Genomic DNA, 55,420 nt, shown 5'->3' with positions numbered 1-55,420 from the left:
GGCCGCGACCGAGAGCACCGCGAGCACCATGTGGATGTTCACGAGCACGATCGGGAGCCCGGTGCGGGCCTGCCACAGTCCCACGACGATCTGCGCGACCTCCACCGCGAGCAGGAGTCCGACCCACAGCCGCAGCCGCAACCGGCTCGGGGTCTGCCCGGCGCCGAGGAAGAGGATCACCGTCGCCGCCACCAGCGCGTACGCCGGCCAGGCGTGCACGTGCTGCATGAACTCGGGGTTCAGGCCGTTGCGGGCCGCCCCGCCATCGCCCGCGTGCGGGCCCGAGCCGGTCACGAGGATGCCGACGACCACCGTGACCAGCACGAGCGCGCTCGTGAGGTGGGTCAGCCCGGCGTACCACGTGGGCACGGCGCGGACGTGGGGGCCGGGGCTCCGGTACACGCGGGCGACGAACACGGCGGAGAGGGCGACCAGCACCACCGAGGCGAAGTAGTGGAGGCCCACGACGTAGGGGTTGAGGTTCGTGAGTACCGTGATGCCGCCGATGATCGCCTGCAGCGGCACGTACAGCCCGATGATCAGCGCGAGCCAGAACAGGTCGCGCCGGGTGCGCCGCATCCGGAACACCAGGACGAACGTCACGATCGCCACGGCCACGAGCACGAAGGTCAGCAGGCGGTTGCCGAACTCGATGGCACCGTGGATCCCCATCGCCTCGGTGGGGATCAGGGATTCCGCAGTGCACCGCGGCCACGTCGGGCAGCCGAGGCCGGAGCCCGTGAGGCGCACGAGTCCGCCCGTGGCGACGATGCCGACCTGCACGATCAGGGTCGCCCACGCCGCGGCGATGACGCGGCGGTCCACCGTTGCCGGGAGCCGCTCCCGCAGTCTCCGCGTGTCTCGGGTGCGGATCGGCGCGGGGGTCTGCACGGACATGGGGGTCGCCTCCTGGACGGTTCTCCCGGCCGCGGCCGACGAGTCGGCGGCGGCCCCGGGGAAGGGCCGGAACCTGTAGAATCAAGGGGTTCGGGATGCGACGCTTGCGCATTTCGCACCACTGACAGTCTAGGCGCGTGATTCGCGCCACTGAGCGGGCCCACCAGCGGCGTCCCCCCTCCGGAACTCCACGGAGGACGTGGAATGCCGGAGCGGATGAAACCGTTGCGGCTCGAGAGGAGAGTGACCGACATGACTGATGTCTTGATCGACCGACCCGAACTCGAGAGCCTCGGGGTCTACGAATTCGGATGGCACGACGCCGACGCTGCGGGCGCCAGCGCGAGACGCGGTCTCAGTGAGGCCGTCGTACGCGACATCTCGGCGCTCAAGGCCGAGCCGGAGTGGATGCTGAAGACCCGTCTCAAGGGCCTGCAACTGTTCGAGCGCAAGCCGATGCCGACGTGGGGCGCCGACCTCAGCGGCATCGACTTCGAGAACATCAAGTACTTCGTGCGCTCCACCGAGAAGCAGGCGCAGACCTGGGAAGACCTCCCCGAGGACATTCGCAACACGTACGAGCGCCTCGGCATCCCCGAGGCCGAGCGTCAGCGACTCGTCTCCGGCGTGGCCGCCCAGTACGAGTCCGAGGTCGTCTACCACCAGATCAACGAGCAGCTCGAGGCCCAGGGCGTCATCTTCATGGACACCGACACGGCCCTGCGCGAGCACCCCGAGTTCTTCGAGGAGTACTTCGGATCGGTCATCCCCGCCGGCGACAACAAGTTCGCGGCGTTGAACACGTCGGTGTGGTCGGGCGGCTCGTTCGTCTACGTTCCCCCGGGCGTGCACGTCGAGATCCCGCTGCAGGCGTACTTCCGCATCAACACCGAGAACATGGGTCAGTTCGAGCGGACGCTGATCATCGCCGACGAGGGCTCGTACGTGCATTACATCGAGGGCTGCACCGCCCCGATCTACAAGAGCGACTCGCTGCACTCGGCCGTGGTCGAGATCATCGTGAAGAAGAACGCCCGCGTTCGGTACACGACGATCCAGAACTGGTCGAACAACGTCTACAACCTCGTCACCAAGCGCGCGGTCGCCCACGAGGGCGCGACCATGGAGTGGGTCGACGGCAACATCGGCTCCAAGGTCACGATGAAGTACCCGTCGATCTTCCTCGTCGGCGAGCATGCCAAGGGCGAGACCCTGTCGGTGGCTTTCGCGGGCCCCGGTCAGCACCAGGACGCCGGCGCGAAGATGGTCCACATGGCGCCGTACACGCAGTCCTCGATCGTCTCGAAGTCGATCGCGCGCGGCGGCGGGCGGGCCGGCTATCGCGGCGAGGTCCGCGTGGACGCCAATGCCCACCACTCCGCCAACACGGTGCGCTGCGACGCGCTGCTGGTGGATTCGATCTCCCGCAGCGACACCTATCCGGCCATCGACATCCGCGTGGATGACGTCCAGCTCGGGCACGAGGCCACGGTCTCCAAGGTCAGCGAAGAGCAGCTCTTCTACCTGCAGTCCCGCGGCATGCCCGAGGACGAAGCCATGGCGATGATCGTGCGCGGGTTCATCGAGCCGATCGCGCGTGAACTGCCCATGGAATACGCCCTCGAATTGAACAAGCTCATCGAGATGGGCATGGAAGGATCCGTCGGCTAAATGACGACCACCACCACCCCCCTGCCGGGAAGCCGAGCGCACACCGACGGAGGATGGGGCCGGGCGGACGCGCCCTCCGCGCCCATTCAGACCCGTTCCGAACGGCCCTGGTCCTTCGACCCGGCCGACTTCGGGATGCCCACGGGCCGCGAGGTGAACTGGAAGCACACGCCGATCGAGCGGATGCAGGGCGTCCTCGCCCCCGCCGATGGACCCTCCGCGGTGCGCGTGGCGGCCGGAAATGCCGCCGCGTACCTCCGGGCGGGCACCGACGTGCGCGGTGAGTTCTTCCGCCCCGAAGACCTCCCCGCCGCCATCGCGTGGCAGCGCGCCGCCGAGGGGATCCACATCCGCATCCCCGCGAACGAGGAACTGGCCGAACCGCTCCGCGTCGACCTCGTCGGCGAGCGTGTCGATGGCTTCGGATCCTCTCATGTGGTCGTCGAGGCGCAGCCGAATTCCCGCGCGACGGTCGTGCTGTACCACACGGGGTCTGCCCAGTACGCGCAGAACGTGGAGATCATCGTCCGCGACGGAGCTCAGCTCACCGTGCTGACGGTGCAGCGCTGGAACGACGACGCCGTCCACGCGGCCGCCCACCAGGCGCGCGTCGACCGCGACGCCAAGCTCACCCACGGCGTCGTGACCCTGGGCGGCGGGGTCGTCCGCGTCAATCCGTCGGTCGAACTGGCCGGGTCGGGTGCCGAGGGGCGCCTGTTCGGGCTCTCCTTCGCCGACGCCGGGCAGCACTTCGAATCGCAGGTGTACCTGCACCACAAGGGCGCGCACACCGTCGGCGACGTGCTCTACAAGGGGGCTCTCCAGGGCGTCAGTGCGCGCAGCGTCTGGATCGGCGATGTCCTCATCGGCCGGGATGCGGTGGGCACCGACTCGTACGAGGCCAACCGCAATCTCGTCCTCACCGACGGTGCCAGGGCCGACTCCATCCCGAACCTGGAGATCGAAACCGGAGACATCCTCGGCGCCGGCCACGCGAGTGCGACCGGACGTTTCGACGACGAGCAGCTGTTCTACCTGCAGGCGCGGGGCATCGGCGAGCACGAAGCACGGCGCCTGGTGGTGCTGGGCTTCCTCAGCGAAATCGTCCAGCGCGTCGGCGTCCCCGACCTGGAGGACGAACTCACCGCCGAGATCGAACGCGAGCTGGCCGAAGGAGACGCCCTGTGAGCGCCGCACGCGTGTGCGCCCTCAGCGCTCTGGAAGCGGATACTCCGCTGCGCGTGGAGGTCGACGGCGTTCCCATCGCGGTCGTCCTCGACTCCGACGGCGAGGTGCACGCGATCGGCGACACCTGCACGCACGGCGACGTGTCCCTCGCCGAGGGCTTCGTGGAAGGCGACACGCTGGAGTGCTGGGCGCACGGTTCGTCGTTCTCGCTGCGCACCGGACACCCCCTGAACCTGCCGGCTTTCGAGCCGGTGCCCGTCTACGTCGTCGAGATCGACGGCGATGACGTGCTCATCGACCCCACCCGAACGAAGGAAGTCTGAATGTCTGTCCTCGAAATCCGCGACCTCCACGTGACGGTCGAGACGGATGCAGGCACCACGCCCATCCTCAACGGCGTCACGCTGACGATCGGCACGGGGGAGACCCACGCGATCATGGGCCCCAACGGCTCCGGAAAATCGACGCTCGCCTACACGATCGCCGGGCATCCCAAGTACACCGTCACCTCCGGCACGATCACGCTGGACGGCGAAGACGTGTTGGCCATGACAGTCGACGAGCGCGCCCGCGCCGGCCTCTTCCTCGCGATGCAGTACCCGGTGGAGATCCCCGGAGTGACGGTGACGAACTTCCTCCGCACCGCCAAGACGGCGATCGACGGCGAAGCTCCCAGCATCCGCGCATGGACCAAAGACGTGAAGCACGCCATGACGAACCTGCGCATGGACCCGAAGTTCGCCCAGCGCAACGTCAACGAGGGCTTCTCCGGCGGCGAGAAGAAGCGGCACGAGATCCTGCAGCTGGAGCTCCTCCGGCCGAAGATCGCGGTGCTCGATGAGACCGACTCGGGCCTCGACGTCGACGCGCTGAAGATCGTGTCGGAGGGCGTGAACCGCGCCAAGTCTTCCAGCGACCTCGGGGTGCTGCTCATCACGCACTACACCCGCATCCTCCGCTACATCCGCCCCGACTTCGTGCACGTCATCGTCAGCGGTCGCATCGTGGAGGAGGGCGGCCCGGAGCTCGCCGACCGGCTCGAGGAAGAGGGCTACGACCGCTTCATCACCGAAGCCGGAACGTCGGTCGACGCCTGAGGGCGTCTCGGAGCTTAGGATCGTTACATGACCGCAACACTCGCTCCCGACAAGTACGACGAGGTCACCGAGTCGCTCAAGGACGTCATGGACCCCGAGCTGGGGATCAACGTCGTCGACCTCGGGCTCATCTACGACCTCGCGTGGGACGACGAGAACGACGCGCTTGTCATCCACATGACCCTGACCTCGGCCGGCTGCCCGCTCACGGACGTGCTCGAGGAGCAGACGGCTCAGGCCCTGGATGGCGTCGTCGAGCGCTTCCGCATCAACTGGGTGTGGATGCCGCCGTGGGGTCCCGAGCGGATCACCGATGACGGGCGCGACATGATGCGCGCGCTCGGTTTCGCCATCTGACGACGCCCCCGCGAGAGTGGACCGTTCGCGGGGGGCGGTCTGTCCGCATCCGAGGACTCCGAGCTCCTGTCGTAGGCTCGTCGGGTGAGCGTCACCCCCCTGAAGGCCCTGCCGATCGATCTCCTGCGCGAACGGTCGAGTGCGAAGTGGCGCACCTACCCCGACGACGTCCTGCCCCTCTTCGTCGCCGAGACGGACTACCCGCTCGCCCCCGCCATCACGCGGGTGCTGACTGAAGCCGTGCAGCGCGGTGACACCGGCTACACGCCCCCCGACCCGGGGCTGCGCGTGGCGTACGCGGGGTTCGCTCAGCGCCGGTTCGGCTGGAACCCCGACCCCGCCCGCATGCGGTCGACGTGCGACGTCATGATGGGGCTCGTCGAGGTGCTGCGCGCGGTGATCAGTCCCGGCGACCGGGTCGTGGTCACCCCGCCGGTGTACCCGCCCTTCTACGACGGCGTCCCCGAGGCAGGGGGAGTCGTGGAACGCGTCCCGCTCCACCGGGGCGAGGACGGGTGGCGGCTGGATCTCGCGGGAATCGAGCGAGCACTGGCCGATGGCGCCCGCGTGGTGCTGCTGTGCAACCCCCACAACCCCACCGGGACCGTGCACGGGCGCGGGGATCTGGCGGAGCTCGCGAGCATCGCGGCCCGGCACGGCGCCATCGTCGTCAGCGACGAGATCCACGCGCCGCTGACCCAACCGGGCGTCGTCTTCACGCCGTTCCTGTCGGCGTCCGATGACGCGGCACGCGTCGGCTTCGCGCTCGTCAGCGCGAGCAAGGCCTTCAATCTCGCGGGGCTGAAGTGCGCACTGATGGTGGCCGCGTCCGACGAGCACGCCGGGGTGATCCGCGCGCTCCCTGCCGAGGTGGAGTGGCGCACGGGACACTTCGGCGCCCTGGCATCCGTCGCGGCGTTCGCACCCGAAAGCGACGCCTGGCTGGACGCGCAGCTGGCCGCACTCGATGAGAACCGGCGCCTACTCGCGGACCTGCTCGCCGAGCAGCTGCCCGAGGCGGTCTACCGGGTTCCGGATGCCGGATTCCTCGCATGGATCGACCTGTCGGCGTACGGGTGGGGCGAGAACCCCGCCGTGCACATCCGGCGGGAGGCCCGCGTCGCGCTCCACCACGGTCCGATGTTCGGGAACGAGGGCGCCGGCCGGGTGCGGGTGAATTTCGGCTGCTCGCCGGAGGTCCTCCGCGAGGCCATGGAGCGCATCGGCGCTTTGGCCAGGGCGTGAGCGGGAACACGTCGGCGAGGACGGGGGTCTGGGGAGCTCCATTCGTCTGGGTCACCGCGGGGGCCGTCGCGCTCATCTTCCTCGCGGCCATCCAGTCACTCGCCGTGACCACCGTGATGCCGGTTGTCAGTGCCGACCTCGACGGCGACGCCCTGTACGCCGTTGCCTTCTCCGGCACGTTGGCCACCAGCGTCATCGGGATGGTCGCTGTCGGGGCGTGGTGCGACCGCGGCGGAGTCCTCGCCCCGTTGACCACCGCGGTGGTGCTCTTCGTCGTGGGACTGGTCATCGCCGGGCTCGCCGCGACGATGGAAGTGCTTGTCGTCGGCCGTCTGATCCAGGGGCTGGGCACGGGGGGACAGACCGTGGCACTGTACGTCGTCGTCGCGCGCATGTACCCGCCGATGCTCCACGGACGCGTGTTCGCGGCGTTCTCGGCGGCATGGGTGGTTCCGTCGCTGGTCGGGCCCTTCCTCGCCGGCGCCGTCGCGGAGTTCCTGCACTGGCGGTGGGTCTTCCTCGGCGTCGCGGCGCTCACGGTCGTCGCTTTCGCCATGGTCGTCGCACGGCTGCACGGGCAGCCGCTGGGAACGGACCACCCCGCGACGCAGCGCGTCGGTCCGCGGCTGGCGTGCGCGGCCGCAGTCGCGCTGGGGGCCCTGGCTCTCGGACTCTCGGGTCAGCTCGGCGCACTGTCGTGGGCGGGAGTGATCGGGTCCGTCGTCGTCATCGGCCTGGCGGTGCGTCCTCTCCTCCCCGCCCGGACGCTGCTTCTGGGGCGGGGGCTCCCCAGCGTCGTGCTGATGCGCGGGCTGATCGCCGGAGCGCTCTTCGGCGCCGAGGTCTACATCCCGTACCTGCTGATCGACGAGTACGGGTTCTCGCCCACGTGGGCAGGGCTGGCTCTCACCGCGGCCGCGCTGTCGTGGGCCACCGCGGCGGAGATCCAGGGGCGGATCGGAGATCGCCTCGGGAACACGCGCATCGCCGTGATCGGTACGGCCATGCTCACCACCGCGACCGTCACGGCGTTCCTCACGGCGCTCCTTCACGTCCACCCCGCGCTGCTGATCGCGGGGTGGGCGTTCGCCGGCGGCGGGATGGGGCTGATGTATCCCCGCCTGACGGTCTTGACCCTCGCCTACTCCGCGCCGCACGATCAGGGCTTCCACTCCTCGGCGCTGTCGATCTCCGACTCGCTCGGAACGGCCATGACGATCGCCGTGATGGGCCTGGTCTTCACCGCACTGACCGGCACGGGGCTGGGTTTCCCCGCGGTCTTCGCGATCGCGGCCGCCCTGGCGGTGTTCGCGCTCGTGCCGGGGCTTCGTCTGGGTCGCGCGCGCGAGCGGACGTGACGGCGGGCGCCTCTCGCGCTAGACCTTGCGACGGCGGCGTGCTGCCGCGAGGAATGTCCCGCCCCCCGCGATGAGCAGTGCCCCCAGAGGCCAGAGCACGGCGCCACCGGAAGCGTTGCCTCCCGTCGCCGGGAGTGTGCTGATGGACGGATCCGGCGTCAGGGGACCCGACGCGCTCCCGCCGGGAGTCGCGGTGGGCTCAGCGGGCGTGGGGGCTGTGCTGGTCGGAGTCGGAGTCGGAGTGGGAGTGGGCGTGGGCGTGGGCGTGGGCGTCGGGGTTGGGGTTGGCGTCGGCGTTGGCCCCGCTTCGACGCACGACAGAGTGGTCGCGAACGGGAAGTCGTGCACCTCGCGCGGCCCGCGGCCTGCAACGCCGCCGTGAATGAACGACGCAGCGATCACGTTGCCCTCGATATTCTGCGTGACCTGCCAGTTCAGCTGTGCGCGCGGAGCGTAGATCGTGCCGCGCAGACTGTCTCCGCCTGTGACGAGCACGCTCGTCGCGTCGACGAAGTTCCAGAGGGTGTAGGGCGCCGAAGCGCCGCTGAGGCCCGGCATACCCGGAATCTCGCCGTTGAAATCGCCCGTGATGTTGACCAGCAGCGGTGTCGTGCTGCTGGGCGCGGGATCGATGACGAGCTCACCGAGCCCGGCGAACTCCTCTGCGGTGAAAGAGAGCACATTCGTCACTCCGGAGACGAGGGGCGCCCGAACGTTCCCCCCGGCGGGCACCGGGCGCGTGGCCGGCTGCCCGTCGTCTCGCTGGAGCAGTGTCACCGTGGTCGCGCACGTGCCCAGGGTGGCGGAGGTGTCCCGGTACAGCTCGTAGGCGCTTGCGATGTCGAGCACGTCCGAGGGCACAGGCTCGCCCACCGAGGCGGCGGGTTGCGTGACGACGCTTTCGATGCGGGGTGTCGAGTCGTAGGAGGCGCCCGGCTCCACCACACGGAGGGGGGCGGCAGCGCCGTTGCTGTCCGTGTCCAGCGCGAGGTAGGTGGTGGTATCCGCCACCTTCACGTAGCCCCCTTGGAGGATGCGAAGAATCTGGCCGTCCGGATCCCAGGTGATGCCCCCGCCGACGTACAGCGCGATGTGCTGGGCGTCGCCCGGCGCCGTCACGGTCGGTCGGCCGCCGAAGATGTTGTACCCCGAGGAGAACGAGAGATCGCCTCCGGCGGCCACGGTTCCCTCCGCCTCATCGCCGTCGAGTGCGACGTCGTCTTCCACGAAGACCAGGAAGTTGCCGTTCGCCGGCGACCCGTTCACAGGCTGGGTGACCGGGTTGATCGGGCCGATCGGGTCGCCCGGCGCTGCTCCGGCCGGAAGCGATCCGACCACGAGGAGGCAGCCGAGAGCAATGGCGCCGGCCGCGGCGAGGACAGAGGAGGGGGACGTGGCGGGGGGAGCCATAACTCATCGTCGGTCCTCGGTCCACCGGGGACCAGGGACCTTGGTCCCGTCGGTTGCTCGCGGATCTGCTTCGGCGGGGCGAGCGCCCCGCTCTCCGGTCAGCTCTCCGCGCGACCCTCGCGCCAGTAGCCCATGAAGGCCACCGCGCGGCGGTCGACCCCATGCTCTGCGACGAGGTGCCGGCGCAGGGTCTTGATCGCGCCGGCTTCGCCCGCCAGCCACGCGTACAGGGGTGCGCTCTTGAGCGCCGCACCGCCCTTGGCGGTGCGGGGGACCTCCCACAGGATGCCTTCGTCGACGTCGACCTCCTCGACCTCGGCACCGTGGCCGGGAGGGATGAGCTCTGCCGCGGCGGCCACGACAGCGGCTTTGAGGTGCGCGTGCCGGGGGGCCGAGCCACGCGCGGCGACGCGATAGCTGAATCCGGGATGCCGCGGGAGATAGGCGGCGTCCCTCGCATCGGGAACCTCCAGCACGACCACCCCACGGGCCGTCGGCGGCAGGTGCTCCAGGATCACCGAGATCGCGGGCGCCGCCGTCTCGTCCCCGGCCAGGAGGTAGGACCCCGTGGCCGCGGGCGGGACGAAGTCGATGCCGAAGCTCACGCCGGTGTGCGCCGTGGTGGGCGCGAAGATCAGCACCTCATCGCCGATCGTGGCGCGATCGATCCACGCCGAAGCCGGACCGAGGACCTCGTGCGCGACCATGTCGACGTCGACTTCCGAGACGTCGTTGCGCACGGCGCGCGTCGTGTACGTGCGGAACGGCGGTCGGGCTGCCTGCTCGAGCGCCCGCCACCGCGTGTACCAGTCCTCGTCGGTCGGCATGGCGTGGATGCCGGCGACCTCGGTCGGGAACACGATCTTGATCCGCTGATCGAGCCCCGGGTCGCCGTAGTCGGCGAGATCGGGGCCGGCGAAGGTGAAGCGGCGGAAGCTGGGGGTGACGTCGGTGATCGCCTGAACGCGCGCGTGGAAGAAGCGATTGGTGGCGACGGTGCTCACAGTCATGGGATCCGTTTCAGACGGCGGTGGCGTGGTGGCGGCCGCGGGGGAGGACGAGGGGGGTGCCGGAGACGGGGTCGGGAACCACGAGAGACTCCAGGCCGAACACGTCACGGATGAGGTCGCTCGTGATGACCTCGGCCGGTGGGCCGCCGGCGACCACCTCGCCGTCGGACATCGCGAACACGTGGTCCGCGTAGCGGGCCGCCAGGTTGATGTCGTGCAGGACCATCACGGTCGTGGTGCCGCGATCGCGGTTGAGGTCGGTGATGAGGTCGAGGACGTCGATCTGGTGGGCGACATCCAGGAACGTCGTCGGCTCATCCAGCAGGAGGATGTCCGTCTCCTGCGCGAGCGCCATCGCGATCCAGACCCGCTGGCGCTGTCCGCCGGAGAGTTCGTCGACGGCGCGGTCGGCGAGATCGGCGATACCCGTGGCCTCGAGCGACTGCGCGACCACCTCGTAGTCCCGGGTGTTCCACCGCGCGAGGGGTTTCTGATGCGGATGACGCCCCCGCCCGACGAGGTCGGCGACGGCGATCCCTTCGGGGGCGATCGGGCTCTGCGGGAGCAGGCCGAGGGTGCGGGCGACCTCGCGCGACGGGCGGGTGTGCACGGCCTTCCCGTCGAGGACCACGGATCCCTGCCGGGGGCGGAGGAGGCGGGCGAGGGCGCGCAGCAGCGTCGACTTGCCGCAGCCGTTGGCGCCGACGATGGCCGTGATGCGGCCGGGCGGGATGATGAGGTCCAGACCCTCCACGATCACGCGGTCACCGTACGCCAGGGTCACGTCCTCGGCGGCGAGTTGGTGTGACACGGTCACAGGGAGCCTCCCGAGCGGTTGGTCCGGATGAGCAGATAGACGAGGTAGGGGGCCCCGAGGACGCCGGTGATGACACCGACGGGGTAGCGATTGTCGAAGCCGAACTGTCCGATGAGGTCGGCGGCGAGGACGAGGACGACTCCGACCAGTCCGGCCGGAACGATGAGGGATGCTCCGGGGCCGACGATGCGCGCCGCAATGGGCCCCGCCATGAAGGCCACGAACGCGATCGGCCCCGCGGCGGCGGTCGCGAAGGCCAGGAGCGCCACCGCGCCGATCAGCAGGAGTACCCGGGTGCGGTGCACGGAGACGCCGAGCGCGGTGGCGGAGTCATCGCCCAGACGCAGCACCCCCAGGTCGCGGCCGCTGCCGAGGAGCACGGGGACGAGGACGAGGGTGGCGATCATCAGCGGCGCGATCGAGCCCCATGACGCGCCGTTGAGACTGCCGGTGAGCCACTGCATCGCGGTCTGCAGGTCCCACGCGGCCGCCCGTGACAGCACGTACGTCACGACGCTGTCGAGCATCGCGGCCACCCCGATGCCGATGAGGATGAGACGGGTGCCGGCGAAGCCGCCGCGATGGGAGAGGAGGTAGATCGCGGTCGCGGTGACCAGAGCGCCGCCGAGGGCGAAGAAGGACACCGCGGTCTGGTTCAGCGAGAGGAGCACGATCGCCACCACCGCGGCAGCGCTGGCACCGGACGTGATGCCGATGATGTCGGGCGCGGCCAGAGGATTGCGCAGCATCGTCTGGAAGATGACGCCCCCGACGCCGAACGCGAGGCCCGAGAGGATCGCCAGGACCGCCCGGGGGAGGCGGAGCTCGCCGACCGTGAAGGACGCGCCGGGCACCGTCTCGCCGAGGACGACACGCACGACATCCGACAGGTCGTAGAACGTGCGGCCGACCATGAGGCTGACCACGAACAACCCCACGCAGAGGGCGGCGAGCACCACCGTGACGGCGGCGTGCCGTCGCATGCGAGCCCGCCGCCCCGCGAGGACGACCGCGACGCTCACAGTTCCCGCACCTTCTGGCGCCGCACGATCGCGATGAACACCGGTGCGCCGATGAGAGCCGTGATGATGCCCACCTCGATCTCGGAGGGCCGGGCGACGACGCGCCCGACCACGTCGGCGAGGAGGAGGAGACTCGCGCCGGCGAGGGCGCAGTAAGGGAGCAACCAGCGGTGGTCGGTTCCCACGAGCAGGCGGCACAGGTGAGGAATGACAAGCCCCACGAAGGCGATCGGCCCGGCGATCGCCGTCGCGGCGGCGCAGAGGAGAACGGCGCCGGACGAGGCGATCAGACGCGTACGGGCCACGCGCTCACCGAGCCCCGTGGCCATGTCGTCGCCGAGCGCGAGCGAGTTCATCCCCCGGGAAGTGAAGACGCACACGAGGGCGCCGAGCGCGAGGGCGGGCAGGACGACGCCGATCCGGTCCCACGTGGCGCCGCCGATGCCACCGATCTGCCAGAACCGGAACGTCTCGAGGAGGTCGACCCGGGGGAGCAGGATCGCGCTGACGAGAGACATGGATGCGGCGGTGATGGACGCGCCCGCGAGGGCGAGCTTGAGCGGGGTGGCTCCGCCCCGGCCGAGAGAACCCACCGCGTAGACGAAGACGGCCGCGGCCGCGGCTCCCACGGTGGCGAATGCGAGATAGCCGTAGGGATTCGACAGCCCGAAGAAGGCGATTCCGATCACCACGGCCAGGGCCGCACCCCCGGACACCCCGAGGATGCCGGGGTCGGCCAGCGGGTTGCGCGTGACCGCCTGCATCGTCATCCCCGACAGTGCCAGCGCGGCACCGACGAGGATCCCGAGCACTGTCCGCGGAAGACGCGCGACCACGGCGCCCTCGCCGACGCCGGCGGAGGTGCCGGTGAGCCCGCCCCAGATCTCCGCGAGCGACACCGTACGGGTGCCGAACGCGACGGACGCGACCACCAGCAGCAGCAGGGCCACCACGAGGGCGCCGAGCCACAACAGACGTACCGCTGCCGGACGCCGCAGGAGTGCGGTGTCCGGCAGCGACGCCTGCCGCTGGAGGAGGGTCATCGGTCTCAGCCGAGCGGGGCCGAGAGCACGGCGAAGTAGTCCCGCACGCCCCACGGAATCGACAGCGGGGTCGGGTTGGCCGACGCCGCCAGCGGGGTGCTGTCTTCGAGCACCGCGATGCGTCCCTCGGCGATGGCGGGGATCTGCGAGAGGAGGGGGTCGGCCTGCAGCTGGGCGACGAGCTCGCCGTCGGGGTCGCCGTAGGTCACGAAGACGTCGACATCCGCGAAGCGGTCGGCCTCCTCGGCGCTGACGGTCACGTAGAACTCCTCCGTGCCCGCAGACTCCTCCTCGACGATGCTCGGCAGGGGCATTCCGTGGTCGGCCAGGAACCCGGGACGCGTGTCGTGGCTGGTGTAGAAGCCGATCTGGCTCAGATCGGTCGGATCCAGGTACGAGAAGAGGGCTGTGCCCTCAGCCAGCGCGGGGTATTCCTCGAGCGCCGCATCCACCTCCGCCTCGAGGTCGTCGATCAGCGCCTCGCCCTCCTCCGCGAGACCGAGCGCCGTCGAGTTCAGGCGGATCATGTCCTGGTAAGAGGTGCCCCACGCGACCTCGGGGTACGCCACGACCGGAGCGATCTTGGAGAGGGTGTCGTAGTCCTCCTGGGTCAGGCCCGAGTAGGAGGCGAGGATGACGTCCGGCTGCGTGTCATTGACCGCCTCGAAGTCGATGCTGTCCCCGCCGTCGAAGAGCACGGGAGTCTCGGCGTCGAGCTCTTCGAGGCGCTCTTCGACCCAGGGGAGGACGCCATCGTTGTCGTCATCGCCCCACGTGGCCTTCTCCATCCCGACCGGGACCACTCCCAGTGCGAGGGGAACCTCGTGGTTGCCCCACGCCACCGTGGCGACGCGTTCGGGGGCGGATTCGATGACCGTCTCGCCGAAAGCGTGCTCGATCGTCACCGGGAACACGTCGCCGTTGCCGGCGGAATCCCCGGCGTCGGAGGTCTGGCTCGCGGTGGAACAGCCGGTGAGCACGAGGGCGGCTCCGGCCGCGAGGGCGGCGGCAGTGCGGATGCGGGGCACGGGGATCTCCTCGAAGTTAGGTAAGGGTGGCCTTAGTTTATGCACCTCTGCGCGTTCGCCGCGACTCCGATCGCTCGACGACGAGAAATCGGGGACGGTCCGCGCGGCGGATGGCCCCCGGTCCTGGGAAGGCTGGGCGGGCGCGGCGGCTTATACTAGGGGGCTGGCCATCGGCCACCTCGAACCCCCTCCTGCTGATAGATCGGACATCCGCTGTGCTCGCCGTGCACGACCTTCAGATCCGCGTGGGCGCCCGCGTCCTCATGTCGGACGTGTCGTTCCGCGTGTCCGACGGCGACAAGATCGGTCTGGTCGGACGCAACGGCGCCGGCAAGACCACGTTGACGAAGGTGCTGGCAGGCGACCTGCAGCCCAGCGAGGGGCGCGTCGACCGATCCGGCGAACTGGGCTATCTGCCGCAGGACCCGCGGTCGGGCGATCCGGAGATGCTCGCGCGCACCCGCATCCTCGACGCGCGGGGCCTGGGTTCCCTCGCGATCGGGATGCACGAGGCGTCGCTGCAGATGGCCGACGACGACGTCGATGTCGCGGCACGGGCGATGCGGCGGTACGGGAACCTCACCGAGCGCTTCGAGGCCCTGGGGGGCTACGCGGCCGAAGCCGAGGCCGCCTCCATCGCGCACAACCTGTCGCTTCCCGACCGGATCCTCGACCAGCCGCTCAAGACCCTCTCGGGCGGCCAGCGACGCCGCATCGAACTGGCGCGCATCCTGTTCTCGGACGCGCAGACGATGATCCTCGACGAGCCGACCAACCACCTCGACGCCGACAGCGTGATGTGGCTGCGCGAGTTCCTCAAGGGCTACAAGGGCGGGCTGATCGTGATCAGCCACGACGTGGAACTCGTCGGCGAGACGGTCAACCGCGTGTTCTACCTCGACGCGAACCGTCAGGTGATCGACGTCTACAACATGAACTGGAAGAACTACCTGCGTCAGCGGGTGGCGGACGAGGAGCGCCGCAAGAAGGAGCGCACCAACGTCGAGAAGAAGGCGACCGTGCTGCAGCAGCAGGCCGCTCGTTTCGGTGCCAAGGCGTCCAAGGCGGCCGCAGCCCACCAGATGGTCGCGCGCGCCGAGAAGATGCTCGCCGGCCTCGACGACGTCCGCCAGGAGGAACGCGTCGCCAAGCTCCGCTTCCCCAAACCTGCGCCGTGCGGCAAGACTCCGCTGATGGCACGGGGGCTGTCGAAGTCGTACGGGTCGCTGGAGATCTTCACCGACGTGGACCTCGCCATCGACCGCGGGTCCCGCGTGGTCATCCTCGGGCTCAACGGCGCCGGCAAGACGACGCTCCTGCGCATGCTCGCGGGGGTGGACAAGCCCGACACCGGCGTGATCGAGCCGGGGTACGGCTTGAAGATCGGCTACTACGCACAGGAGCACGAGAACCTCGACGTGAACCGGTCGGTGCTGGAGAACATGATGTCGGCAGCGCCGGACATCACCGCGACCGACGCCCGCAAGGTGCTCGGGTCGTTCCTGTTCACCGGCGATGACGTGCTCAAGCCCGCCGGCGTGCTCTCCGGAGGCGAGAAGACGCGGCTGTCGCTGGCCACGCTCGTGGTGTCGTCGGCGAACATGCTGCTCCTGGACGAGCCCACGAACAACCTCGACCCGGCGTCCCGCGAAGAGATCCTCGGTGCCCTGGCGCACTATGAGGGCGCCGTGGTGCTGGTCTCCCACGACGAGGGCGCCGTCGAGGCCCTCAACCCCGAACGCGTGCTCATCCTGCCCGACGGCGTGGAAGACATCTGGGGTCGCGACTACGCCGACCTGATCGCCCTGGCCTGATTCGCCGGCCTCGGCCGATGTGGGTACCGGCGGACGATACCGGAGCGGCTCAGGCGTCCAGCAGCGCGTCCTCGGCCTCGGCGTCGCGGTCGCGGCGGCGAGGACGCCGCGCCTCGGCGTCCTCGCGCGCGTGACGACGCTCGGTCACGAGGATGTAGATGATGAAGCTGAAGCCCATGACGGCGAACAGGATCCATTGCACGGCGTAGGACAGGTGCGGACCGGGATCCTCGGACGGAGAGGCGACCGCCTCGGGAGCCGTCGCCGGCGCGGGATCCTCGGACACGAGCATCCCGTAGGCGCCGGTTTCCAGTGACGGTTGCGCGGTTCGCTCCGCGATGAGCGGGAGGTGGATGGTGGGCACCTGACCCTCGCCGGCGGTGCGGCCCGAGGTGGGCAGCGGCTCGCCGGGCCGGAGCCGCACGATCACGGTCGCATCGCCGGCCGGGGGTGGCGGGACCACGTCGGGATCGGGCTGGTCGGTTCCCGGGGGCACCCAGCCGCGGTTCACCAGGAGCGTGCGCCCGTCGTCGAGGCGGAAGGGAACGAGCACCTCGAAGGCCGCCGTGCCTCCGTGCGGGCGGTTGCGGACGAGTTGCTGCGCGTCCGGGAGGTAGCGCCCGGTGACCTCCACGGGCGTCCACTCGTCCGAGGGGTCGAGTTCTCCGCCGGGGGAGAGCACGGCGTCCAGCGGCACGGGGCTCTGGTCGTAGTTGGCCTCGACGAGGGCGAGCTGGCGGGCTCGTTCCTCGTTGCGGGCGAACTGCCAGTTCGAGAGGAACCCGCAGGCGATCGCGAACACGATGGCGACTGCGACGTAGGCCGTCCACCGCACCGCGGCCGGGGCGTCCCGGCGGCTCACGACGTCACCTCGGCCGTGGAGAGCGGAGCGACCTCGAGCGGGAAGTCGCGCGCGGCCAGGAAGTCGCGGAGGTAGGTCACGTGCGCGTCGCACGCCACCCACTCCTTCCGCCGGTCGGCGGTGTGGATGCGGGGGTTCCGCCACGTGATCCGCCAGGAGGCCGCGTCGCGGCATCCTGCTCGGGAGCAATCCGCCGTCATGGCGTGCGCCGTCCCTGGTCCGGTGCCGTGCTCTCGGAGATGCGGATCACGCTGGGGGCGGGAGCCGGCGGCGCGGAGGCCGCAGCCGGTTCGGTGAGCGCGCGCTCGGGGTGCTCGGCGACCGTGCGGCGCGTGTCCTGGCCGACGTTCGCGATCACCACCGCGATGTAGGGGAGGAAGATCGCCCCGATCGCCAGCACCCAGGTGTACCACCCGTGGGGCGTGATGAGGACCATGCCCAGGATGCACGCGAGCCGGATGCCCATCGTGATCATGTACTTGGCAAACCGCGAGCCGGCGTCGTCGCGGGGAGCGCGGGGCAGCGACGTCGCGGAGAGCGCGCGGGAGGAGGATTTCACGGTCCTCCCAGACTACGCCGGGCACCCGGGACGAAGGCTCAGGAACTGTACGTCGTCGCGGCGCCCAAGATGCCCAGGAGCAGGAGGATCGGAAGGACGACGGCGAAGATGACGAGCAGGATCAGGATTCCGACCCCCACCCATCCGATGATGGTGCCGGCCATCGCCATGCCGTAACCGGCGTCGTTCGAGGTCTTCAGGCGCTTGAGGGAGAGGTGGCCGAGGATGACGGCGGCGATCGACGCGAGCCCGAGGACGATCGTCCAGGAGAAGACGATGCCACCGATCGCGCACACGAGCGATGCGATGGCGAGCGCGTCGGTCTTGCGCTGCGGGTAGGCCGCTCCCGCGTACGGCGACGGCTGCGCATAACCCGCCGGCGGGCCGTACCCCTGCGGCGCCGGGTAGGGAGGCGGGCCGTACCCCTGCGGCGCCGGGTAGCCCTGCGGGGTGGGGTGCGCCGGGAGCGAGGCGTAGCTCTGCGGCGCGGCGGGTGCGGCCCCGGCGGGTGCGGCCCCGGTGGCAGCGGCGTACGGCGGGACGGCGGGAGGCGGAGGCGGAACCGGCGGGATCGCCGCGGTGTCGTCGGGGGAGGGTGAAGTGGGGTCGCTCACGGCGGGCCCCTTTCTGCTCGAATGCTCCCAGAGTCCCAGCGCCGTCGTCGTGGTGTCAAACGCGGCTCCTCCCGCTCGCCTAGGCTGGGGCCGTCTCATCCCCTCGCCTGGAATGGAGCGTGCTCATGGCGACCGATCGCGTCGTGCTCGTCACCGGTGGAAACCGCGGCATCGGCCGTGCGATCGCCGAGCGGTTCGTCGCGGAAGGATACCGCGTGGCCGTCACCGCGCGCTCGGGCGACGGGCCGATGGGCACCCTGACCGTCCGCGCCGACGTCACCGATGCCGCAGCCGTCGACGCGGCCTTCCGGGAGATCGAGGCCACGCTCGGTCCCGTGGAGATCGTCGTCGCCAACGCCGGCATCACGAAGGACACGCTGCTCCTGCGCATGAGCGAAGAGGACTTCGACTCGGTGATCGCGACGAACCTCGGTGGAGCGTTCCGCGTCGTCAAGCGTGCGTCGAAGGGGATGCTGCGTGCCCGGTGGGGCCGCGTCATCCTCATCTCCAGCGTCGTGGGTCTCCTGGGCTCCGCCGGACAGATCAACTACGCCGCCTCCAAGAGCGGGCTCGTCGGCTTCGCGCGCTCGCTGACGCGCGAACTGGGTGGGCGCGGCATCACGGCCAACGTCGTGGCGCCGGGATTCATCGAGACCGACATGACGGCCGAACTGCCCGAAGCCACCCAGGCGGAGTACAAGGGGCGGGTTCCCGTCGGACGTTTCGCGACCACCGACGAGGTCGCCGGCGTCGTGACGTGGCTCGCCTCCGATGACGCCGCCTACATCGCGGGCGCCGTCATCCCGGTCGACGGCGGCCTCGGCATGGGGCACTGACACCCCGCCGAACCCGGGTCGGTCACCGCAGGTCGGTCACCGCAGGGCGGCGGCCAAGAGGCGAGCCAGCTCGGCCGGCTGCGAGAGCTGCGGCCAGTGGCCGGACTGCAGTTCCACGATCTCGAGGTCCTGGAGGGCGGCGAGGTCGGCGGCCCAGCCGGGCGCTGCGGCGATGATCTCTCGGAGGTCGGCCGCGGGCATCGTGCCGGTCAGGATCGTCGCCGGCACCGCATACCGGCGGGTGTCGGTCAGGCGGATCGGGTCGGTCGGCACGCGCGCCGGAACGGACAGGGTCCGGGAGGCGGCCGCCGCTCTCGTCGCCTCGTCCAGGTCGCCCACCTCGGCGTCCTCGAACGTGTCCCACCCGGGGAAGGGGATGACGCCGTCGATGATCGGAAACTCCCAGATGGATCCGCCGTCGGCAGGAGGGAAGGTGTCCACGAACACCACGCGCGCCACGCGGTCGGCCCTCGCGTCCGCGGCGCCCCACACCACGTTGCCACCGCCGGAATGACCGACGAGCGCGATGGGCCCGGAAAGACGGTCGATCTCTGCGACGACCGCCGCCACCCAGTCGGCGATGCCGATCTCGGACGAGCTGTCGGCGGGCTCGCCCATGCCGGGCATGGTCAGCGGGTGAGCGGTATGACCGGCCGCCTCCACCGCGGGGATGACGGTGTCCCAGGTGGAGGCGTCCAGCCAGAGACCGGGTACGAGGATGACGTCCATGACCGCACGCTACGCCGGGCCTCCGACACGATCACGGCAGGAGCGCGATCACCTGCGCGAGGTCGACGGGACCGATGACGAGGTCGGCGCGCTCGCGGACGGCCGGCTTGGCGTTGAAGGCGATGCCGAGCCCGGCGGCGGCGAGCATGAGGAGGTCGTTCGCTCCGTCACCGACGGCGATCGTCCGCTGGAGCGGGACGCCGAGCTCATCGGCCCATTCGCGCAGCGTCGCGGCCTTCCCCGCCCCGTCGATGATCGGGCCGGAGACGCGTCCGGTGAGCACGCCGCCGTCGGCCTCCAGACGGTTCGCGCGCCAGCGATCCACGCCCAGACGCGGCGCGATCTCGTCCAGCACCTCGTGGAAGCCTCCGGAGACCACTCCCACGATGCCGCCGCGGTCGTGCACAGCGGCGACGAGCTCCCGCACGCCGGGCGTCGGCTCGACCCGCGAGATCACCCGAGCGAACGCCGATACCGGCACTGCGCGCAGCTCACAGACGCGCGCACGGAGGCTCTCGGCGAAGTCGACCTCGCCCCGCATCGCCGCCTCCGTGGCCGCAGCCACCTCCGCGCCCCGGCCCGCCTCATCGGCGATGAGCTCGATGACCTCGTTGCGGAGGAGGGTGGAGTCGGCGTCGAGAACGACGAGCAGGCGGGTGGCGTCGGGCACGGCCTCGACCCTAGCGTGCCTCACGGCGTCATCCGGGAGCCGGCGACTGCCCGGCGTCGTAGGCTCGGAAGGTCGCGCGCGCGACGCCCGCTTCGCCACCCGAGGAGAATCCGCCATGGCCGACGTCGAGAGCTTCACCCTGGACCACACCGCCGTGAAGGCGCCCTACGTCCGTCTCATCGGCACGGAGCAGGGCCTGCGCGGCGACGTCATCTCGAACTTCGACGTGCGCTTCGTCCAGCCGAACGAGGGGGAGATCCCCACCGCCGGTATCCACACGATCGAGCACATGCTCGCCAGCCTCCTGCGCGACCGGATGGAGGGTCTCATCGACATCTCCCCGTTCGGCTGCCGCACCGGGTTCCACCTCATCGCGTGGGGCGAACCGCCCCTGCCGGAGCTCGTCGCGGCCTTGCGCGATAGCCTGCGGTTCATCGCCGAGGAGGCGACGGAGGCCGACATCCCCGGCGTCGACGCGTTCAGCTGCGGAAACTACCGGGACCACAGCCTCCACACCGCCCGCGAGTGGTCGAAGCTCATCCTCGAGCAGGGCATCAGCCTCGACGCGTTCCAGCGCGTCGGCGTCTGACCCGCCCCCCGCATCCGATCCGAGTCGTCAGGCGTCGACGCGGACGCCCTTCCCGACGACGGTGATGCCGGTGTCGGTGACGGTGAAGCCGCGCGCGATGTCGCGCTCCCGGTCCACCCCGACGGTGGCACCGTCGGCGAGCACGACGTTCTTGTCGAGGATCGCGCGGTGCACCCGCGCCCCCGCTCCCACGTGCACGTGGTCGAACAGCACGGAATCGGTGATCGTCGATCCGCCGCCGGCGAGGGTCCACGGGCCCACGACGCTGCGCTCGAGATGCGTGCCGGACAGCACCGAACCGAGCGACACGATCGAGTCGATCGCGTTGCCGATGCGGCCCACCGAGTCGCGCACGAACTTCGCCGGCGGCGAATTGACGGTCTGCGAGAAGATCGGCCACGCGGTGTTGTACAGGTTGAAGATCGGCAGCGTCGCGATCAGGTCGGCGTGCGCGTCGTAGAACGAGTCGATCGTTCCCACGTCGCGCCAGTAGGCGCGGTCGCGCGGGGTCGAACCGGGCACGTCGTTGCGCTTGAAGTCGTACACGGCGGCTTCGCCTCGCTCGACGAAGTAGGGGACGATGTCCCCGCCCATGTCGTGGTTGGACGTGGGGGATTCGCCGTCCACCTGCACGGCCTCGATGAGGGCATCGGCGTCGAAGATGTAGTTGCCCATCGACGCGAGCACCTCGTGCGGAGCATCCGAGAGCCCCGTCGGATTCTGGGGCTTCTCCAGGAAGTCGCGGATGCGGATGTTGTCCTTGGGATCGACGTCGATCACGCCGAACTGGTTCGCCAGGGAGATCGGCTGGCGGATGCCGGCGACCGTCGCGCGCGCGCCGGATGCGATGTGCGCCTCCAGCATCTGACCGAAGTCCATGCGGTACACGTGGTCGGCGCCGATCACCATGACGATGTCGGGCTTCTCGTCGTTCAGGAGGTTCAGGCTCTGCAGGATGGCGTCGGCCGAGCCGGAGAACCACCGCTTACCCAGGCGCTGCTGCGCCGGCACCGACGCGACATACGAGCCGAGCATCGGCGACATCCGCCACGTCTGCGAGATGTGCCGGTCGAGGCTGTGCGACTTGTACTGGGTGAGCACCACCAGCTGCTGCAAACCGGAATTGATCAGGTTCGAGATCGCGAAGTCGATGAGCCGATACTGTCCGCCGAAGGGCACCGCGGGCTTGGCCCGGTCGGCCGTGAGGGGCATGAGTCGCTTTCCCTCGCCCCCGGCGAGGATGATTCCGAAGACCTTCGGCGCTGCTGGCATGAACCAACCCTAGGGTGCGTGCTGCGAGGGAACCACCCGCCCACGCGCCCTTGACACCTGTACTACCGTTCCCTCATGCGCGTCGACATCGTGACCAAGGAATACCCCCCCGAGATCTATGGCGGGGCCGGTGTGCACGTGACGGAGCTGGTGCGCGCGCTGCGTCTCTCCATCGAGGTGCGCGTCCGCGCCTTCGGTGCCGCGCGTGACGAGGAGGGCACCAGCGCCTACGCGGTTCCGGCCGAGCTGGCTACGGCCAACGGTGCGATCCAGACCCTGGGCACCGACCTCGAGATCGTCGCTGATGTCGCCGGGGCGGACGTCGTGCACAGCCACACCTGGTACGCGAACTTCGCCGGGCACCTCGCCTCCCTCCTCCACGGCATCCCGCACGTGGTCACCGCGCACAGCCTGGAGCCGCTGCGGCCGTGGAAGGCCGAGCAGCTCGGCGGCGGCTACGCCGTCTCCAGCTACATCGAGAAGACCGCCTACGAGGGCGCCGCCGCCATCGTCGCGGTGAGCGAGGGGATGCGCACCGACATCCTGCGGAGTTACCCCGCGCTCGATCCCGCCAAGGTGCACGTGATCTACAACGGCATCGACACCGAGGCGTGGCATCCGGTGGAGGATGCGGCGTTCCTCGCGGAAGCGGGAATCGATCCCGCCCGCCCCTCGGTGGTGTTCGTCGGACGCATCACGCGGCAGAAGGGCCTCCCGTACCTCCTGCGCGCGGCCGAGCAGCTGCCACCGGAGGTGCAGCTGGTGCTCTGCGCCGGGGCACCGGACACCCCGCAGATCCTCGCCGAGGTGCAGGAGCTCGTCCGCGGGCTGCAGGCCACCCGCGAGGGGGTCGTCTGGATCGACCGGCTCCTCCCGCGCAACGAGCTCTCGGCGATCCTGACCGCAGCCACGACGTTCGTGTGCCCGTCGGTGTACGAACCGCTGGGCATCGTGAACCTCGAGGCCATGGCGTGCGGCGCCGCCGTCGTGGGCACCGCGACCGGCGGCATCCCCGAGGTCGTCGCCGACGGGGTCACCGGACGCCTCGTCCCCATCGAGCAGGTTCAGGACGGTACAGGGACCCCGGTCGATCCGCAGCGCTTCGTCGACGACCTCGCGCGCGTGCTGACGGAGGTCGTGACCGATCCGGCGCGCGCGGCCGAGTACGGCCAGGCGGGGCGCCGGCGCGCCGCGGAGGAGTTCAGCTGGGCGCGGATCGCCGAGCAGACGGCCGCGCTGTACGCCGGTCTGGCCGGCACCGGCCGATAGGCTGGGCCCATGCCTGAGGTCCTGGAGTTCTCCGACGTCGTCGTCCGCCGGAACGCCCGCGACATCGTCGCGCACCTGGACTGGACGGTATCCGACGACGAACGCTGGGTGATCCTCGGACCCAACGGCGCCGGGAAGACCACGGTGCTCCAGCTCGCCGACACCCTGATTCATCCCACGTCGGGAACGGTGACGATCCTCGGCGAGCGGCTCGGGCGCACCGACGTGTTCGAGCTGCGTCCGCGCATCGGCTTCGCCTCCTCCGCGATGGCGCGCCGCGTGCCGCCGGAGGAGACGGTGCTGGACGTGGTGCTCACCGCCGCGTACTCGGTGATGGGTCGCTGGCGCGAGGAGTACGAGGACATCGACGAGCGGCGCGCGCTGCGCGTGCTGAGCGAGTGGCGCCTGGATCACCTCGCCGATCGCACGTTCGGAACGCTGTCGGACGGCGAGCAGAAGCGCGTGCAGATCGCACGCGCCGTGATGACCGACCCCGAACTGCTGCTGTTGGACGAGCCGACCGCCAGCCTCGATCTGGGCGCCCGCGAGGAACTTCTCACCCTTCTGGCCGGCTACGCGCAGGCGCCGACCACGCCGGCGATGGTGATGGTCACCCACCATGTCGAGGAGATCCCGGTCGGATTCACCCACGTCCTGCTGCTGCGCGACGGCGCTGTCGTCGCGGCGGGCCCGATCCCGTCGGCGCTCACGGCGGAGAACCTCACCGCCACCTTCGGCACCCGGATCGTGCTGAACGAAGACGGCGGTCGCTACGCCGCGCGCGCCGCATCCTGACTGTTCCAGCCCCCGAGCCGGGGCTGGTAGAGTAGGTGGTTGGTGCCGCAGGCACTGCAGACTTTCCCGGTCCTGATGGACCACGCCCAACCGCAAGGATTCCGCATGAAGACTGACACCCACCCCGAGTACCGCGCCGTCGTGTTCCGCGACCTCGGCTCGGGCGAGACGTTCCTCACCCGTTCGACCGTGTCGAGCGCCAAGACCATCGAGCTGGACGGCGTCGAGTACCCCGTCATCGACGTGGAGATCTCCTCCGCCTCGCACCCGTTCTACACGGGCAAGCAGCGCATCATGGACTCGGCCGGTCGCGTCGAGAAGTTCAACCAGCGCTTCAAGAACTTCGGCGGCAAGTAAGCTCCGCTCCTCGAAGGCCCCGCTTCGGCGGGGCCTTCGTCGTTCCCGCCCGCATCGAGAAACAACATCCCGGACGAGAAACGCCGCGCCGCGCCGTTTCTCGTCCGGATCGTCGTTTCTCGGCGGGGGACGGGGCGGGGGACGGACGGGACGCGAGAGGTCAGCGGATGGGCCAGCGGCCGTCGAGGCTGTCGTCGGGGTCTAGGCGGCCGATCTGCACGAAGTACTCCGTGAGGCTCTCGGCCTGCGATCGCGCCCACCCGATCTGCCGCGTGTGCAGCTCCTCGAGCGTGGGGGGCAGCCACGCGGCGAACCGCTCGGCCAGGGCGAGCGCCACCCGGCCGGCCGCGACGGCGTCGGCGGATGCCTCGTGGGCGCCGTCCAGGCGGACGGCGTAGTGCTCTGCGACCACCGAGAGCGTCCGCTTGCCGCGCCGGTAGCGGTCGTACCGCTTGTCGACCACGAGCGGGTCGATGACGGGCGAGGGCGACGCCAGCGGGGTCACCCCGTGGCGGAGCGCCTCGTGCTTGAGGAGGGAGAAGTCGTACGGCGCGTTGTAGGCGACGACAGGGATGCCCGCGGCGAACACTCCTGCAAGGGCTTCGACCACCTCAGCGACCACGGCCGCGGCATCGCGCCCGTGCGTGCGGGCGTGCTCGGTGGAGATGCCGTGGATGGCGGCGGCGCCGTCGGGGATCGCGACCCCAGGGTCGGCGAGCCAGTCGCGGGCGGTCAGCACCGCGCCGTCGGCGTCGAGCACCCCGACGTGCGCGGTGACGATGCGGTCGCGCGCCACGTCCACACCGGTGGTCTCGAGGTCGAACACCCCGATGACGCGCGTCCACTCCGGGGCCTGGAACAGCGGAAGCGGCTCGGGTCGCTCCGTGCGGTGCATGCCCCACACGCTATGCGCGGCATCCGACATCGCCGGAGAGGCGCACGGACGGGCCCGCAAGGCCGCACTCCGTAGACTCGAGGGATGCCGAATCCCTACGCCCCGCTGCTGTCCCGCGTCGCCGTCGAGCGGCGCGAGGCGGAGGTGCTCGGCGGAACGACGGCGTACTGGACCTACGGCGATGCGGATGCGGTGACCACCGTGATCGCCGTGCACGGCTTCCGCGGCGAGCACCACGGCCTGGAGCCGGTGATCGCGCACCTGCCCGGCGTCCGCGTCCTCTCACCCGACCTCCCCGGGTTCGGCGAGACGGCCCCGATCCCCGGCCGGAGACACGACCTCGCGCTGTACGCGGAGTGGCTCGCCGCCTTCGCGGGCGCGGTCGCCCCGGGGGCCGTCATCCTCGGGCATTCGTTCGGCTCGATCGTGTCGGCGGCAGCCGTGGCCGGCGGTCTCGGCACCCCCGCTCTGGTGCTGGTGAACCCCATCGGCGCTCCGGCGCTGGAAGGACCCCGCGGCGTCCTCACGCGGCTGGCGGTCCTCTACTACTGGGCCGGTGCGCGCCTCCCTCGCCGGATCGGCGAGGCGCTCCTGCGCAACCGCGTCATCGTGCGTGTCATGAGCCTCGCCATGGCCAAGACGAAGGACCGGAGCCTCCGCCGCTTCGTGCACGAGCAGCACGACCTCTACTTCTCCCGGTTCTCCGACCGCGATGTGCTGCACCAGGCGTTCCTCACGTCGGTGTCGCACGACGTGCGCGAATTCGCGCCGCGCATCACTCAGCCGGTGCTTCTGGTCGCCGCCGTCCGCGACGACATCACCCCGATCGAGGCGGAGCGGCGGCTGGCCACGCTCTTCCCGCGTGCGGAGCTGGTCGAGATCGCCGACGTGGGACACCTCATCCACTACGAGACGCCGGCGCAGGCCGCCGACGCCATCAGGCGCTTTCTCGAGCCTTCCGGCGCCGATACGCGTTGACGTTCATGCGGTTGCCGCAGTTGCCCGTGTCGCAGTAGCGCTTGGACCCGTTGCGCGAGTAGTCGATGTAGACCGAGCGGCAGTCGTCCGCGGAGCACACGCGCACCCGCCCGTACTCGTCGGCGCGGATGACGTCGATGAAGGCCATCGCGGTCTCGACGAGGATGCGGGTGTGCAGAGGAGCGTCGCCGTCGGTGGCATGGATGTGCCACTCCTCGACTCCGTCGTGGGTCACGAGCTGGGGGAGGGCCCGGCCATCGACGAGCATCGCGTTCACCAGCGGTACCGCCCCGTCGCGGTCGACCTGCCACAGCTCGTGCAGCCGGCGGCGGATGCCGCGCACCTCCGCGAGCTCCTCGGCGTCCCGGTCGATCCGGCCGCTGTAGGGCTGCCCGTGGAGGAACCGGTTGAGATCGTCCACCGTCGTCAGGGCGTCCACCCCCGCGGACGAGGTGTCGGGGAGCGTGTTGACAAGGAGGACTGCTGCCGTGAGCGACATCTGCGTGTCATGGATGAATACCACGTTGACTCCTGACGTTCCCCTGAGTAGTGTCACAAGTGTACCGACCGAACACTCCTGACAGGTGACCGCATGACCGCGACGATCGCACACCCGCTCGCCGTCACGTCGCGTACCGCCGGCGTGGTCATCGGACTCGCCTCGGCCCTGGGGTTCGCCTCGAGCGGTCCGGTGGTCAAGCCGCTCCTGGAGGCTGGGTGGTCGGTGGGTGCCGCGCTCCTCCTGCGCATGGGGGGCGCTGCCCTCCTGCTCTCCCCGTGGCTGATCCGGGCGTTCGTCCGCGACCGCAGCATCGTGCGGCGGCACGGGGCGCTCATCGTCGGCTTCGGCCTGACCGGCGTCGCGGGCTGCCAGCTGTTCTTCTTCTCCGCGATGCAGCGGATGCCGGTGGCCATCGCCCTGCTCGTGCAGTACATCGCCCCCGTCCTCCTGGTGGCCTGGGTGTGGATGCGCACGCGTCGGCGCCCGTCCGCTCTCGTGCTGGGCGGCACGGCGGTGGCCGTGGTCGGACTCGTCTTCGTGATCGACCTCACCGGCGCGGCATTCGATCCGATCGGGATGCTGCTGGCCCTCGGCGCCGCGGTGTGCCTGGCGGCGTACTTCGCCCTCGCCGAGCGCACCACCGCGGCGATGCCGCCGGTCGCTCTGGCAGCCGGTGGGTTGATCGTGGGCGCCGTGCTGACGGGCGTGTTGTGCCTGGTCGGCGTCCTGCCCTTCGTCGCGCCCGCCGTGACCACCGATGTCCTGGGTGCGAGCATGCCGTGGTTCGTCTCGATCGCGTGGGTCGCTCTCGTGGCGACGGCGTTCGGCTACGGCCTCGGCATCCTCGCCGTGCCGCGCATCGGGGCACGGCTGGCCTCGTTCGTGGGATTGACCGAGGTGCTCTTCGCGATGATCTTCGCGTGGATGCTGCTGGGCGAAGCCCCCACGCTCGTCCAAGCAGCCGGCGGAGTCCTGATCCTCGCCGGCGTCGTCCTCGTCCGGGCAGACCCGGCAGCCGTCCCGCGGGAGGTCGCTACCGCTCCCGCCGTGCCAGCTCCATGAGCGGGCCGACGCGATAGGGGATGATCTCCCGCATCACGAGGGAGGTCTCGGTGCGCTCGACTCCGTCGACCGCGAGGATCCGCGCATCGACGTCGAACAGATGCTGGGTGTCGCGGCACGCCACGCGAGCCACGAGATCGATCTGTCCGCTCATGCCGTGCGCCTGGAGGATCTCGGGGATCTGCTCGAGTTCGGCGCGGATGCGGGGGAGTTCGGCCTGTCGCACGGTCACGTGGATGAACGCCTCGATCGGGAAGCCCATGGCGGCGGGGGAGAGAGAGCGCTCGTACGACAGCAGCACCTCGGTCCGCTCCAGACGGGCCATGCGCGCCTGAACCGTGTTGCGCGACATGCCCAGGCGATCGGCCAGGGCGACGACCGTGGCGCGCGGGTCATCCGCGAGGGCGCGGAGGAGGTCGAGGTCGACAGCATCCAGATGAGACATGATGCGCAACCCTAGCAGCCAAGAACCGGCGAAGTAGCGCAACCTGCTCAATACTGCGCGGGAGCCTTGAGCTAGGTGCGCGGCGGACGTATGGTCGCGGTGTTCGGCGACGCTGCCGGCGCCGGACGCTCCCCGGCCCCACGAGGGCCGAGGGCCGACCTGGAGGACTGACAATGGTGCCCGCTCCTACCCCTGCCGCCGACCTCGCCCTGACTGGGGACGACGCGGCGCGGCTGCTCACCCCCCACGGCCAGCGTGTGCCCGACCCCGCCTTGGACCCGTGGCTGGGGGATCCCGATCCGGCGCTCCTGCGCACCCTTTACCGCGACATGGTCTTCACTCGCCGCGTCGATGCCGAGGGCTTCGCCCTGCAACGACAGGGCCAGCTCGGCCTGTGGCCCCCGGCCCGCGGCCAGGAGGCCGTGCAGGTGGGCACGACGCACGCCCTGGCCGGCACCGACATGATCTTCCCCAGCTACCGGGAGACCGGCGTCCTCCTGGCCCGCGGCGGACGGCCGTCGGAGTTCATCCTGGCGTGGCGCGGCGAGGCCCACGCCGCCTACGACACCGTGCGGCTCCGCATGGCCCCGATGCAGATCATCATCGGCGCGCACTCGCTGCACGCCACCGGCTACGCGATGGGGATCCAGCGCGACCGGGCCGATGAGATCGCAGTCGCCTACTTCGGCGACGGCGCGACCAGCCAGGGCGACGTCAGCGAGGCGCTGGTGTTCTCCGCGTCGTACCAGGCGCCGGTGGTGTTCGTGTGCTCGAACAATCAGTGGGCCATCTCCGAACCGGTCGACGTGCAGTCCCGGGTGCCGCTGGCAGCGCGCGCCCCCGGATTCGGCGTTCCGAGCGTGCGGGTGGACGGCAACGACGTTCTGGCCTGCTACGCAGCGATGACCTGGGCGCGCGAGCGCGCCCGCCGAGGCGACGGGCCGACGTTCATCGAGGCGGTGACCTACCGGATGGGACCGCACACCACCGCCGACGACCCCACGCGGTACCGCGACGCGGCCGAGGTGGAGGCGTGGGCGCGACGCGATCCGATCACCCGCTTCGAGGCGTACCTGCGCGCCGAGGGCGTCCTGGACGATGCCGCCGTGGCCGAGGTCGCCGCGGCAGCCGACGCGCTGGCCGCGGAGGTGCGCGCGGCCTGCATCGGGGCACGGACGCGCCCGGCGTTGGAGGTGCTCGACACGGTGTACGCCGAGCCGCACTCGGGGCTGGCCGAGCAGCGCCGCGACTACGAGGCGTACCTCGCCGGATTCGCCGACACGGAGGTGGGCTCATGACCACGCTGACTCTCGCGCAGGCCGTGAACGCGGGCCTGCGCTCTGCGATGGAGGACGACCCCCGGGTGCTCGTGATGGGCGAGGACATCGGGAAGCTCGGCGGAGTCTTCCGCGTGACCGACGGCCTGCTCGATCGGTTCGGCGCCCAGCGCGTGGTGGACACCCCCCTGGCCGAGGCGGGCATCATGGGCACCGCCGTGGGACTGGCCTATCGCGGCTATCGGCCCGTGGTGGAGATCCAGTTCGACGGTTTCGTCTATCCCGCGTTCGACCAGATCGTCTGCCAGGTCGCCAAGCTCCACTACCGCACCCGCGGCGCGGTGACGATGCCCCTCACCATCCGCATCCCGTGGGCCGGGGGCATCGGCGCCGCCGAGCATCACTCGGAGTCGCCGGAGGCGTACTTCGTGCACACCGCGGGGCTGCGCGTGGTGGCCGCATCCGATCCGCGCGATGCCTACGTGCTGCTGCGCCAGGCCATCGCAAGCGACGATCCGGTGGTCTTCTTCGAACCCAAGCGGCTCTACCACACCAAGGGCGAGGTCGACCTCGAGCTCGATCTGGCCGATGAGCCCCCGATGGGGCTCGCGCGCGTCGTCCGGGAGGGCACGGATGTCACCCTGGTGACCTACGGCGCCCAGGTGCCGGTCGCACTGGACGCCGCGGTCGCCGCGGAGGACGAGGGCGTCTCCATCGAGGTGATCGACCTGCGCTCGATCTCTCCGGTGGACTACGGCACCGTCACCGCCTCGGTGCGCAAGACCGGCCGTGCCGTGGTCAGCCACGAGGCGGCCCGTGAGGCCGGGGTCGGAGCGGAGTTGGTGGCCAGCATCACCGAGCGCTGCTTCGACTACCTCGAAGCCGCCCCGCGGCGGGTGACGGGCCACGACATCCCGTATCCGCCGGCGAAGCTCGAGCGTCACCATCTCCCCGACCTCGACCGCATCCTCGACGCGGTCGACCGGGTGCTCGACCGCCCGCGCGACCTGCGGGAGGTGCGGTGATGATTCAGGAATTCCGCCTCCCCGACCTCGGCGAGGGCCTCACCGACGCCGAGCTGGTGCAGTGGCTCGTCGCCGAGGGCGAGGAGGTCGCGCTGAACCAGACCATCGCCGAGATGGAGACGGCCAAGGCCGTCGTCGAACTGCCCTCGCCCTACGCGGGAGCCGTGCATCGCCTCCACGCCGACCCCGGCGACACGATCGAGGTCGGTGCGCCGCTGGTGACCTTCGCGATCGCGGGGGATGACGCGTCGCCGGAGGGTCCCGCCGCCGAGATGCCCGCCCCACCCGCCGTCGAGCAGGCCACCCCCGCGGCGGTGGAATCCCCGACGGCCTCGCCCGGCGACGCGCCGGAGAACGCCGGCGCGCGGCAGGCGACCCTCGTCGGGTACGGTGCCGTCGGACGCTCCGGTGCCCGTCCGCACCGCCGGGCCCGGCGCGGACGTGCACCCCTCGCGCCGGACCCGGTTCCCACCCGCGGCGAGGGCGACCGGCAACGCCCGCGGTCGACCCCTCCCGTCCGCCGGCTCGCAAAGAGCCTGGGGGTCGACCTCGACTCGCTCGGAGTGGAGGATCGGCCCATCACGCGGGCGGATGTCGAGGCCGCGGTCCGGCCTCTCCCCGCGGGTCAAAGCCCTCTGCCGAGCGGCGGGCAACCGGGGGCCGTCGGCGACACGCGGGTCACCCGCATCCCGATCCGGGGCGTCCGCAAGCACACGGCCGCCGCGATGGTGCGAAGCGCCTTCACGGCGCCGCACGCGGCCACGTTCGTGACGATCGACGTCACCGAGACGCTGCGGCTCCTCGACGAGCTGGCGCACGACCGCGCGCTGGACGGGCATCGCATCGGCATCCTCACGGTGGTCGCGAAGGCGGTCTGCCTCGCACTGGGGCGTACCCCCGTGCTCGGTTCGCGCTGGGACGAGGAGGCCGGCGAGATCCTCCAGCCGTCCTACGTCAACCTGGGCATCGCCGTCGCGAGCGACCGCGGCCTGGTCGTGCCGAACCTCCCGGATGCGGAGACGCTGAGCCTGGTCGACCTCGCCGACGCGATCGGGGAGATCGTCACCACCGCCCGCGCCGGCACGCTCTCACCCGCGCAGCTGACCGGCGGCACCTTCACGATCACGAACGTGGGCGTCTTCGGGGTGGACGGGGGAACACCGATCCTGAATCCGGGGGAGGCCGGCATCCTGGCCGTCGGCGCTGTGCGGCGTCGACCATGGGAGCACGAGGACGCCGTCGCCCTCCGCGACGTGGTCACCCTCACCCTGTCCTTCGACCACCGGCTCGCCGATGGTGTCGAAGCCGCCCGCTTCCTCACCGACGTCGCCGGGGTGCTCCGCGCCCCCGGCCGCGCGATGCTGCTGCGCTGATGACCACGACCGATACCGGCCCGACGCAGGCCGAGCTGGCCGAACGCCTCCGTCGGCGTCTCGCCGAGGTCGCCCTGGGCGGACCGGAGAACTCCCGCGAGCGCCACGTCGCGCGCGGAAAACTCCTCGCTCGCGACCGGGTGGATCGGCTGCTGGATGAGGGGAGCCCGTTCCTCGAGGTCGCGCCGCTCGCCGCGGAAGGAATGTACGACGGCGATGCGCCCTCAGCCGGCGTCATTGCGGGCATCGGGCTGGTGCACGGGCGGCTCGTGATGGTCGTCGCCAACGATGCGACCGTCAAGGGTGGCGCGTACTTCCCCCTCACCGTGAAGAAGCATCTGCGCGCGCAGGAGATCGCCCGCGACAACCGCCTCCCGTGCGTGTACCTCGTCGATTCGGGCGGCGCGTATCTGCCCCTGCAGGATGAGGTGTTCCCCGACCGCGATCACTTCGGCCGGATCTTCCGGAACCAGGCGCATCTGTCGGCCGCCGGCGTCCCGCAGATCGCAGCCGTCCTGGGCTCGTGCACGGCCGGGGGCGCGTACGTCCCGGCCATGAGCGATGAGAGCGTGATCGTGCGGGGGCAGGGGACGATCTTCCTCGGCGGACCACCCCTGGTGAAGGCCGCGATCGGCGAGACCGTCACGCCCGAAGAGCTCGGCGGAGGTGAGGTGCACGCGCGCCGCTCCGGGGTGGTCGACCACCTGGCCGAGAGCGACGAGCACGCGCTGGAGATCGTGCGCGACATCGTCGCGACGCTTCCGCCGCCCCCTCCCCGAGCGTGGGAAGTCGTCGCATCCGTTCCGCCGGTGGCCGACCCCACCACCCTCTACGACGTCGTACCGGTCGACGTGGCCCAGCCCTACGACGTCCACGCCGTCCTCGACCGGCTCGTGGACGCCGGGTCGGTGCACGAGTTCAAGCGGGAGTACGCCACCACGGTCGTCACCGCGTTCGCGCGGATCCACGGGCACCCTGTGGGCATCGTGGCGAACAACGGCGTGCTCTTCAGCGAATCGGCGCTGAAGACCGCGCACTTCATCGAACTGTGCGACCAGCGGGGCATCCCGCTGCTGTTCCTGCAGAACATCTCCGGATTCATGGTGGGGAAGGATGCCGAGGCGGGAGGCATCGCCAAGGACGGGGCCAAGATGGTCACCGCCGTCGCCACGACCCGCGTGCCCAAGCTCACCGTCATCATCGGCGGATCCTTCGGGGCCGGCAACTATGCGATGTGCGGCAGGGCGTACGACCCGCGATTCCTGTGGACCTGGCCGGCCGCCCGCATCTCCGTGATGGGCGGGCCCCAGGCGGCCGCGGTGCTGGGCACGGTCAAGCGCGATCAGCTCGACGCGCGGGGTCAGGAGTGGTCCGCCCAGGACGAGGAGGCGTTCCGCGCCCCGATCCGCGAGCGCTACGACGCGCAGGGCGACCCGTACTACGCCACCGCGCGGCTGTGGGACGACGGAATCCTCGACCCCGCCGACACCCGCACCGTGATCGGCCTCGCCCTCGAGGTCGTCTCACGTTCCCCGCTTCCCGACCCGCGCTTCGGCGTCTTCCGGATGTGAGCGCCATGAGAGTGCACCCGACCTCTGAGCCTGTCGGAAGGGTGGTCCCTGAGCCTGTCGAAGGGTTCGACACCGTACTCGTGGCGAACCGCGGGGAGATCGCGCGGCGCATCCTGCGGACACTCCGGCGCCTCGGAATCCGCTCGGTGGCCGTCTACAGCGACGCCGACGCGGGCGAGCCCCACGTGTGCGAGGCCGACGTCGCGGTGCGCATCGGCCCGGCCGCGGCGCGATCGTCGTACCTCGACTCCGAGGCGATCCTCGCCGCCGCACGGGCGACGGGGGCGCAGGCGATCCACCCCGGCTACGGATTCCTCTCCGAGAACGCCGCCTTCGCCCGCGCGTGCCAGGACGCCGGCCTGGTCTTCATCGGTCCGGGGGAGCGCGCGATCGAGGTCATGGGCGACAAGATCCGCGCGCGCGATCACGTCGCCGCATCCGGGGTCCCCATCGTTCCGGGCTTCGGAGCGGAGGGGATGAGCGACGCCGAGATCGCCGAGCGGGCGGCCGAGGTGGGCTACCCGCTGATCGTGAAGCCGTCGGCCGGCGGGGGCGGCAAGGGCATGGAGGTCGTCCGCGACGCCGGAGACCTCGCGTCCGCGCTCGCGACGGCGCGGCGGGTGGCTGCGGCGGCGTTCGGCGACGACACGCTGCTGCTCGAGCGGTTCATCTCCGCGCCCCGCCACATCGAGGTGCAGGTGCTGGGCGACGCGGCCGGCACCGTCGTGCATCTGGGCGAACGGGAGTGCACTCTGCAGCGACGCCACCAGAAGGTGATCGAGGAGGCGCCGTCACCGGTCGTCGGTCCGGCATTGCGCGAGCGCCTGGGAGCGGCAGCCTGTGCGGCGGCGGCCAGCGTGCAGTATCGGGGCGCCGGAACCGTCGAGTTCCTCGTCTCGGGAGAGCGCCCCGACGACTTCTTCTTCCTCGAGATGAACACGCGCCTGCAGGTGGAGCATCCGGTCACGGAGCTGGTCACCGGACTCGACCTCGTCGAGCAGCAGGTGCAGATCGCGGCGGGCCGGCCGCTGCCGTTCGGCCAGGAGGACGTGAGGATCCGGGGGTGGGCGATCGAGGCCCGCGTCTACGCGGAGAGTCCTGAACGCGGCTTCCTCCCCGCCACCGGTGACGTGCTCGTGTGGCGATCGGCGCCAGGGGCCCGTACCGACGGTGCGGTGGAGACGGGCAGCAGCGTGGGCGTGGACTACGACCCGCTCGTGGCGAAGGTGATCGCCGGTGGCCCCGATCGGGGAAGTGCCCTGGCGCGGCTGGATGCCGCCCTCGCAGACACCGTGCTCCTGGGTGTGGAGACCAACATCGCCTACCTGCGGACGGTGCTCGCCGACGAGCGGGTGCGTCGCGGCGACCTCGATACCGGGCTGCTGGACCGCCTGCCGCCTGCCGCACCGGGCCCGCCGTCGGAGGCGGTCCTCGCCGCCGCGCGCGACGCGCTCGCGCCTCCTCGCGGGGAACTGTGGGCACGCGGGGACGGCTGGCGGACGGGCGGCGGGCGCCGCGTCACCGACACGGTCTTCGACACCGCTGCCGGCATGGTCGCCGTCGGCGGCGAGACGGCCGCATCCCCCCGCGCCGTCATCGCCCGGGAGGCGGGGCAGGGCGTGTGGGTGCACGACGCCGGGTCGACGGTGCGGGTCGTACCGGTCTCGCGACGCGAGGCGACGATGCGCCGGCTCGAGGGTCACGCATCGGCGGCTATCGCTCCCTCGCTGGACGCGCCCCTGCCGGGAACCGTGGTCGCCCTCCACGTCGCCGACGGCGAGCGCGTGGCCGCCGGTGACCGGATGCTGACCATCGAGGCCATGAAGATGGAACACACCCTCACCGCCCCCCGCGACGGGATCGCGCGCCTGCGGGTCGCCGTCGGGGCGTCCGTTGCCCGCGACCAGAGCGTGGCCGACGTCGAACCCCATGCCGAGGAGGAGCGCCGTGCGCACTAACACCCTGACCGTCGGACTCACCGGGGACGAGCGCGAGCTCGCCGGAATGGTCCGCGCCTTCGCCGATGAGGTCGTGGCGCCTCGGTCGTACGAGGCCGACCGCACGGCGACCCTGCCGCTGGACATCGTCGCCCAGATGGGCGATCTGGGGCTGTTCGGATTGCCCTTCCCCGAAGAGGTCGGCGGCCAGGGCGGCGACTATGCCGCACTCTGCGTCGCACTCGAAGCGCTCGGGCGTGTGGACCAATCCATCGCCATCACCCTCGAGGCCGGGGTGAGCCTCGGGGCCATGCCGGTCTTCCGCTTCGGCACCGACGCGCAGCGAGCCGACCTTCTCCCCGACCTGCTCGCCGGCCGCGCACTGGCCGGGTTCGGTCTGACCGAACCCGAAGCCGGGAGCGATGCGGGCGCGACGCGCACGACCGCGCGGCTGGAGGACGGCGAGTGGGTGATCGACGGCACGAAGCAGTTCATCACCAACTCGGGCACCGCCATCACGCGGTTCGTCACGGTCACCGCGGTGACCGGCCGCGGCGCCGACGGTCGCCCGGAGATCTCGACCATCATCGTTCCCCACGGCACCCCCGGATTCGTCGTGGGACCGGGCTACGACAAGGTGGGCTGGCACGCCTCCGACACGCATCCGCTCGCCTTCACCGGCGCGCGCGTGCCCGAGGGCAACCTCCTCGGCGAGCGCGGCCGCGGCTACGCGAACTTCCTCCACATCCTCGACGAGGGGCGGATCGCGATCGCCGCGCTGGCCACGGGCGCTGCGGAGGGATGCCTGGAGGCGGCCGTCGACTACGCCAAGAGCCGCACTGTCTTCGGCGAGCGACTGTCGTCACGGCAGTCCATCCAGTTCCTCCTCGCCCGCATGCGCGCCCGCGTGCACACGGCGCGTCTGGCGTGGCTGCACGCCGCGCGCCTGCGCGACGTGGGGGAGCGGTTCAAGGAGGAGGCCGCCATCGCCAAGCTCGTCGCAGGAGAGGCCGCGATGGACAATGCGCGCGATGCCACCCAGGTGTTCGGCGGCAACGGCTTCATGAATGAGTACCCGGTGGCACGGCACTACCGCGACTCGAAGATCCTCGAGATCGGCGAGGGCACGACGGAGGTGCAGCTGCTGGTCATCTCCCGCGCGCTGGGCCTGACCGGGTAGCGTGATGACGTGAGCGGCATCGTGCAACGTGGCCTGTGGTTCGAGGAGTTCCAGGTCGGAGCACGGTACCTCCATCGCCCCGGCCGGACGGTGACACAGGCCGACAACATCCTCTTCTCCTCCCTGACCGCCAATCCGCAGGCGCTGCACGTGGACGCCGCGTATGCGGCGACCCAGCCGTTCGGACGGCCGCTCGTGAACTCCCTGTGGACCCTGGCCACGATGGTCGGTGCGTCGGTGGACCAGCTCACGCAGGGAACTCTCGTGGCCCAGCTGGGACTGGCGGACATCGCGTTCCCCGCGCCGCTGTTTCCCGACGACACGCTCTACACCGACACCGAGATCCTCGCGGCGCGCCCGTCGGCCTCACGACCGGGGCAGGGCATCGTGACGATGCGGCACACCGGCCGCTCGCAGCTCGACACGGTCGTGGCCACCGCGACGCGCACGGTCCTGATGTGGCGCGAGGATGCGGAGGGCCGACCGTGAGCGGGTTCACGCTCGGACCCGCGCTGCTCTTCTGCCCGGCCGACCGTCCCGAGCGCTACGCGAAGGCCGCCGCCCGCGCCGACGGGGTGATCCTCGACCTCGAGGACGCCGTCGCCCCGGGAGACAAGACCGCCGCTCGTGGTGCGCTCATCGACGCCGACCTCGATCCCGACCGCACCATCGTGCGCGTATCGGCGCCGGGAACCGACGCGTTCGTGGCCGACCTGGCGACTCTCTCGCAGACCGATTTCCGCACGGTCATGCTCGCCAAGAGCGAGTCGGTGCCGGCACTGCGGGCGCTTGACCCCCGCTTCCGCATCGTCGCGCTGTGCGAGACGGCGAAGGGGGTCGCCGAGGCGGAGGCACTCGCCGCCTCCGACCGGGTCGTGGCCCTCATGTGGGGGGCGGAAGACCTCGTGGCGAGTCTCGGCGGCACGTCCAGCCGCGACGGGAGCGGCCGGTACCGCGACGTGGCTCGCTACGCCCGGTCGCGGGTGCTCCTGGCCGCCCGGGCGAACGGCAAGGCGGCCATCGATGCCGTCCACCTCGACATCGCCGACGTCGCGGGGCTCCGGGCAGAAGCCGAGGACGCCGCCGCCTCCGGGTTCGGTGCGACCGCGTGCATCCACCCGTCCCAGGCGGCCATCATCCGCGCGGCCTATCTTCCCGATGCCGCCAGCGTCGCGTGGGCGGAGGGGGTGCTCCGCGCCGCGGAGAACGCGGGCGGGGTGTTCCGCTACGAGGGCCGGATGGTCGACGAACCCGTGCTCGTCCACGCCCGGCGCATCCTGGAGCGCTCACGACTCTGAGCACGCCCCGGGTCGCGGTGCCGCGCCTCCGGTGCCGCGTGCGTTCTACGCCGCGCCGACGTAGGACAGCAGCCGGATGTGGTCGCGTTCGACGAGGAACGTGTGCGCCGATCCGTTGGGGAGGCGCTCGCCCTCGGGTGGCAGTTCCTCGCCGCTGGCGTGACGGATGACCTGGCGGATGAGGGCGCCGTGGGCGACGGCGACGACCTCCGGCGCACGCGGTGCCGTGGCGATCCGCGCGTCGCGCACCACCTCGCGGATGGCGCGCACCGCGCGCTCGCGGACGTCGGGCCACGCCTCGGCGCCGGGCACCTCCGCGCCGTGCCAGGTGCCCCAGCGCTCGTGGAATTCGGCGGCGGTCAGCCCCTCCGCGTCGCCGTACGCCCGCTCGCGGAGCCCCGGATAGCGCGAGGGAGCGGCGACGCCCAGGACGTCGGCGATGATGTCGGCGGTCTCGGCGGCCCGCGAGAGATCACTGGAGACCACGACGAGCGGGGTGTCGGTGTCGCGGTGCCCGGCCAGCAGCATCCCCGCCTCCCGTGCCTGAGCGCGGCCGGTGTCGTTGAGGGGGATGTCGGTCGCGCCCTGGACGCGTCCGTCACGGTTCCAGTCGGTCTCGCCGTGGCGGATGAGGGTGAGGAGCGTCACCGCACGAGTTTAACCGGGGTCAGGGGCCGGGTCGGCGGTGAGGGCCGCGCGGAGGGCGGTGAGCACCTCGCTCGTGCCGGCGTCGATCTTGACCGTCGCGCGCGCGTCGGCGCGGGTCTCGCCGCGGTTGATGATCACCACGGGGATGCGGCGCCGCCGCGCCCGCTCGACCAGACGCATCCCCGAGTTCACGACGAGGGAGGACCCCGCCACGACCAGGGCACCGCTGGCGTGCAACAGCTGCTCGGCCTCCCGGAACTTCTCCGCGGGGATGAACTCCCCGAAGAACACCACATCCGGCTTCAAGGTCCCCCCGCACACCGTGCAGGCGGGAATGCGGAAGCCCTCCACGGTCTCGGGGCGGACGTCGCCGTCCGGTCCGAGTGGCAGGTCCTGATCCACCCGCAGCCACGGGTTGTCCGCCTCGATCCGCTCGGCGAGGTCGCGCCGGTCGAACACCTGGCCGCAGTGCGTGCAGAACACGCGCCGCATCGTGCCGTGGAGTTCCACCACCCGGCGGCTGCCCGCGCGGATGTGCAGCCCGTCGACGTTCTGCGTGATGACGCCCGTCGCCACGCCCGAGCGCTCGAGGTCCGCGATGGCGGCATGACCGGCGTTGGGCTGTGCCCCGGCGAAGGTGCGCCACCCCAGATGGCTGCCCACCCAGTAGCGGCGTCGAGCGTCCTCGCCGGCGAGGAACTGCTGCGCGGTCATCGGGGTGCGCACCGGCGCGCCCGCGCCGCGGTAGTCGGGGATTCCCGAGTCGGTGGACACCCCCGCGCCCGTGAGGATCGCGAGGCGGCGTCCGGCCAGAGCGTCCACCGCACGGCCGAGCGCAGCCGACGTCGCAGCATCCTGCGCGAACACAGCAGCCACGGGCCCACCTCCGCCTCCGAGTGTAGGCGTGCGCCGGCGGGCCGCCGCCCTGCTGGCAGAGTGAGAACATGCGCACGATCGAGATCACGGATGCCGCCGACCCGCGGCTGGGCGACTACCGCGACCTCACCGACGTCGCCCTCCGCCGCGTGCGGGAACCGGCCGAGGGGCTCTACATCGCCGAGTCGGCAAAAGTGCTCGCGCGTGCCCTCGCCGCCGGTCACCGGCCGCGGTCGCTGCTGGTGCAGGAGAAGTGGATCCACGACGCGCAGGAGCTGATGTCCACGGTCGAGGGTGCCGGGGATGCGCCGGTGTACGTGGTCTCGGAGGAGATCGCGGCGCGGGTGACCGGTTACGCGGTGCACCGTGGCGTGCTGGCGGCGATGCACCGGCCCGCCCTCAGGCCGGTGGCCGAGGTGGTCGCCGGTGCGCGCCTCGTGGTCGTGCTCGAAGACATCGTCGATCACACCAATGTCGGAGCCGCCTTCCGCAGCGTCGCGGCGTTGGGGGCCGATGCCGTGCTGGTCACGCCGCGGTGCGCCGACCCGCTCTACCGCCGGAGCGTCCGCGTCAGTATGGGGACGGTGTTCCAGGTGCCGTGGACGCGTCTTCCCGAATGGGATGCGGCGGGCCCGCTGCTGCACGAGGCCGGGCTGCACCTGGCCGCGCTCGCCCTGTCGGACACAGCGGTGCCCCTGGACGAATTCGCCGCCTCCCGCCCCGGCCGCGTGGCGCTCCTCCTCGGCGCCGAAGGCGACGGCCTGAGCCGTCGGGCGCTCGCGGCGGCGGACACGATCGTGACCATCCCGATGGCCGGGGGAGTGGATTCCCTCAACGTCGCGGCGGCATCGGCCGTCGCCCTCTGGGCCCTGCGTCACTAGCCCGGGGGTGCGGGTCCTCGGTGGTCGCGTCAGAAGCCCCGGCCGCGGCGGCGGCCGCACGCGCGGCCTCCTCCGCCTCCGCCTCATCCGCCCCGTGGGCCAGGGCGGCTGCGGCGGCAGCAGCAGCGGCGACGACCGGAAGCGGCTCGGGGCGTTTGGGCGTGACGAGGTCGCCCGAGGACTTGTGACGCAGGCGCCGGAGCACCCATGGCATGAGGTGCTCGCGCGCCCACACGAGATCGTGGGCGCGGGCGGCCCGCCACGTGGTCCTGGGGAGCGGGTCGGGCTGCATCGGCTGCAGGTCGTTCGGGACGTTCAGGGCGCGCAGCACCATGCGCGCGACCTCATGGTGCCCGAGGGAGTTGTAGTGCAACCGGTCGTCGGTGAAGAACCGCATGTCCTGCACCACCTTCAGACCCCACTGGTCGGCCACGACGCAGCCGTAGGTCTCGGCGATCGCGCGGACGTTCTCGTTGTAGATCGCGACCTTGCCGCGGATGCCGCGGAACACGGGCGTGAAGTTCGTGTCGATGCCGGTGAACACCACCAGCGTCGCCCCGTCGCGGGTGAGGCGCACCACGGCGTCTTCGAACTGCTGGGCGACGGCATCCGGATCGGTGCCCGGGCGGATGACGTCGTTCCCACCGGCGGAGAGGGTGATGAGGTCGGGACGAAGCGCGAGGGCCGGCTCGATCTGGTCCGCAGCGATCTGCGCGATGAGTTTTCCGCGCACCGCGAGGTTGGCGTACGCGAAGTCGTCGGCCTGGGCGGCGAGCACCTCGGCGACCCGGTCGGCCCAGCCGCGGAATTCGCCGGGGGAGCCGGGTTCGGGGTCGCCGACGCCCTCGGTGAAGGAGTCGCCGATCGCGACGTAGCGGCGCCAGGGGTGGGCTCCGGGGTGCGTGGTGAAGGGGGCGTGGTCGGGGACGTCGGGGTCTGTCGTCATCGTTCCTCCGGGCGACAGGCTACCCCTCCCACCCGGGCCACCGGCTACCCCTCCCACCCGGGCGGAGAGGTCGGCGGCATCGCCTAGGGTAGTGAGTCGCGTCGATCGGAGAGGGGAGGAAACGTGGACGAAGACCCGGTCCTCACCCCCGAGAATCCCCTGGGGAACGAGGCGCACTTCGGCAGCTTCGCGGCCGAACACCTCTCACCGACCTATCCGCAACGCGCGCCGTGGGGAACGGCCCAGCGCCTGCGTGCGTGGCAGGCCGAAGCCCTCGACACCTACTTCGGCCTCGACGGCCCGGACGGCGTGGGGAAGGGCCCGCGCGACTTCCTCGCTGCGGCCACCCCCGGCGCCGGCAAGACGACGTTCGCGCTGCGCCTGGCGAGCGAGCTCGTGCGGCGGGGCGTCGTCGATCGGATCGTGGTGGTCGCCCCCACGGAGCACCTGAAGACCCAGTGGGCGGATGCGGCGGCCCGCGTCGGCATCCGGCTGGACCCGTCGTTCAGCAACCGGCATGCGGCACCCTCCCGGCAGTACCACGGGGTCGCCGTCACCTACGCGCAGGTCGCCGTCAAGGCATCCGTGCATCACCGCCTGACGCTCGATGCGCGCACCCTCGTGATCCTCGACGAGGTGCACCATGGCGGCGACGCACTCAGCTGGGGCGATGCGCTGCGCGAGGCGTACAGCCGCGCCACCCGCCGGCTGCTCCTGTCGGGCACCCCCTTCCGCAGTGACACGGCCCCGATCCCCTTCGTCGAGTACCACCCCGACGGGAAGGGCATCCGGGTCTCGCGCACCGACTACGCGTACGGGTACCGCCGGGCGCTGGAAGACGGCGTCGTGCGCCCCGTCCTGTTCCTCGTCTACGCCGGGCAGATGCGGTGGCGGACGAAGGCCGGCGACGAGATGGAAGCCCAGCTCGGCCAGGACAACACCAAGGACATCACCGCCCAGGCGTGGCGTACCGCGCTGGATTCCCACGGCGAGTGGATCCCCGCGGTGCTCCGCTCGGCCGATCGGCGCCTCACGGAGGTGCGCGAGCACATCCCCGACGCCGGCGGCCTCGTCATCGCCACCGACCAGACCGCCGCGCGCGCCTACGCCGCGATCCTCGCCGACCTCACCGGCGAGCCGCCCACCGTCGTCCTCTCCGACGAAGCCGAGGCCTCCACGCGCATCGAGCAGTTCTCCCAGAGCACCAGCCGATGGATGGTGGCGGTGCGCATGGTGTCGGAGGGGGTGGACGTGCCTCGCCTCGCGGTGGGCGTGTACGCCACGTCCGCCGCCACCCCGCTGTACTTCGCCCAGGCGATCGGGCGCTTCGTGCGGGCGCGGCGGCGCGGCGAAACGGCGAGCGTGTTCCTCCCCAACGTGCCGATCCTCCTCGCCCTCGCCGGCGAGCTGGAGCGTCAGCGCGACCACGCTCTGGACCGCGATTCCGACGACGACCAGTGGAACGCCGAAGAAGACCTCATGGACGCCGCCGAGCGTGAGGAGAAGGCATCCGACGGCCTCACCGAGGAGTTCGCCTTCCAGGCGCTGGGGTCCCGCGCCCACTTCGACCGGGTGATGTACGACGGCAAGGACTTCGGTCAGCTGGCGCTGCCGGGCACCCCGGAGGAGGAGGAGTTCCTCGGAATCCCCGGGCTCCTGGAGCCCGACCAGGTTCACGAGGTGCTGATGTCGCGCGTGTCACGCCAGTCGCGTCACCGCACGTCTCGCGAGGCGCGGGAGTCGCGCTCGTCGCCCGAGACGACAGCCGAACCCGCCGAGGCGACCCTGCCGCAGCCGCTGCACCGCACCCTCAAAGAGCAGCGGCAGCTCCTCAACAGCCTCGTCGGTCTGTATGCGCGGCAGACGGGCGAAGCGCACGGACTGGTCCACGCGGAGTTGCGGAGGGTGTGTGGGGGCCCGGCCGTCTCGCACGCCACCGTGGCGCAACTGCAGGCCCGCATCGACGTGCTGCGCAGGCGCGTCCACTCGTGACACCAGGGGCGCGCCGTCTCCCGCCGTCCTGGGCGCTTCGGATCCCCGAAATGCTGGCAGTTCCGGCCCCGGCAGCGGACAGCCGGGTGCGCATGGATAGCGTGGAAGCATCCCACCCCGAACGGAGCCTTCGTGACCCGCGCGCCCGCCGCACCCACCGACCGAGACCGTCGCCGATGGGCGCGCTACCTCGTCGATGAGCGTGCCGAGGCCCGCGTGTACCGGGAGCTCGCCACGCGTCGGAGCGGCGAGGAGCGGGCGATCCTCCTGGCCCTCGCCGAGGCCGAGGACCGACATGCCGCGCACTGGCTCGATCTGCTCGGGGACGAGCTCCCGCGCCTGCCGCGCCCGGGCGCGGGCACTCGCGTACTGACCTGGATGGCGCGCCGGTTCGGATGGCTGTTCGTCCTCGCCCTCGCCCAGAACGCCGAGGGACGCTCGCCGTACGACGACGAGCCGTACGCGACGGCCGCGATGGCCGCGGACGAGAAGGTGCATCACGAGGTCGTGCGGGGGCTCGCCGCCCGGGGCCGCCGCCGGCTCTCCGGCACCTTCCGCGCGGCGGTCTTCGGCGCGAACGACGGACTCGTCTCCAGCCTCGCGCTGGTGATGGGGATCGGCGCGACCGGGGTGGCGCCCGGGTTCGTCCTGTTCAGCGGAATCGCCGGGCTCCTCGCCGGTGCGCTCTCGATGGGCGCGGGCGAGTTCGTCTCCGTGCGGTCGCAGCGGGAGCTGCTCCAGGCCACCGAACCGAACGAGTACGCCGACGACGCGTTGCCGCACCTCGACCTCGACGCCAACGAGCTCGCGCTGGTCTACCGCACGCGCGGACTCCCCGTCGACGAGTCCCTGGACCGCGCGCGCCGCATCGTCTCGGCAGCGCAGGTGTCCGGCCGCGGAGCCGTGCGCGCCGGGGAACCCGAACCGGGCGATGCGCACGAGATCGTCGGCAGCGCCTGGCGCGCAGCGTCCTCCAGCTTCCTCTTCTTCGCCTCCGGCGCGATCATCCCCGTCCTGCCGTGGATCTTCGGGCTTTCCGGACTGGCCGCCGTCGCCGTGGCCCTCGTGCTGGTGGGCGTGGCGCTGCTCGGCACGGGCGCGACGGTGGGCCTCCTCTCCGGAGCATCCCCGCTCCGCCGCGCGCTGCGTCAGCTGCTGATCGGCTACGGCGCCGCCGCCGTGACCTACCTCGTCGGACTCGCCTTCGGCGTGAGCCTCGGCTGACCGCCGGTCAGATGTGCCCGAGCGCGAGCATCGCGTCGGCGACGTGGATGAACGCGGAGATGTTCGCTCCGGCGACGTAGTCGCCCGGGACGCCGTACTCGTCCGCGGTCTCGAGGCACCGGTCGTGGATGGAGCGCATGATCTGCTCGAGCCGCTCCTCCGTGTGCGCGAACGTCCACGAGTCGCGCGAGGCGTTCTGCTGCATTTCGAGCGCACTCGTGGCCACACCACCGGCGTTCACGGCCTTACCCGGCGCGAACTGCACGCCGGCCTCACGCAGCGCCCGGATCGCCGCCGGGGTCGTGGGCATGTTGGCGCCCTCGGCCACGATGCGGCACCCGCCGCGGGCCAGGGCCCGAGCGCCGTCGGCGTCCAACTCGTTCTGCGTCGCACACGGGAGCGCGATATCGCACGGCACGTCCCAGATCGATCCGCCGGCGACGAACTGCGCGCCGGGGCGCTCGTCGGCGTAGTCGCTCATGCGTCCGCGCCGGGCGTTCTTGATCTCCTTCAGCAGATCGAGATCGATGCCGCCCTCATCCATGACGAATCCGGCGGAATCCGAGCACGCGATGACCGTGCCCCCGAGCTGGTGCACCTTCTCGATCGCGTAGATGGCGACGTTCCCCGAGCCCGACACGACGACGCGCTTGCCCTCCAGACCGTCGCCGGCACCGCGCAGCATCTCGTCGACGAAGAACACCACGCCGTAGCCGGTCGCCTCGGTGCGCACCTGCGATCCGCCCCACGTGAGGCCCTTGCCGGTGAGAACGCCCGACTCGTAACGATTCGTGATGCGCTTGTACTGACCGAACAGGTAGCCGATCTCGCGGCCGCCGACCCCGATGTCGCCGGCGGGGACATCGGTGTGCTCGCCGAGGTGGCGGTACAGCTCGGTCATGAACGACTGGCAGAACCGCATGATCTCGCCGTTCGAGCGGCCCTTGGGGTCGAAGTCGCTGCCGCCCTTCCCGCCGCCGATGGGCATGCCGGTGAGGGCGTTCTTGAAGATCTGCTCGAACCCGAGGAACTTCACGATGCCCAGGTACACGCTCGGGTGGAAGCGGAGGCCGCCCTTGTAGGGGCCGAGCGCGGAGTTGAACTCCACGCGGAACCCGCGGTTCAACTGCACGCGCCCCGCGTCATCGGTCCACGGCACGCGGAAGATGATCTGGCGCTCGGGCTCGCACAGCCGGCGGATGATCTCGTCGTCGGCGTACTGCGGATGCTTCGCCACGACGGGAGCGAGGCTTTCGAACACCTCGCGCACGGCCTGGTGGAACTCCGCCTCCCCGGGGTTGCGGCGGACGACCTCGTCGTAGACGGGGATGAGGCTGGGCTCGAGAACGGACACGATGCTCCTTCCGGTGGTGCTCTGCCGCACGCGACAGGCGCGCCGGGAACGGGGCCCGCCGCCATCGACGCTATCCGCCCGCCGCGATCCGGGAAACCACCCCTGCACGCCGGCCCTCCCGGCCGGTCGCCCCGGCGCGGGGGAATGCGAAAAGGGCCCCTATCGGGACCCTTTTCGTTCTGTGCGCGAGGGGGGACTTGAACCCCCACGCCCTATACGGGCACTAGCACCTCAAGCTAGCGCGTCTACCTATTCCGCCACCCGCGCATGGGTGTATCGGTTTCGCAACCGAAGATCGAGATTAGCACGTCGGCGCAGGGCGTCGATAATCGCCCGTCCCCCCTCGGGGACCGACGGCGCTCGAGGAGGGGCCCCGGCGCAACACGGGGCGGACTCGCGCGACCGGTAGCGTAGTCGGCATGGCACCGAGCTCGTCCGACTACCCCGAAGTCGCCCGAATCGCCTCCGAACTGATCCGCTTCGATACGTCGAACTACGGCGGCGGCCGCGCCGAGGGCGAGCGTGAGGCGGCCGAGTACGTCGGCGCCTATCTGGAGACGCTCGGACTGCGGCCCGAGTACTACGAGCCCATCCCGCGCCGTACCAACGTGATGGCGCGCGTGCCGGGACGTGATGCGCACAAGCCCGCGCTCGTGCTGCACGGGCACCTCGACGTGGTCCCCGCGATCGCGGAGGACTGGAGCGTCGACCCGTTCGCCGGTGAGATCCGTGACGGGCTCCTGTGGGGCCGCGGCGCGGTGGACATGAAGAACATGAACGCGATGATCCTCACGTCCGTCGCCGACATCCTCCGTTCCGGCGGCCAGCCCGAACGCGACCTCGTGCTGACGTTCTTCGCCGACGAGGAGAACGGGGGGATCGAGGGTTCCGGACTGGTCGTGCGCGACCGCCCCGAATGGTTCGCCGGCGCGACGGAGGCCATCAGCGAGGTCGGCGGGTACTCCATCCCGATCGGCGATCGCCGCGCGTACCTGCTCCAGGTGGGGGAGAAGGCGCTCATCTGGATCAAGCTCGTCGCGCGAGGTCGCGCCGGGCACGGCAGCCGCGTGCACCCCGACAATGCCATCACCGCCCTCGCGGAAGCCGTCGCAGCCCTCGGGCGGACGCCGTGGCCGGTACGGCTGACCGACACGACCACCCAGTTCCTCGACGCTCTGGCCGACCTCACCGGCGGCGACCGCGCCGACCCCGACGCCCTCGCCGAGCGCACGGGCGCCGCCGCGGCATTCCTGCGCTCGACGCTGCGTACCACCGCGAACCCCACCGGGCTCACGGCCGGGTACAAGCACAACGTCATCCCCGACCGCGCGGAGGCGCTGGTGGATGTCCGCGCCCTGCCGGGGACGGAGGATGCCGTCCTCGCACAGATCTCCGAGATCGTCGGGCCCGGGGTCGAGGTGGAGCTGGTCCACCGCGACATCGGCCTCGAGGTGCCGTTCGCCGGCGACCTCGTGGACGCGATGGTGGCGGCACTGGACCGCGCCGACCCGGGCGTGCCCGTGCTGCCGTACCTCCTGGGCGCCGGCACCGACAACAAGGCGCTGGCCGGCCTCGGCATCTCCGGCTACGGATTCGCGCCCCTGCGGCTGCCGGCCGACCTCGACTTCACCGGCATGTTCCACGGCGTGGACGAGCGGGTGCCCGTGGACGCTCTCGAATTCGGCCGGCGCGTGCTCACCGATCTCCTGCGGACTTACTGAAAGGCGCGCATGCACGTTCTCGAGGCCATCATCCTGGGGCTCGTGCAGGGACTGACGGAGTTCCTGCCGATCTCCTCGAGCGCGCACCTGCGTATCGTCGGTGAGATCCTGCCTTCGGCCACCGACCCCGGCGCGACGTTCACCGCGATCACCCAGATCGGCACCGAGCTGGCGGTGCTCGTGTACTTCTGGGGCACCATCGTGCGGATCATCTCCCGCTGGGCCCAGTCACTGGCCGGCCGGGTGCCCCGCAACGACCCGGACGCCCGGATGGGGTGGCTCATCATCATCGGGACCATCCCGATCGGCGTGCTGGGGTTCGTGTTCCAGGACGTCATCCGCGACACCTTCCGCAACCTCTGGCTCGTCGCCATCGTGCTCATCGTCTTCGGCCTGCTGCTGGGGGCCGCCGACCGCTGGGGCAGGCGCAACCGGGAGCTCGACACCCTGACCTACCCGCACGGCATCGCCTACGGCTTCGCCCAGGCGCTCGCCCTGGTCCCGGGCGTGTCGCGCTCGGGGGCCACGACGACCCTGGGTCTCGCGCTGGGGTACACCCGCCCCGCCGCAGCGGAGTATGCGTTCCTCCTGGCCGTGCCCGCCGTTTTCGGCAGCGGCTTCTACGAGCTCCTGCAGAGCTTCGAGTCGCCGGGCGGACCGTACAACCTGGCGGAGACCGGGATCGCCACCGTCGTGGCGTTCGGGGTGGGGCTGGCCGTCATCGCCTTCCTCATGCAGTACATCAGGCGGCGGAGCTTCCTGCCCTTCGTGATCTACCGCGTGGTGCTGGGCGTCGTGCTGATGGTGCTGCTGGCCACGAACGTGCTCCAGCCGTACTGACGCGCCGGCTCAGCGACGCGCCGGCTCCGCGACGAATCGGATCAGCGGCGGGGCGGCTCGTCGCGGCCGGGCTTGCCGGGCCCATCGGTGCGGCGCCGCAGGTAGCGCTCGAACTCCTGCGCGATGGCGTCGCCGGATGCTTCGGGGGAGTCCCACGTGTCGCGGGTGCGCTCGAGCTGGTGGATGTACTCCGTCATCTCCTCGTCATCCGCTGCGGCGGCGTCGATGGACGCCTCCCACGCGGCCGCTTCGCTGGCCAGGTCGCCGCGCGGCACCTCCGCGCCGGTGAGGTCTTCGAGCCGGTCCAGCAGCGCGAGCGTCGCCTTGGGCGAGGGCGTGTGACCGGCCACGTAGTGCGGCACGCTGGCCCACAGGCTCGCGGAGGGGATGCCCGCGGCATCCGCGGCAGCCGACAGCACGCTGAGGATTCCGACGGGGCCTTCGTAGCTGCTGCGCTCGAGCGACAGCTCATCGCGGAGGCGCTCGTTCTCGCTCCCGGCGAAGACCGAGATGGGGCGGGTGTGCGGCACGTCCGACATCATCGAGCCGAGCGAGACGATCCCGGTGATGTCTTCGCGCAGCGCGATGTCGACCAGCTCGTTCGCGAAGGCCTGCCACGCTCGCGCCGGTTCTGCCCCGGTGAGCAGCCACAGCTGCGTTCCGCTCCGGGAGGGCTGAGCGGGCTTGTACAGCGTCGCCGCCGGCCAGCGCAGCGTGCGGTGGCCTTCGCCGTCGGTGACGATGTGCGGCCGCGTGTACTGGTAGTCGAAGTACAGCTCGGGGTCGACGGAGAACACCGGCTCGTACCCGCCCTGCTCGCGCAGAAGCGTCACCGCGGCCGAGGCGGCCTCGCCCGCGTCGTTCCAGCCGTCGAACGCGGTGACCAGAACCCGGCGACCCAGTGCGTCCACGCAACCTCCTCAGCCCTGCCACGCGATCCCTCCAGGATAGGCGCATCGCGCGCCGGGCGGGCCGGACCGGGTGGGGGACCCCCATCCCTCCTCGATACGATGGACGGATGACTTCGCCCCTGCCCGCCGCCGTCCTGTGGGACATGGACGGCACCCTCGTGGACACCGAGCCGTACTGGATGGCGGCCGAGACCCCGCTCGTGGAGAGCTTCGGCGGGACGTGGTCGCACGAGCAGGCACTGCGCCTGGTGGGGATGGGGCTCGAGGATTCCGCGCGGATCTTCCAGGACGCGGGAGTGCGGATGAGCGTGCCCGACATCATCGATCACCTCACCGACGGCGTCATGGCGCGCCTGGCCTCCACCGGGGTGCCGTTCCGGCCCGGAGCCCGAGAGCTGCTGGCCGATCTGAAGGCCCAGGGAGTGAAGACCGCACTCGTGACGATGTCGATGCGGCGCATGGCCACGAGCGTGGTGGATCTGATCGACTTCGATGCCTTCGACGTCGTCGTCGCGGGCGATGACACGACACGGCCCAAGCCCTACCCCGATGCGTACCTGCAGGCGTGCGCCGCGCTCGGCGTGGATCCCGCCGACACCGTCGCGATCGAGGACTCGCCCAACGGCCTGCGCGCTGCCCTGGCCAGCGGCGCCGTGTCCCTCGGGGTGCCCCTGATGCTGTCGTTGACCGGTGTCGGCGCGCACGCCCTGTGGCCGAGCCTGGAGGGCCGCACCACGGACGACCTCCGCGCGCTCCACGCCGCACACGCGGTCGGTCAGGAGGCGGCCCGATGAGCGAGATCCCGCACCTGAGCGGCCCGTTCCGCATCGGCGACCGCGTGCAGCTCACCGGCCCGAAGGGGCGCCTGCACACGATCACCCTGCGCGAGGGCGGAGAGTTGCACACCCACAACGGCGTGCTTCCGCACGCGAGTCTCGTCGGTCAGCCGGATGGCAGCGTCGTGACCAACAGCGCCGGCCACGAGTACCTCGCCCTCCGTCCGCTGCTGCGCGACTTCGTCATGTCCATGCCGCGGGGAGCGGCGATCGTCTACCCGAAGGATGCCGCCCAGATCCTGGCGCAGGCCGACATCTTCCCCGGCTCCGTGGTCGTGGAAGCGGGGGTCGGTTCCGGCGCGCTCGCCCTGTGGCTCCTCCGCGCGATCGGGCCGAGCGGGCGGCTGGTCTCCTTCGAGCGCCGCGAGGAGTTCGCCGAGGTGGCGCGCGCGAACGTCGAGACGTACCTGGGCGCCCAGCCGTCGACGTGGCAGCTGATCGTGGGGGATCTGGTCGAACAGCTCCCCGGATCCGTGGCTGCCGGCTCGGTGGACCGCGTGGTGCTCGACATGCTCGCCCCGTGGGAGTGCATCGACGTCGTCGCCGACGCGCTGACCCCCGGCGGGGTGGTGCTCTGCTACGTCGCGACCGCCACCCAGCTCAGCCGGGTTGCCGAGTTCATCCGCGCCACGGGCCTGTTCACCGACCCGGATGCGAGCGAGACGATGGTGCGCGGCTGGCATGTCGAGGGCCTCGCCGTGCGTCCCGACCACCGGATGGTCGCCCACACCGGGTTCCTCCTCACCGCGCGGCGGCTCGCGCCGGGGGCGGTGCCGCCGGAGGTCAAACGGCGCGCATCCAAGAGCAGCTACGGCGATGACGATGTCGAGCTGTGGACGCCCGGAGCCGTCGGAGACCGGGAGATCACCGACAAGAACCTGCGTAAGCGCGTGCGGGAGGCCCAGCGTGCCGCCGAAGGAGTGCGGCAGGCGGGCGAGCGGGGCGCCGAGGAACCCACCCCCTAGACTGTTGCGGTGCGTAGAACTCCCGCTCTCCTGGCCGCCACGACCCTCCTCGCCGTCGGTCTCGTCGGATGCTCGGGGACACCGGACGAGTCGTGCAACCCGACCATGCGCAACGCTTCCGCCCTCGACGCCGTGGAGGTCTCCGGCTCGGGTGACGGCGAGCCCACGGTGGACGTCCGCACCCCCTTCCGCGTCGGCTCCACCGCATCGAAGGTGCTCGAACAAGGCGACGGCACCGAGATCGTCGACGAGGATCAACTGGTCGTGCTCGACATCACCGTCGCCGGGGGAGATACCGGCGAATCCGTGATCGCCACTCCGTACAGCGGCGATCTGACCCGGGTGTTCACGCTGTCCGAGTGGTTGCAGGGATTCCCGGGGCTGGTGAGCGCGCTCGACTGCGTCACGGAGGGTTCGCGGCTGGTCGTGGGCCTCGCGCCCGACGACCTCGCCGAAGGCGCAGCGCAGAGCATCGGGCTCGGCGAGGACGAGTCGGCGGTCGCCGTGGTCGACGTGCGGAAGGTCTACCTGCCCAAAGCCGAAGGCGCCGACCAGTTCACCGAGGGCCATGGCCTCCCCACCGTCGTGCGCGCGCCCGACGGGCGACCGGGCATCATCGTGCCCGACGCCACGCCGCCCGCCGATGTCGTGGTCGAGGTGATCACGCGCGGGGACGGCCCGGAGCTGACCGCCGACGACGTCGCCCGCGCCCACTACACCGGCGTCGTGTGGCAGACCGGCGAGGTCTTCGACACGACGTGGGATTCCACGCCGGCGGAGGTGTCGCCGGAGACCCTTCCCCCCGCGGTGGTCTCGGCCCTGGAAGGCCAGACCGTCGGCTCGCAGGTGCTCGTGGTGGTCCCTCCGGGCGAGGCGTTCGGCGACGAGTCCCAGGGCGCCATCCCCGGCGGGTCCTCCCTGATCTACGTGATCGATCTGCTCGGCATCGACGGCTGACGCCCCGGGTGGCTGCTCCTGCCCCGGCAGGGGCGAACGTAGGATGTGAGGGTGCCTACGCGACCGGTGAAGAACGCTCCTGAGGAGCGTCTGGTGAACCTCGTCGTCGCGCTCATGGCCACCGAGCAGGGACTGACCAAGGACACCATCCTGTCGTCGGTGGCCGGCTACCGCGAGCAGGCCGAAGGCGGCGCATCCAAGGATGCGCTGGAGAAGATGTTCGAGCGCGACAAGGAGAGCCTGCGCGGGCTCGGAGTGCCGATCGACACGATCGGCGACTACGCCGATCCGGACGACCTGCGCGAGGCGCGCTACCGGGTGCCCACCGCCGAGTACGCCCTGCCGGCCGACATCACCTTCACCCCGGCCGAGGTCGCGCTGCTGAACATCGCCGGGAGCGTCTGGGGCTCGCAGTCGATGTCGGTCGATGCCCGCAGCGGCCTCCGCAAGATCCGGGCCCTCGGCATCCCCGTGGACGAGCCGATCATCGGCTACGCCCCGCGGATCAGCCTGCGCGATCCGGCGTTCCCGGCTCTCCAGGCCGCGATCGAGCAGAGCCGCGTCGTCACCTTCCCGTACCTCCGGCCCGGCGACACCGCCCCGCGCTCGCGTCGTGTGCGCCCGCTCGCGCTGGTGGAGTACGAGGCGCGCTGGCACGTGTTCGGCTACGACGTGAACATCGACGCCGAGCGCACGTTCCTCCTCTCCCGCATCGTGGGCGAGGTGGAGCTCACTCGGGAACGCTTCGACGCGACCCAGCGCGAGGGCGCGGGGGAGAAGGCACTGTCGGGTCTGCAGGCGGTCGCGGCCTCCCAGACCGCGCTGCTGGAGGTGCACCCCGGTACCGAGGCCGCGCTGAGGCTGCAGCGACGGGCGACCCCCGCCGACCAGGGCATCCGGGTGCCGTACGTCGACGTCCATGTCTTCGCCGAGGAGCTCGCCTCCTACGGACCCGAGGTGCGGGTCGTCGAACCGGCGGAGCTTCGCGAGCAGGTCGTCCGCCGCCTGGAAGCGACCCTGGCGCTGCACGGAGGCGTCGCATGACGGCGCGTAAGCCGATGCTGGCCACCGACCGCGCCGCGCTCATGCTGCAGCTCGTGCCCTACCTCATCGGCAAGGGCGAGGTGTCGATCGTCGAGGCGGCCGACGAGTTCGAGGTGACCCCCGAACAGATGCGGGTCTTGGTGGAGAAGCTCACGGTCATCGGCCTGCCCGGCGACGGCGGGTTCTGGCAGCTGCCGAACGACCTGTTCGACATCGACTGGGACCTCCTGGACTCGCGCGATGTCATCTCGATCACCAACAGCGTCGGTCTCGAACGCTCTCCCCGCCTCACCGCGCGCGAGGCGGCCGCCCTGCTCGCCGGTCTCCAGCTGGCACGGACGCTGCCCGGAGCCGGCACGAACGAACTCATCACGGGACTTCTCGCCAAGCTGGCGCGCGGCGCGTCGGCGGCTCCGGCCGACGTGATCGTGGCGACAGGACCGGTCGACGACGTGCGCGACGTGGTCGACGAGGCCCTGCGCTCGCGCGTCGCGGTGTCGTTCACCTACAAACCGCCGGATGCGGCCGCCACGACGCGCACCGTCGACCCGGTCAAGGTGCACATCGCGAACGGCTCGTGGTATCTGCAGGGGTGGTGCCACCTGCGCCGGGCGATGCGCACGTTCCATCTCGAGCGCGTGAGCGACCTCACCCTGACGGAGATCCCGATCACCCACGGGGCCGAGCCGGTTCCCGACCTGTTCCAGCCCGGCGAGAACGACGTCGTGGTGCGTATTCGCTTCCCCTCGGCCATCGCACCGCTCATCGGGGACTACCTGGACCGTGCCCGCACGGAGACGGCCGGCGGCACGACGACGGCGGTCCTGCAGGTGGCCGACGAGCACAGCCTCAAACGCCTCGCCGCCCGACGCGGGGGTGAGGTGGAGATCCTCGATCCGCCCGCCGCGCGCAGCGCCGCCGCATCCTGGGCGCAGGCCGGGCTCGCCCAGTACCGCTCCGAGGCATAGCAGCCGCGTCGCCGCGCTAGGACCGCCGCGGCGGCCCGGGAGTTACACTGGGGGAATCCCGTAATCCTCGAGGAGATCTCATGCTCGGCAACTTCACCGGATGGCACCTGCTGATCGTCCTCGCTGTCATCCTGCTTCTGTTCGGCGCGGCCAAGCTGCCCGCCCTCGCCAAGAGCATGGGCCAGTCGGCCCGCGTGTTCCGCGGCGAGATCAAGGAAATGAAGCGGGAGGACGCCGTGGAGACGGGCACTTCCGATCGTCCCGGCGCGCCCACGGCGACGAACAGCACCGCGGACCGGCCCGGCGGGACGCCCAACTCGTCTTCCTGACCGGTCGTGGTCACGACCGATCCGCCACGGGTGGGAGAACAGCCCGGCACACCGCGACGGGGTGATCGACGCATGTCGCTCGGCCAGCATCTGGTCGAGCTGCGGAGGCGACTGATGATCGCCGCGGCGGCGCTGCTGGTGGGCATGGTCGTCGCGTTCTTCATCACCGACGGCGTGATCGACGTGCTCACCGAGCCCATCCGCACCGTCGCCGCCGACCGGGGCACCGACCTGGTCGCCCTGAACTTCGACACCGTCACCTCCGCGTTCGACATGCGGATGCGGATCGCCTTCGCGATCGGCCTGCTGCTGTCCGCGCCCGTCTGGCTGTGGCAGATCTGGGCGTTCATCATGCCGGGCCTCACCGGTAAAGAGACCCGATACACGGTCGGCTTCGTCGCCGCCGCCGTGCCGCTGTTCTTCGGGGGGTGCGTGGTGGGCGTGGTCATCATGCCGCACATCATCGAACTGATGGCCACGTTCGTGCCCGATCAGGGCGCCCAGCTGTTCACCGCCGTCACCTACTACGACTTCGTGTTCAAGCTGCTGATCGTCATCGGCGTCGCCTTCGTGCTGCCCGTCTTCCTCGTCGCCCTGAACCTCGCCGGCGTCATGAGTGGCAAGGCGATCCTGAAGGGATGGCGCGTGGCCGTGCTGGTGGCGACCATCTTCGCCGCCCTCGCCACCCCCGCGGCCGACGTCATCAGCATGCTGATGCTGGCGGGCATCCTCGTCGTGCTCTTCTTCGCCGCCGCGGGACTGTCCCTTCTCTTCGACCGCCGCCGTCGTCGCCGTGATGCCGCCCTCCTGCCGCCGGAGGCGACGCCATGAGCACCCCGAGTCCCGCCGAACGATTCGCCCGCGCCTCCCAGCGCG

At 71.0% G+C, this 55,420-nt stretch carries 58 protein-coding genes and 1 tRNA gene (2 of these 59 cut by a window edge); 36 read left to right on the top strand and 23 right to left on the bottom strand.

Annotated elements, in window-relative coordinates; all coding sequences use genetic code 11:
- Positions 1-897 carry the 5' portion of a COX15/CtaA family protein gene (locus tag AC2DGY_RS09340; RefSeq protein ID WP_484509414.1) on the bottom strand. 57 nt of this gene lie to the left of the window's left edge, so the window shows 897 of its 954 coding nt (coding positions 1-897); it begins with the start codon at positions 895-897; the stop codon falls past the left edge of the window.
- 252 nt (positions 898-1,149) lie between these two features.
- On the opposite strand from AC2DGY_RS09340, the gene sufB reads away from it, so the two are divergent.
- From sufB to AC2DGY_RS09305, 7 genes are all read left to right on the top strand, one after another.
- Entirely contained in the window at positions 1,150-2,568 is a 1,419-nt protein-coding gene (gene sufB / locus AC2DGY_RS09335; protein ID WP_484509413.1) for a Fe-S cluster assembly protein SufB, read from the top strand.
- A complete protein-coding gene (gene sufD / locus AC2DGY_RS09330) occupies positions 2,569-3,756 on the top strand; it encodes a Fe-S cluster assembly protein SufD (RefSeq protein WP_484509412.1) in 1,188 nt (395 codons plus the stop codon).
- Positions 3,753-4,079, top strand: a complete 327-nt coding sequence (locus AC2DGY_RS09325; protein WP_484509411.1) for a non-heme iron oxygenase ferredoxin subunit — start codon at positions 3,753-3,755, stop codon at positions 4,077-4,079. The genes sufD and AC2DGY_RS09325 overlap by 4 nt, the downstream gene beginning before the upstream one ends.
- A complete protein-coding gene (gene sufC, locus AC2DGY_RS09320; protein ID WP_484509410.1) occupies positions 4,080-4,853 on the top strand; it encodes a Fe-S cluster assembly ATPase SufC in 774 nt (257 codons plus the stop codon). It abuts the gene before it with no gap.
- Positions 4,854-4,880: 27 nt separating this feature from the next.
- A complete protein-coding gene (locus tag AC2DGY_RS09315) occupies positions 4,881-5,210 on the top strand; it encodes a metal-sulfur cluster assembly factor (RefSeq protein ID WP_484509409.1) in 330 nt (109 codons plus the stop codon).
- A gap of 84 nt (positions 5,211-5,294) precedes the next feature.
- Positions 5,295-6,455: a MalY/PatB family protein gene (locus AC2DGY_RS09310; protein WP_484509408.1), complete on the top strand. Its 1,161-nt coding sequence runs from the start codon at positions 5,295-5,297 to the stop codon at positions 6,453-6,455.
- Positions 6,452-7,813, top strand: coding sequence for an MFS transporter (locus AC2DGY_RS09305; RefSeq protein WP_484509407.1), 1,362 nt, complete (start codon positions 6,452-6,454; stop codon positions 7,811-7,813). Before AC2DGY_RS09310 ends, AC2DGY_RS09305 begins: the two co-directional genes overlap by 4 nt.
- Before the next feature lie 18 nt (positions 7,814-7,831).
- Here the strand turns inward: AC2DGY_RS09305 and AC2DGY_RS09300 are convergent, their stop codons facing one another.
- From AC2DGY_RS09300 to AC2DGY_RS09275, 6 genes are all read right to left on the bottom strand, one after another.
- The gene (locus tag AC2DGY_RS09300; RefSeq protein WP_484509406.1) at positions 7,832-9,223 is read right to left on the bottom strand and encodes a collagen-binding domain-containing protein; all 1,392 of its coding nucleotides are present in this window, start codon (positions 9,221-9,223) and stop codon (positions 7,832-7,834) included.
- Positions 9,224-9,321: 98 nt separating this feature from the next.
- The gene (locus tag AC2DGY_RS09295) at positions 9,322-10,233 is read right to left on the bottom strand and encodes a siderophore-interacting protein (RefSeq protein WP_484509405.1); all 912 of its coding nucleotides are present in this window, start codon (positions 10,231-10,233) and stop codon (positions 9,322-9,324) included.
- 10 nt (positions 10,234-10,243) lie between these two features.
- A complete protein-coding gene (locus tag AC2DGY_RS09290) occupies positions 10,244-11,050 on the bottom strand; it encodes an ABC transporter ATP-binding protein (protein WP_484509404.1) in 807 nt (268 codons plus the stop codon).
- Positions 11,047-12,033, bottom strand: coding sequence for a FecCD family ABC transporter permease (locus tag AC2DGY_RS09285; protein ID WP_484509403.1), 987 nt, complete (start codon positions 12,031-12,033; stop codon positions 11,047-11,049). The genes AC2DGY_RS09290 and AC2DGY_RS09285 overlap by 4 nt, the downstream gene beginning before the upstream one ends.
- Before the next feature lie 35 nt (positions 12,034-12,068).
- A complete protein-coding gene (locus AC2DGY_RS09280) occupies positions 12,069-13,115 on the bottom strand; it encodes a FecCD family ABC transporter permease (protein ID WP_484509402.1) in 1,047 nt (348 codons plus the stop codon).
- A 5-nt stretch (positions 13,116-13,120) separates the two neighbouring features.
- Positions 13,121-14,143 (bottom strand): iron-siderophore ABC transporter substrate-binding protein, encoded by a 1,023-nt coding sequence (locus tag AC2DGY_RS09275; RefSeq protein ID WP_484509401.1) that lies wholly within the window; start codon positions 14,141-14,143, stop codon positions 13,121-13,123.
- Between the two features lie 215 nt (positions 14,144-14,358).
- Between AC2DGY_RS09275 and AC2DGY_RS09270 the strand changes: the two genes are divergently transcribed.
- Positions 14,359-15,957, top strand: a complete 1,599-nt coding sequence (locus AC2DGY_RS09270; protein ID WP_484509400.1) for an ABC-F family ATP-binding cassette domain-containing protein — start codon at positions 14,359-14,361, stop codon at positions 15,955-15,957.
- Positions 15,958-16,006: 49 nt separating this feature from the next.
- Here AC2DGY_RS09270 and AC2DGY_RS09265 read toward each other — a convergent pair whose 3' ends face one another.
- The 4 genes from AC2DGY_RS09265 to AC2DGY_RS09250 are packed head-to-tail and all read right to left on the bottom strand — an operon-like array spanning position 16,007 to position 17,992.
- Entirely contained in the window at positions 16,007-16,819 is an 813-nt protein-coding gene (locus tag AC2DGY_RS09265; protein WP_484509399.1) for an SURF1 family cytochrome oxidase biogenesis protein, read from the bottom strand.
- Positions 16,816-17,019 carry a hypothetical protein gene (locus AC2DGY_RS09260; RefSeq protein WP_484509398.1) on the bottom strand — a complete coding sequence of 68 codons (204 nt, stop codon included), beginning with the start codon at positions 17,017-17,019 and terminating at the stop codon, positions 16,816-16,818. Before AC2DGY_RS09260 ends, AC2DGY_RS09265 begins: the two co-directional genes overlap by 4 nt.
- Positions 17,016-17,378, bottom strand: a complete 363-nt coding sequence (locus AC2DGY_RS09255; protein WP_484509397.1) for a DUF3099 domain-containing protein — start codon at positions 17,376-17,378, stop codon at positions 17,016-17,018. Before AC2DGY_RS09255 ends, AC2DGY_RS09260 begins: the two co-directional genes overlap by 4 nt.
- A 38-nt stretch (positions 17,379-17,416) precedes the next feature.
- Positions 17,417-17,992, bottom strand: coding sequence for a DUF4190 domain-containing protein (locus AC2DGY_RS09250; protein WP_484509396.1), 576 nt, complete (start codon positions 17,990-17,992; stop codon positions 17,417-17,419).
- 125 nt (positions 17,993-18,117) lie between these two features.
- Here AC2DGY_RS09250 and fabG point away from each other — a divergent pair, with 125 nt between their 5' ends.
- Positions 18,118-18,828, top strand: a complete 711-nt coding sequence (gene fabG, locus AC2DGY_RS09245; protein WP_484509395.1) for a 3-oxoacyl-ACP reductase FabG — start codon at positions 18,118-18,120, stop codon at positions 18,826-18,828.
- Positions 18,829-18,864: 36 nt separating this feature from the next.
- Here fabG and AC2DGY_RS09240 read toward each other — a convergent pair whose 3' ends face one another.
- Positions 18,865-19,557 (bottom strand): alpha/beta fold hydrolase, encoded by a 693-nt coding sequence (locus AC2DGY_RS09240; protein ID WP_484509394.1) that lies wholly within the window; start codon positions 19,555-19,557, stop codon positions 18,865-18,867.
- A 31-nt stretch (positions 19,558-19,588) separates the two neighbouring features.
- On the bottom strand, positions 19,589-20,227 hold the full coding sequence (gene serB, locus AC2DGY_RS09235) for a phosphoserine phosphatase SerB (protein WP_484509393.1): 639 nt from the start codon (positions 20,225-20,227) through the stop codon (positions 19,589-19,591).
- Between the two features lie 115 nt (positions 20,228-20,342).
- Between serB and AC2DGY_RS09230 the strand changes: the two genes are divergently transcribed.
- Complete coding sequence (locus tag AC2DGY_RS09230) at positions 20,343-20,816, top strand: S-ribosylhomocysteine lyase (protein ID WP_484509392.1); 474 nt, start codon at positions 20,343-20,345, stop codon at positions 20,814-20,816.
- Positions 20,817-20,843: 27 nt separating this feature from the next.
- On the opposite strand, the gene glgC is transcribed toward AC2DGY_RS09230, so the two are convergent.
- Positions 20,844-22,088 (bottom strand): glucose-1-phosphate adenylyltransferase, encoded by a 1,245-nt coding sequence (glgC, locus tag AC2DGY_RS09225; protein ID WP_484509391.1) that lies wholly within the window; start codon positions 22,086-22,088, stop codon positions 20,844-20,846.
- Between the two features lie 75 nt (positions 22,089-22,163).
- Between glgC and glgA the strand changes: the two genes are divergently transcribed.
- From glgA to AC2DGY_RS09210, 3 genes are all read left to right on the top strand, one after another.
- Positions 22,164-23,357, top strand: a complete 1,194-nt coding sequence (gene glgA / locus AC2DGY_RS09220; protein WP_484509390.1) for a glycogen synthase — start codon at positions 22,164-22,166, stop codon at positions 23,355-23,357.
- Between the two features lie 9 nt (positions 23,358-23,366).
- Positions 23,367-24,152 carry an ABC transporter ATP-binding protein gene (locus AC2DGY_RS09215; RefSeq protein WP_484509389.1) on the top strand — a complete coding sequence of 262 codons (786 nt, stop codon included), beginning with the start codon at positions 23,367-23,369 and terminating at the stop codon, positions 24,150-24,152.
- Between the two features lie 105 nt (positions 24,153-24,257).
- Positions 24,258-24,509, top strand: coding sequence for a type B 50S ribosomal protein L31 (locus AC2DGY_RS09210; protein ID WP_484509388.1), 252 nt, complete (start codon positions 24,258-24,260; stop codon positions 24,507-24,509).
- Positions 24,510-24,669: 160 nt separating this feature from the next.
- On the opposite strand, the gene AC2DGY_RS09205 is transcribed toward AC2DGY_RS09210, so the two are convergent.
- The gene (locus AC2DGY_RS09205) at positions 24,670-25,404 is read right to left on the bottom strand and encodes an exonuclease domain-containing protein (protein WP_484509387.1); all 735 of its coding nucleotides are present in this window, start codon (positions 25,402-25,404) and stop codon (positions 24,670-24,672) included.
- An 84-nt stretch (positions 25,405-25,488) separates the two neighbouring features.
- Here AC2DGY_RS09205 and AC2DGY_RS09200 point away from each other — a divergent pair, with 84 nt between their 5' ends.
- Complete coding sequence (locus tag AC2DGY_RS09200) at positions 25,489-26,382, top strand: alpha/beta fold hydrolase (RefSeq protein ID WP_484509386.1); 894 nt, start codon at positions 25,489-25,491, stop codon at positions 26,380-26,382.
- Here the strand turns inward: AC2DGY_RS09200 and AC2DGY_RS09195 are convergent.
- On the bottom strand, positions 26,342-26,905 hold the full coding sequence (locus tag AC2DGY_RS09195; protein ID WP_484509385.1) for a CGNR zinc finger domain-containing protein: 564 nt from the start codon (positions 26,903-26,905) through the stop codon (positions 26,342-26,344). The genes AC2DGY_RS09200 and AC2DGY_RS09195 overlap by 41 nt on opposite strands.
- 69 nt (positions 26,906-26,974) lie before the next feature.
- Between AC2DGY_RS09195 and AC2DGY_RS09190 the strand changes: the two genes are divergently transcribed.
- The gene (locus tag AC2DGY_RS09190) at positions 26,975-27,946 is read left to right on the top strand and encodes an EamA family transporter (RefSeq protein ID WP_484509384.1); all 972 of its coding nucleotides are present in this window, start codon (positions 26,975-26,977) and stop codon (positions 27,944-27,946) included.
- On the opposite strand, the gene AC2DGY_RS09185 is transcribed toward AC2DGY_RS09190, so the two are convergent.
- Complete coding sequence (locus AC2DGY_RS09185; RefSeq protein ID WP_484509383.1) at positions 27,918-28,391, bottom strand: Lrp/AsnC family transcriptional regulator; 474 nt, start codon at positions 28,389-28,391, stop codon at positions 27,918-27,920. The two genes, AC2DGY_RS09190 and AC2DGY_RS09185, sit on opposite strands and share 29 nt — an antisense overlap.
- A gap of 173 nt (positions 28,392-28,564) precedes the next feature.
- Here AC2DGY_RS09185 and pdhA point away from each other — a divergent pair, with 173 nt between their 5' ends.
- Genes pdhA through AC2DGY_RS09145 form a run of 8 tightly spaced genes read left to right on the top strand, consistent with a single transcriptional unit; the run spans position 28,565 to position 38,052 of the window.
- Complete coding sequence (pdhA, locus tag AC2DGY_RS09180; protein ID WP_484509382.1) at positions 28,565-29,689, top strand: pyruvate dehydrogenase (acetyl-transferring) E1 component subunit alpha; 1,125 nt, start codon at positions 28,565-28,567, stop codon at positions 29,687-29,689.
- Positions 29,686-30,693: an alpha-ketoacid dehydrogenase subunit beta gene (locus tag AC2DGY_RS09175; protein WP_484509381.1), complete on the top strand. Its 1,008-nt coding sequence runs from the start codon at positions 29,686-29,688 to the stop codon at positions 30,691-30,693. The genes pdhA and AC2DGY_RS09175 overlap by 4 nt, the downstream gene beginning before the upstream one ends.
- Positions 30,693-32,066, top strand: coding sequence for a dihydrolipoamide acetyltransferase family protein (locus tag AC2DGY_RS09170; protein WP_484509380.1), 1,374 nt, complete (start codon positions 30,693-30,695; stop codon positions 32,064-32,066). The genes AC2DGY_RS09175 and AC2DGY_RS09170 overlap by 1 nt, the downstream gene beginning before the upstream one ends.
- Positions 32,066-33,637 carry a carboxyl transferase domain-containing protein gene (locus tag AC2DGY_RS09165; protein WP_484509379.1) on the top strand — a complete coding sequence of 524 codons (1,572 nt, stop codon included), beginning with the start codon at positions 32,066-32,068 and terminating at the stop codon, positions 33,635-33,637. The genes AC2DGY_RS09170 and AC2DGY_RS09165 overlap by 1 nt, the downstream gene beginning before the upstream one ends.
- A gap of 41 nt (positions 33,638-33,678) precedes the next feature.
- Complete coding sequence (locus AC2DGY_RS09160) at positions 33,679-35,595, top strand: acetyl/propionyl/methylcrotonyl-CoA carboxylase subunit alpha (protein ID WP_484509378.1); 1,917 nt, start codon at positions 33,679-33,681, stop codon at positions 35,593-35,595.
- A complete protein-coding gene (locus tag AC2DGY_RS09155; protein WP_484509377.1) occupies positions 35,585-36,754 on the top strand; it encodes an acyl-CoA dehydrogenase family protein in 1,170 nt (389 codons plus the stop codon). Before AC2DGY_RS09160 ends, AC2DGY_RS09155 begins: the two co-directional genes overlap by 11 nt.
- Positions 36,755-36,763: 9 nt before the next feature.
- Positions 36,764-37,243 carry a MaoC family dehydratase gene (locus AC2DGY_RS09150; RefSeq protein ID WP_484509376.1) on the top strand — a complete coding sequence of 160 codons (480 nt, stop codon included), beginning with the start codon at positions 36,764-36,766 and terminating at the stop codon, positions 37,241-37,243.
- Positions 37,240-38,052, top strand: coding sequence for an HpcH/HpaI aldolase/citrate lyase family protein (locus tag AC2DGY_RS09145; RefSeq protein ID WP_484509375.1), 813 nt, complete (start codon positions 37,240-37,242; stop codon positions 38,050-38,052). Before AC2DGY_RS09150 ends, AC2DGY_RS09145 begins: the two co-directional genes overlap by 4 nt.
- A 45-nt stretch (positions 38,053-38,097) precedes the next feature.
- On the opposite strand, the gene AC2DGY_RS09140 is transcribed toward AC2DGY_RS09145, so the two are convergent.
- Both AC2DGY_RS09140 and AC2DGY_RS09135 read right to left on the bottom strand, forming a co-directional pair.
- Positions 38,098-38,700, bottom strand: coding sequence for a histidine phosphatase family protein (locus AC2DGY_RS09140; protein WP_484509374.1), 603 nt, complete (start codon positions 38,698-38,700; stop codon positions 38,098-38,100).
- Positions 38,701-38,709: 9 nt separating this feature from the next.
- Positions 38,710-39,576 carry a Sir2 family NAD-dependent protein deacetylase gene (locus AC2DGY_RS09135; RefSeq protein ID WP_484509373.1) on the bottom strand — a complete coding sequence of 289 codons (867 nt, stop codon included), beginning with the start codon at positions 39,574-39,576 and terminating at the stop codon, positions 38,710-38,712.
- A gap of 68 nt (positions 39,577-39,644) precedes the next feature.
- On the opposite strand from AC2DGY_RS09135, the gene AC2DGY_RS09130 reads away from it, so the two are divergent.
- Entirely contained in the window at positions 39,645-40,457 is an 813-nt protein-coding gene (locus AC2DGY_RS09130; RefSeq protein WP_484509372.1) for a TrmH family RNA methyltransferase, read from the top strand.
- Here AC2DGY_RS09130 and AC2DGY_RS09125 read toward each other — a convergent pair.
- Positions 40,408-41,403, bottom strand: coding sequence for an SGNH/GDSL hydrolase family protein (locus AC2DGY_RS09125; RefSeq protein ID WP_484509371.1), 996 nt, complete (start codon positions 41,401-41,403; stop codon positions 40,408-40,410). The genes AC2DGY_RS09130 and AC2DGY_RS09125 overlap by 50 nt on opposite strands.
- Positions 41,404-41,562: 159 nt before the next feature.
- Between AC2DGY_RS09125 and AC2DGY_RS09120 the strand changes: the two genes are divergently transcribed.
- Positions 41,563-43,395, top strand: coding sequence for a DEAD/DEAH box helicase (locus tag AC2DGY_RS09120; protein WP_484509995.1), 1,833 nt, complete (start codon positions 41,563-41,565; stop codon positions 43,393-43,395).
- 132 nt (positions 43,396-43,527) lie between these two features.
- On the top strand, positions 43,528-44,619 hold the full coding sequence (locus AC2DGY_RS09115; protein ID WP_484509370.1) for a VIT1/CCC1 transporter family protein: 1,092 nt from the start codon (positions 43,528-43,530) through the stop codon (positions 44,617-44,619).
- A gap of 7 nt (positions 44,620-44,626) precedes the next feature.
- Here the strand turns inward: AC2DGY_RS09115 and gdhA are convergent, their stop codons facing one another.
- Together gdhA and AC2DGY_RS09105 are read right to left on the bottom strand one after the other, a co-directional pair.
- Positions 44,627-45,973 (bottom strand): NADP-specific glutamate dehydrogenase, encoded by a 1,347-nt coding sequence (gene gdhA / locus AC2DGY_RS09110; protein ID WP_484509369.1) that lies wholly within the window; start codon positions 45,971-45,973, stop codon positions 44,627-44,629.
- Between the two features lie 182 nt (positions 45,974-46,155).
- A tRNA-Leu gene (locus AC2DGY_RS09105) sits at positions 46,156-46,240 on the bottom strand.
- Positions 46,241-46,392: 152 nt separating this feature from the next.
- On the opposite strand from AC2DGY_RS09105, the gene AC2DGY_RS09100 reads away from it, so the two are divergent.
- Together AC2DGY_RS09100 and AC2DGY_RS09095 are read left to right on the top strand one after the other, a co-directional pair.
- Positions 46,393-47,694, top strand: coding sequence for a M20/M25/M40 family metallo-hydrolase (locus AC2DGY_RS09100; RefSeq protein ID WP_484509368.1), 1,302 nt, complete (start codon positions 46,393-46,395; stop codon positions 47,692-47,694).
- 9 nt (positions 47,695-47,703) lie between these two features.
- Complete coding sequence (locus tag AC2DGY_RS09095; protein WP_484509367.1) at positions 47,704-48,534, top strand: undecaprenyl-diphosphate phosphatase; 831 nt, start codon at positions 47,704-47,706, stop codon at positions 48,532-48,534.
- A gap of 41 nt (positions 48,535-48,575) precedes the next feature.
- On the opposite strand, the gene AC2DGY_RS09090 is transcribed toward AC2DGY_RS09095, so the two are convergent.
- On the bottom strand, positions 48,576-49,445 hold the full coding sequence (locus tag AC2DGY_RS09090) for a PAC2 family protein (RefSeq protein ID WP_484509366.1): 870 nt from the start codon (positions 49,443-49,445) through the stop codon (positions 48,576-48,578).
- A gap of 107 nt (positions 49,446-49,552) precedes the next feature.
- Here AC2DGY_RS09090 and AC2DGY_RS09085 point away from each other — a divergent pair, with 107 nt between their 5' ends.
- From AC2DGY_RS09085 to AC2DGY_RS09050, 8 genes are all read left to right on the top strand, one after another.
- Complete coding sequence (locus tag AC2DGY_RS09085; protein ID WP_484509365.1) at positions 49,553-50,239, top strand: HAD family hydrolase; 687 nt, start codon at positions 49,553-49,555, stop codon at positions 50,237-50,239.
- Positions 50,236-51,246: a tRNA (adenine-N1)-methyltransferase gene (locus AC2DGY_RS09080; RefSeq protein WP_484509364.1), complete on the top strand. Its 1,011-nt coding sequence runs from the start codon at positions 50,236-50,238 to the stop codon at positions 51,244-51,246. The genes AC2DGY_RS09085 and AC2DGY_RS09080 overlap by 4 nt, the downstream gene beginning before the upstream one ends.
- Positions 51,247-51,255: 9 nt before the next feature.
- The gene (locus AC2DGY_RS09075; protein WP_484509363.1) at positions 51,256-52,203 is read left to right on the top strand and encodes an FKBP-type peptidyl-prolyl cis-trans isomerase; all 948 of its coding nucleotides are present in this window, start codon (positions 51,256-51,258) and stop codon (positions 52,201-52,203) included.
- 51 nt (positions 52,204-52,254) lie between these two features.
- On the top strand, positions 52,255-53,247 hold the full coding sequence (locus tag AC2DGY_RS09070; protein WP_484509362.1) for a helix-turn-helix transcriptional regulator: 993 nt from the start codon (positions 52,255-52,257) through the stop codon (positions 53,245-53,247).
- Positions 53,244-54,215, top strand: coding sequence for a helix-turn-helix transcriptional regulator (locus tag AC2DGY_RS09065; protein WP_484509361.1), 972 nt, complete (start codon positions 53,244-53,246; stop codon positions 54,213-54,215). Before AC2DGY_RS09070 ends, AC2DGY_RS09065 begins: the two co-directional genes overlap by 4 nt.
- 80 nt (positions 54,216-54,295) lie before the next feature.
- Positions 54,296-54,544, top strand: a complete 249-nt coding sequence (gene tatA / locus AC2DGY_RS09060; protein ID WP_484509360.1) for a twin-arginine translocase TatA/TatE family subunit — start codon at positions 54,296-54,298, stop codon at positions 54,542-54,544.
- A gap of 72 nt (positions 54,545-54,616) precedes the next feature.
- The gene (tatC, locus tag AC2DGY_RS09055) at positions 54,617-55,375 is read left to right on the top strand and encodes a twin-arginine translocase subunit TatC (RefSeq protein WP_484509359.1); all 759 of its coding nucleotides are present in this window, start codon (positions 54,617-54,619) and stop codon (positions 55,373-55,375) included.
- On the top strand, positions 55,372-55,420 hold the 5' end (the start) of the coding sequence (locus tag AC2DGY_RS09050) for a DEAD/DEAH box helicase (protein WP_484509358.1). 2,438 nt of this gene lie beyond the right edge of the window; 49 of the gene's 2,487 nt are visible here — the first part of the coding sequence; it begins with the start codon at positions 55,372-55,374; its stop codon lies off the right edge, out of view. Before tatC ends, AC2DGY_RS09050 begins: the two co-directional genes overlap by 4 nt.

The organism is Microbacterium sp. Z6_144, assembly GCF_057197625.1.
Note: the sequence above shows the minus strand (reverse complement) of the source record. Positions and strands in the feature narration are given on the sequence as shown.

What these genes read in the sequence shown, in the direction of transcription:
- sufB (WP_484509413.1), top strand. Translation starts at nt 1,150, where the DNA reads ATGACTGATGTCTTGATCGACCGACCCGAACTCGAGAGCCTCGGGGTC.
- sufD (WP_484509412.1), top strand. Translation starts at nt 2,569, where the DNA reads ATGACGACCACCACCACCCCCCTGCCGGGAAGCCGAGCGCACACCGAC.
- sufC (WP_484509410.1), top strand. Translation starts at nt 4,080, where the DNA reads ATGTCTGTCCTCGAAATCCGCGACCTCCACGTGACGGTCGAGACGGAT.
- AC2DGY_RS09315 (WP_484509409.1), top strand. Translation starts at nt 4,881, where the DNA reads ATGACCGCAACACTCGCTCCCGACAAGTACGACGAGGTCACCGAGTCG.
- AC2DGY_RS09300 (WP_484509406.1), bottom strand. Translation starts at nt 9,223, where the DNA reads ATGGCTCCCCCCGCCACGTCCCCCTCCTCTGTCCTCGCCGCGGCCGGC.
- AC2DGY_RS09295 (WP_484509405.1), bottom strand. Translation starts at nt 10,233, where the DNA reads ATGACTGTGAGCACCGTCGCCACCAATCGCTTCTTCCACGCGCGCGTT.
- AC2DGY_RS09285 (WP_484509403.1), bottom strand. Translation starts at nt 12,033, where the DNA reads ATGCGACGGCACGCCGCCGTCACGGTGGTGCTCGCCGCCCTCTGCGTG.
- AC2DGY_RS09280 (WP_484509402.1), bottom strand. Translation starts at nt 13,115, where the DNA reads ATGACCCTCCTCCAGCGGCAGGCGTCGCTGCCGGACACCGCACTCCTG.
- AC2DGY_RS09260 (WP_484509398.1), bottom strand. Translation starts at nt 17,019, where the DNA reads ATGACGGCGGATTGCTCCCGAGCAGGATGCCGCGACGCGGCCTCCTGG.
- fabG (WP_484509395.1), top strand. Translation starts at nt 18,118, where the DNA reads ATGGCGACCGATCGCGTCGTGCTCGTCACCGGTGGAAACCGCGGCATC.
- AC2DGY_RS09240 (WP_484509394.1), bottom strand. Translation starts at nt 19,557, where the DNA reads ATGGACGTCATCCTCGTACCCGGTCTCTGGCTGGACGCCTCCACCTGG.
- AC2DGY_RS09230 (WP_484509392.1), top strand. Translation starts at nt 20,343, where the DNA reads ATGGCCGACGTCGAGAGCTTCACCCTGGACCACACCGCCGTGAAGGCG.
- glgC (WP_484509391.1), bottom strand. Translation starts at nt 22,088, where the DNA reads ATGCCAGCAGCGCCGAAGGTCTTCGGAATCATCCTCGCCGGGGGCGAG.
- glgA (WP_484509390.1), top strand. Translation starts at nt 22,164, where the DNA reads ATGCGCGTCGACATCGTGACCAAGGAATACCCCCCCGAGATCTATGGC.
- AC2DGY_RS09215 (WP_484509389.1), top strand. Translation starts at nt 23,367, where the DNA reads ATGCCTGAGGTCCTGGAGTTCTCCGACGTCGTCGTCCGCCGGAACGCC.
- AC2DGY_RS09210 (WP_484509388.1), top strand. Translation starts at nt 24,258, where the DNA reads ATGAAGACTGACACCCACCCCGAGTACCGCGCCGTCGTGTTCCGCGAC.
- AC2DGY_RS09205 (WP_484509387.1), bottom strand. Translation starts at nt 25,404, where the DNA reads ATGCACCGCACGGAGCGACCCGAGCCGCTTCCGCTGTTCCAGGCCCCG.
- AC2DGY_RS09200 (WP_484509386.1), top strand. Translation starts at nt 25,489, where the DNA reads ATGCCGAATCCCTACGCCCCGCTGCTGTCCCGCGTCGCCGTCGAGCGG.
- AC2DGY_RS09190 (WP_484509384.1), top strand. Translation starts at nt 26,975, where the DNA reads ATGACCGCGACGATCGCACACCCGCTCGCCGTCACGTCGCGTACCGCC.
- AC2DGY_RS09185 (WP_484509383.1), bottom strand. Translation starts at nt 28,391, where the DNA reads ATGTCTCATCTGGATGCTGTCGACCTCGACCTCCTCCGCGCCCTCGCG.
- pdhA (WP_484509382.1), top strand. Translation starts at nt 28,565, where the DNA reads ATGGTGCCCGCTCCTACCCCTGCCGCCGACCTCGCCCTGACTGGGGAC.
- AC2DGY_RS09175 (WP_484509381.1), top strand. Translation starts at nt 29,686, where the DNA reads ATGACCACGCTGACTCTCGCGCAGGCCGTGAACGCGGGCCTGCGCTCT.
- AC2DGY_RS09170 (WP_484509380.1), top strand. Translation starts at nt 30,693, where the DNA reads ATGATTCAGGAATTCCGCCTCCCCGACCTCGGCGAGGGCCTCACCGAC.
- AC2DGY_RS09165 (WP_484509379.1), top strand. Translation starts at nt 32,066, where the DNA reads ATGACCACGACCGATACCGGCCCGACGCAGGCCGAGCTGGCCGAACGC.
- AC2DGY_RS09130 (WP_484509372.1), top strand. Translation starts at nt 39,645, where the DNA reads ATGCGCACGATCGAGATCACGGATGCCGCCGACCCGCGGCTGGGCGAC.
- AC2DGY_RS09125 (WP_484509371.1), bottom strand. Translation starts at nt 41,403, where the DNA reads ATGACGACAGACCCCGACGTCCCCGACCACGCCCCCTTCACCACGCAC.
- AC2DGY_RS09100 (WP_484509368.1), top strand. Translation starts at nt 46,393, where the DNA reads ATGGCACCGAGCTCGTCCGACTACCCCGAAGTCGCCCGAATCGCCTCC.
- AC2DGY_RS09095 (WP_484509367.1), top strand. Translation starts at nt 47,704, where the DNA reads ATGCACGTTCTCGAGGCCATCATCCTGGGGCTCGTGCAGGGACTGACG.
- AC2DGY_RS09085 (WP_484509365.1), top strand. Translation starts at nt 49,553, where the DNA reads ATGACTTCGCCCCTGCCCGCCGCCGTCCTGTGGGACATGGACGGCACC.
- AC2DGY_RS09080 (WP_484509364.1), top strand. Translation starts at nt 50,236, where the DNA reads ATGAGCGAGATCCCGCACCTGAGCGGCCCGTTCCGCATCGGCGACCGC.
- AC2DGY_RS09065 (WP_484509361.1), top strand. Translation starts at nt 53,244, where the DNA reads ATGACGGCGCGTAAGCCGATGCTGGCCACCGACCGCGCCGCGCTCATG.
- tatA (WP_484509360.1), top strand. Translation starts at nt 54,296, where the DNA reads ATGCTCGGCAACTTCACCGGATGGCACCTGCTGATCGTCCTCGCTGTC.
- tatC (WP_484509359.1), top strand. Translation starts at nt 54,617, where the DNA reads ATGTCGCTCGGCCAGCATCTGGTCGAGCTGCGGAGGCGACTGATGATC.